This is a genomic window from Longimicrobium sp. (assembly GCA_036387335.1).
Lineage (GTDB): Bacteria > Gemmatimonadota > Gemmatimonadetes > Longimicrobiales > Longimicrobiaceae > Longimicrobium.
The window spans coordinates 1-57,671 of sequence record DASVTZ010000203.1; the positions used below are offsets into that span (position 1 = coordinate 1).

General features: G+C 70.5%; 49 protein-coding genes and 1 tRNA gene (1 of these 50 running past the window's edge). 26 read left to right on the forward strand and 24 right to left on the reverse strand.

Annotated elements, in window-relative coordinates:
• Positions 1 to 114: 114 nt before the first annotated feature.
• From VF647_20045 to yihA, 5 genes are all read left to right on the forward strand, one after another.
• Positions 115 to 196, forward strand: a tRNA-Leu gene (locus VF647_20045).
• A gap of 72 nt (positions 197 to 268) precedes the next feature.
• Complete coding sequence (gene tig, locus VF647_20050; GenBank protein ID HEX8454383.1) at positions 269 to 1,570, forward strand: trigger factor; 1,302 nt, start codon at positions 269 to 271, stop codon at positions 1,568 to 1,570.
• An 80-nt stretch (positions 1,571 to 1,650) separates the two neighbouring features.
• Positions 1,651 to 2,280, forward strand: coding sequence for an ATP-dependent Clp protease proteolytic subunit (locus VF647_20055; GenBank protein HEX8454384.1), 630 nt, complete (start codon positions 1,651 to 1,653; stop codon positions 2,278 to 2,280).
• 87 nt (positions 2,281 to 2,367) lie between these two features.
• Complete coding sequence (gene clpX / locus VF647_20060; GenBank protein HEX8454385.1) at positions 2,368 to 3,609, forward strand: ATP-dependent Clp protease ATP-binding subunit ClpX; 1,242 nt, start codon at positions 2,368 to 2,370, stop codon at positions 3,607 to 3,609.
• A gap of 436 nt (positions 3,610 to 4,045) precedes the next feature.
• Positions 4,046 to 4,705, forward strand: a complete 660-nt coding sequence (gene yihA, locus VF647_20065; GenBank protein ID HEX8454386.1) for a ribosome biogenesis GTP-binding protein YihA/YsxC — start codon at positions 4,046 to 4,048, stop codon at positions 4,703 to 4,705.
• Positions 4,706 to 4,935: 230 nt separating this feature from the next.
• On the opposite strand, the gene VF647_20070 is transcribed toward yihA, so the two are convergent.
• Both VF647_20070 and VF647_20075 read right to left on the reverse strand, forming a co-directional pair.
• Positions 4,936 to 5,571 carry an SGNH/GDSL hydrolase family protein gene (locus VF647_20070; GenBank protein HEX8454387.1) on the reverse strand — a complete coding sequence of 212 codons (636 nt, stop codon included), beginning with the start codon at positions 5,569 to 5,571 and terminating at the stop codon, positions 4,936 to 4,938.
• Between the two features lie 2 nt (positions 5,572 to 5,573).
• Positions 5,574 to 5,996, reverse strand: coding sequence for a hypothetical protein (locus tag VF647_20075; GenBank protein HEX8454388.1), 423 nt, complete (start codon positions 5,994 to 5,996; stop codon positions 5,574 to 5,576).
• A gap of 288 nt (positions 5,997 to 6,284) precedes the next feature.
• On the opposite strand from VF647_20075, the gene VF647_20080 reads away from it, so the two are divergent.
• Together VF647_20080 and VF647_20085 are read left to right on the forward strand one after the other, a co-directional pair.
• Positions 6,285 to 7,937 (forward strand): alpha-amylase family glycosyl hydrolase, encoded by a 1,653-nt coding sequence (locus VF647_20080; protein HEX8454389.1) that lies wholly within the window; start codon positions 6,285 to 6,287, stop codon positions 7,935 to 7,937.
• Between the two features lie 53 nt (positions 7,938 to 7,990).
• Positions 7,991 to 9,295, forward strand: a complete 1,305-nt coding sequence (locus tag VF647_20085; GenBank protein ID HEX8454390.1) for an erythromycin esterase family protein — start codon at positions 7,991 to 7,993, stop codon at positions 9,293 to 9,295.
• 384 nt (positions 9,296 to 9,679) lie between these two features.
• On the opposite strand, the gene VF647_20090 is transcribed toward VF647_20085, so the two are convergent.
• The 4 genes from VF647_20090 to ggt all read right to left on the reverse strand — a co-directional run bounded on the left by VF647_20090 (position 9,680) and on the right by ggt (position 15,030).
• Positions 9,680 to 10,066, reverse strand: a complete 387-nt coding sequence (locus tag VF647_20090; protein HEX8454391.1) for a response regulator — start codon at positions 10,064 to 10,066, stop codon at positions 9,680 to 9,682.
• Complete coding sequence (locus VF647_20095; GenBank protein ID HEX8454392.1) at positions 10,063 to 11,016, reverse strand: HAMP domain-containing sensor histidine kinase; 954 nt, start codon at positions 11,014 to 11,016, stop codon at positions 10,063 to 10,065. The genes VF647_20090 and VF647_20095 overlap by 4 nt, the downstream gene beginning before the upstream one ends.
• A gap of 36 nt (positions 11,017 to 11,052) precedes the next feature.
• Positions 11,053 to 12,840 (reverse strand): ABC transporter ATP-binding protein, encoded by a 1,788-nt coding sequence (locus tag VF647_20100; protein ID HEX8454393.1) that lies wholly within the window; start codon positions 12,838 to 12,840, stop codon positions 11,053 to 11,055.
• A gap of 396 nt (positions 12,841 to 13,236) precedes the next feature.
• Positions 13,237 to 15,030, reverse strand: a complete 1,794-nt coding sequence (gene ggt, locus VF647_20105; GenBank protein HEX8454394.1) for a gamma-glutamyltransferase — start codon at positions 15,028 to 15,030, stop codon at positions 13,237 to 13,239.
• 264 nt (positions 15,031 to 15,294) lie between these two features.
• Between ggt and murQ the strand changes: the two genes are divergently transcribed.
• From murQ to VF647_20145, 8 genes are all read left to right on the forward strand, one after another.
• A complete protein-coding gene (gene murQ, locus VF647_20110) occupies positions 15,295 to 16,209 on the forward strand; it encodes an N-acetylmuramic acid 6-phosphate etherase (GenBank protein HEX8454395.1) in 915 nt (304 codons plus the stop codon).
• The gene (locus VF647_20115; protein HEX8454396.1) at positions 16,206 to 16,670 is read left to right on the forward strand and encodes a hypothetical protein; all 465 of its coding nucleotides are present in this window, start codon (positions 16,206 to 16,208) and stop codon (positions 16,668 to 16,670) included. Before murQ ends, VF647_20115 begins: the two co-directional genes overlap by 4 nt.
• Positions 16,671 to 16,674: 4 nt before the next feature.
• The gene (locus VF647_20120; GenBank protein ID HEX8454397.1) at positions 16,675 to 17,835 is read left to right on the forward strand and encodes an anhydro-N-acetylmuramic acid kinase; all 1,161 of its coding nucleotides are present in this window, start codon (positions 16,675 to 16,677) and stop codon (positions 17,833 to 17,835) included.
• Entirely contained in the window at positions 17,832 to 19,028 is a 1,197-nt protein-coding gene (locus tag VF647_20125; protein ID HEX8454398.1) for a HEAT repeat domain-containing protein, read from the forward strand. Before VF647_20120 ends, VF647_20125 begins: the two co-directional genes overlap by 4 nt.
• A gap of 373 nt (positions 19,029 to 19,401) precedes the next feature.
• A complete protein-coding gene (locus VF647_20130) occupies positions 19,402 to 20,859 on the forward strand; it encodes a glycoside hydrolase family 3 N-terminal domain-containing protein (GenBank protein ID HEX8454399.1) in 1,458 nt (485 codons plus the stop codon).
• A gap of 305 nt (positions 20,860 to 21,164) precedes the next feature.
• The gene (locus tag VF647_20135; GenBank protein ID HEX8454400.1) at positions 21,165 to 22,511 is read left to right on the forward strand and encodes an MFS transporter; all 1,347 of its coding nucleotides are present in this window, start codon (positions 21,165 to 21,167) and stop codon (positions 22,509 to 22,511) included.
• 17 nt (positions 22,512 to 22,528) lie between these two features.
• A complete protein-coding gene (locus VF647_20140) occupies positions 22,529 to 24,436 on the forward strand; it encodes an N-acetylmuramoyl-L-alanine amidase (GenBank protein HEX8454401.1) in 1,908 nt (635 codons plus the stop codon).
• A gap of 320 nt (positions 24,437 to 24,756) precedes the next feature.
• Positions 24,757 to 27,747, forward strand: coding sequence for a BamA/TamA family outer membrane protein (locus VF647_20145; GenBank protein HEX8454402.1), 2,991 nt, complete (start codon positions 24,757 to 24,759; stop codon positions 27,745 to 27,747).
• 388 nt (positions 27,748 to 28,135) lie between these two features.
• On the opposite strand, the gene thiD is transcribed toward VF647_20145, so the two are convergent.
• The 3 genes from thiD to VF647_20160 form a co-directional block, all read right to left on the reverse strand.
• Positions 28,136 to 28,924, reverse strand: a complete 789-nt coding sequence (gene thiD / locus VF647_20150; GenBank protein HEX8454403.1) for a bifunctional hydroxymethylpyrimidine kinase/phosphomethylpyrimidine kinase — start codon at positions 28,922 to 28,924, stop codon at positions 28,136 to 28,138.
• Between the two features lie 217 nt (positions 28,925 to 29,141).
• Positions 29,142 to 30,038 carry a M48 family metallopeptidase gene (locus tag VF647_20155; GenBank protein ID HEX8454404.1) on the reverse strand — a complete coding sequence of 299 codons (897 nt, stop codon included), beginning with the start codon at positions 30,036 to 30,038 and terminating at the stop codon, positions 29,142 to 29,144.
• Positions 30,035 to 30,877, reverse strand: a complete 843-nt coding sequence (locus tag VF647_20160) for a M48 family metallopeptidase (GenBank protein ID HEX8454405.1) — start codon at positions 30,875 to 30,877, stop codon at positions 30,035 to 30,037. The genes VF647_20155 and VF647_20160 overlap by 4 nt, the downstream gene beginning before the upstream one ends.
• Positions 30,878 to 30,949: 72 nt before the next feature.
• Here VF647_20160 and VF647_20165 point away from each other — a divergent pair, with 72 nt between their 5' ends.
• The 8 genes from VF647_20165 (at position 30,950) to VF647_20200 (ending at position 40,204) form a co-directional block, all read left to right on the forward strand.
• Positions 30,950 to 31,714 carry an RNA methyltransferase gene (locus tag VF647_20165; protein HEX8454406.1) on the forward strand — a complete coding sequence of 255 codons (765 nt, stop codon included), beginning with the start codon at positions 30,950 to 30,952 and terminating at the stop codon, positions 31,712 to 31,714.
• A 7-nt stretch (positions 31,715 to 31,721) separates the two neighbouring features.
• Positions 31,722 to 32,492 (forward strand): prepilin peptidase, encoded by a 771-nt coding sequence (locus tag VF647_20170; GenBank protein ID HEX8454407.1) that lies wholly within the window; start codon positions 31,722 to 31,724, stop codon positions 32,490 to 32,492.
• A gap of 116 nt (positions 32,493 to 32,608) precedes the next feature.
• Positions 32,609 to 33,637: an alpha/beta hydrolase-fold protein gene (locus VF647_20175; protein ID HEX8454408.1), complete on the forward strand. Its 1,029-nt coding sequence runs from the start codon at positions 32,609 to 32,611 to the stop codon at positions 33,635 to 33,637.
• A gap of 544 nt (positions 33,638 to 34,181) precedes the next feature.
• Positions 34,182 to 35,570, forward strand: a complete 1,389-nt coding sequence (locus VF647_20180) for an RNB domain-containing ribonuclease (GenBank protein ID HEX8454409.1) — start codon at positions 34,182 to 34,184, stop codon at positions 35,568 to 35,570.
• Between the two features lie 224 nt (positions 35,571 to 35,794).
• Positions 35,795 to 36,511 carry an alpha/beta hydrolase-fold protein gene (locus VF647_20185; protein ID HEX8454410.1) on the forward strand — a complete coding sequence of 239 codons (717 nt, stop codon included), beginning with the start codon at positions 35,795 to 35,797 and terminating at the stop codon, positions 36,509 to 36,511.
• A 108-nt stretch (positions 36,512 to 36,619) separates the two neighbouring features.
• The gene (locus VF647_20190) at positions 36,620 to 37,618 is read left to right on the forward strand and encodes a hypothetical protein (GenBank protein HEX8454411.1); all 999 of its coding nucleotides are present in this window, start codon (positions 36,620 to 36,622) and stop codon (positions 37,616 to 37,618) included.
• On the forward strand, positions 37,615 to 38,985 hold the full coding sequence (locus VF647_20195; GenBank protein ID HEX8454412.1) for a circularly permuted type 2 ATP-grasp protein: 1,371 nt from the start codon (positions 37,615 to 37,617) through the stop codon (positions 38,983 to 38,985). The genes VF647_20190 and VF647_20195 overlap by 4 nt, the downstream gene beginning before the upstream one ends.
• Positions 38,986 to 39,061: 76 nt before the next feature.
• Positions 39,062 to 40,204, forward strand: coding sequence for a carboxylate-amine ligase (locus VF647_20200; GenBank protein HEX8454413.1), 1,143 nt, complete (start codon positions 39,062 to 39,064; stop codon positions 40,202 to 40,204).
• Positions 40,205 to 40,293: 89 nt separating this feature from the next.
• Here VF647_20200 and VF647_20205 read toward each other — a convergent pair whose 3' ends face one another.
• Positions 40,294 to 40,746 (reverse strand): RES family NAD+ phosphorylase, encoded by a 453-nt coding sequence (locus VF647_20205; protein ID HEX8454414.1) that lies wholly within the window; start codon positions 40,744 to 40,746, stop codon positions 40,294 to 40,296.
• Positions 40,746 to 41,177 (reverse strand): antitoxin Xre/MbcA/ParS toxin-binding domain-containing protein, encoded by a 432-nt coding sequence (locus VF647_20210; protein HEX8454415.1) that lies wholly within the window; start codon positions 41,175 to 41,177, stop codon positions 40,746 to 40,748. The genes VF647_20205 and VF647_20210 overlap by 1 nt, the downstream gene beginning before the upstream one ends.
• A gap of 233 nt (positions 41,178 to 41,410) precedes the next feature.
• On the opposite strand from VF647_20210, the gene VF647_20215 reads away from it, so the two are divergent.
• Positions 41,411 to 42,193, forward strand: a complete 783-nt coding sequence (locus tag VF647_20215; GenBank protein HEX8454416.1) for a gamma-glutamyl-gamma-aminobutyrate hydrolase family protein — start codon at positions 41,411 to 41,413, stop codon at positions 42,191 to 42,193.
• A 456-nt stretch (positions 42,194 to 42,649) separates the two neighbouring features.
• On the opposite strand, the gene VF647_20220 is transcribed toward VF647_20215, so the two are convergent.
• The 8 genes from VF647_20220 to VF647_20255 form a co-directional block, all read right to left on the reverse strand.
• A complete protein-coding gene (locus tag VF647_20220) occupies positions 42,650 to 44,164 on the reverse strand; it encodes an amino acid permease (GenBank protein ID HEX8454417.1) in 1,515 nt (504 codons plus the stop codon).
• Positions 44,165 to 44,307: 143 nt separating this feature from the next.
• The gene (locus VF647_20225; GenBank protein HEX8454418.1) at positions 44,308 to 45,654 is read right to left on the reverse strand and encodes a cation:dicarboxylase symporter family transporter; all 1,347 of its coding nucleotides are present in this window, start codon (positions 45,652 to 45,654) and stop codon (positions 44,308 to 44,310) included.
• A gap of 142 nt (positions 45,655 to 45,796) precedes the next feature.
• Positions 45,797 to 46,207, reverse strand: a complete 411-nt coding sequence (locus VF647_20230) for a biopolymer transporter ExbD (GenBank protein ID HEX8454419.1) — start codon at positions 46,205 to 46,207, stop codon at positions 45,797 to 45,799.
• Between the two features lie 86 nt (positions 46,208 to 46,293).
• The gene (locus VF647_20235; protein ID HEX8454420.1) at positions 46,294 to 46,749 is read right to left on the reverse strand and encodes a biopolymer transporter ExbD; all 456 of its coding nucleotides are present in this window, start codon (positions 46,747 to 46,749) and stop codon (positions 46,294 to 46,296) included.
• 12 nt (positions 46,750 to 46,761) lie between these two features.
• Complete coding sequence (locus VF647_20240) at positions 46,762 to 47,229, reverse strand: biopolymer transporter ExbD (protein HEX8454421.1); 468 nt, start codon at positions 47,227 to 47,229, stop codon at positions 46,762 to 46,764.
• Positions 47,230 to 47,232: 3 nt separating this feature from the next.
• Positions 47,233 to 47,904 carry a MotA/TolQ/ExbB proton channel family protein gene (locus VF647_20245; GenBank protein ID HEX8454422.1) on the reverse strand — a complete coding sequence of 224 codons (672 nt, stop codon included), beginning with the start codon at positions 47,902 to 47,904 and terminating at the stop codon, positions 47,233 to 47,235.
• A 199-nt stretch (positions 47,905 to 48,103) separates the two neighbouring features.
• The gene (locus VF647_20250) at positions 48,104 to 48,874 is read right to left on the reverse strand and encodes a TonB family protein (GenBank protein HEX8454423.1); all 771 of its coding nucleotides are present in this window, start codon (positions 48,872 to 48,874) and stop codon (positions 48,104 to 48,106) included.
• A 738-nt stretch (positions 48,875 to 49,612) separates the two neighbouring features.
• Complete coding sequence (locus VF647_20255) at positions 49,613 to 50,542, reverse strand: MBL fold metallo-hydrolase (protein HEX8454424.1); 930 nt, start codon at positions 50,540 to 50,542, stop codon at positions 49,613 to 49,615.
• A 127-nt stretch (positions 50,543 to 50,669) separates the two neighbouring features.
• Here VF647_20255 and VF647_20260 point away from each other — a divergent pair, with 127 nt between their 5' ends.
• Complete coding sequence (locus tag VF647_20260) at positions 50,670 to 52,517, forward strand: stage II sporulation protein M (GenBank protein HEX8454425.1); 1,848 nt, start codon at positions 50,670 to 50,672, stop codon at positions 52,515 to 52,517.
• Between the two features lie 313 nt (positions 52,518 to 52,830).
• Here VF647_20260 and VF647_20265 read toward each other — a convergent pair whose 3' ends face one another.
• From VF647_20265 to VF647_20275, 3 genes are all read right to left on the reverse strand, one after another.
• On the reverse strand, positions 52,831 to 53,931 hold the full coding sequence (locus tag VF647_20265) for an SPFH domain-containing protein (GenBank protein HEX8454426.1): 1,101 nt from the start codon (positions 53,929 to 53,931) through the stop codon (positions 52,831 to 52,833).
• Positions 53,932 to 54,145: 214 nt separating this feature from the next.
• Positions 54,146 to 55,441: a M56 family metallopeptidase gene (locus VF647_20270; GenBank protein HEX8454427.1), complete on the reverse strand. Its 1,296-nt coding sequence runs from the start codon at positions 55,439 to 55,441 to the stop codon at positions 54,146 to 54,148.
• Complete coding sequence (locus VF647_20275; protein ID HEX8454428.1) at positions 55,438 to 55,815, reverse strand: BlaI/MecI/CopY family transcriptional regulator; 378 nt, start codon at positions 55,813 to 55,815, stop codon at positions 55,438 to 55,440. The genes VF647_20270 and VF647_20275 overlap by 4 nt, the downstream gene beginning before the upstream one ends.
• Positions 55,816 to 55,973: 158 nt before the next feature.
• On the opposite strand from VF647_20275, the gene VF647_20280 reads away from it, so the two are divergent.
• Entirely contained in the window at positions 55,974 to 56,849 is an 876-nt protein-coding gene (locus VF647_20280) for a DUF72 domain-containing protein (protein ID HEX8454429.1), read from the forward strand.
• A 141-nt stretch (positions 56,850 to 56,990) separates the two neighbouring features.
• Here the strand turns inward: VF647_20280 and VF647_20285 are convergent, their stop codons facing one another.
• The gene (locus VF647_20285; protein HEX8454430.1) at positions 56,991 to 57,284 is read right to left on the reverse strand and encodes a hypothetical protein; all 294 of its coding nucleotides are present in this window, start codon (positions 57,282 to 57,284) and stop codon (positions 56,991 to 56,993) included.
• A gap of 377 nt (positions 57,285 to 57,661) precedes the next feature.
• Positions 57,662 to 57,671 carry the 3' end of an acyl-CoA dehydrogenase family protein gene (locus VF647_20290; GenBank protein HEX8454431.1) on the reverse strand. The gene runs 1,754 nt beyond the window's last position, so the window shows 10 of its 1,764 coding nt (coding positions 1,755–1,764); its start codon lies beyond the right edge, outside the window; the stop codon is at positions 57,662 to 57,664.

Genomic DNA, 57,671 nt, shown 5'->3' on the forward strand with positions numbered 1-57,671 from the left:
TCTGCGTCTCCGCGTCTCCGCGTCTCCGCGTGAGATTGCTGTTCCCGCGGAGCCGTGATACCCGAAAGGTTGAGATTGGGGAGGGGGGGAGGTTATCTTGTCGCGCCGGAGCGGGCCCGCTTGGTGGAATCGGCAGACACAGCAGCCTTAGGAGCTGCCGCCGCAAGGCGTGGGGGTTCAAGTCCCTCAGCGGGCATCCTGCACAACACGCGTTTCCAGTTTTTTCCATCGTCGCCGTATTCAACCGTTTGCCGGATAAAAGCACGGAATGGCCGCAGAGACTACTTCGCCCGACCTTCGCATCGACGTCCAGCAGCCCGAGTCGTGGAGCCGCCGCCTGGCGGTGACCGTGCCGCGGGAACGCGTCAAGCGCATCCGCCAGAGCGTGGCGTCGCAGCTCTCGCGCAACGTGCGCCTGCCCGGCTTCCGCAAGGGGAGCATCCCCGCGTCGCTGGTGGAGAAGCAGTTCGGGCCCGCCATCGAGCAGGAGACGGTGGACCGGGTGATCCAGGAGAGCTACAAGGAGGTCCTGGAGAACGGCGACTTCCAGCCCATCACCCAGGGCGTGGTGGAGAACGTCCACTACCACCCGGGCGAGGACCTGACCTTCGAGGTCCACTTCGAGGTGCAGCCCGCCATCCAGATCACCAACACCGCCGGCTTCACCGTGCAGCGCCCCCCCGCCGAGGTCACCGACGCGGACGTGGAGGGCGTGATCGAGCGCATCCGCGCCGAGCGCGGCACCGTGCGCGTGCTGGAAGAGGGCGTGGCGGACCAGGGCGACGAGGTGACGGTGGAGATCACCGATCTGGATGCCGATCCGGAAAGTGAGGACGCGGGCACTCGCCCCTTCCGCTTCACCCTGGGCGAGGGGCAGGCGATCCCCGACATCGAGGACGCCATCCGCTCCCTGGCGCCCGGCGCCGACGGCGAGTTCACCGTGCGCTACCCCGCCGACTTCCCAGACGAGGAGCTGCGCGGCCGCGAGCAGCGCCTGCGCATCGCCCTGCTCGAGCTGCGCCGCCGCGACCTTCCCGCCATGGACGACGCCTTCGCGCAGTCGCTGGGCGAGTTCGAGTCGGTGGACGCGCTGCGCGAGCGCATCCGCGCCGATCTGACGGCGGAGAAGCAGCGGAACGCCGAAGCGGAGATGCGGGCGGCGCTGGTGGAGCGCGTGCTGGCGGCGAACTCCTTCGAGGTTCCCCCCTCGATGGTGGACCGCTACCTGGGCTTCATGACGGGCGAGGCGCAGCAGGACCCCAAGAAGATGCCCAAGCGGACCCCCGAACAGGAGGAACGCTTCTCGCAGATGCGGCTGATGATGCGCCCGCAGGCCGAGGCCGCTCTCAAGCGGATGCTGGTGGTGGAGCACCTGGCCGACCGCGAGGGGCTGCGCGCCACCTCCGACGAGGTGGACGCCCGGGTGGAGAAGCTGGCCGAGGAACACGGCATCTCGCCCAGCGACGCTTACATCCAGCTGGAGAAGGGCGGCCAGATCCAGGCGCTGGAGAGCGAGATCACCGAGGACAAGGTGTTCGAGTACCTCCGCTCGCAGAACACCGTCGCCTGAAGCGGCGGGCGCACGCAGGGGCCGCCTCACGGGGCGGCTCCGCAGCAACCCACCGTACTTTCATCAGCGCTTAAAGGGTCATGGCCATCTATCCGCCGTACGTGATCGAACGCTCCAGCAGGGGTGAAAGGAGCTACGACATCTTTTCCCGCCTGCTGATGGACCGCATCGTCTTCCTGGGGAGCGGGATCAACGACGACGTCGCGAACATCATCATCGCGCAGCTCCTTTTTCTCCAGGCGGACAACCCGGAAAAGGACATCCACGTCTACATCAACTCGCCGGGTGGCTCGGTGTACGCGGGACTGGCGATCTACGACACGATGAAGTTCATGTCGTGCGACGTGAACACCTACTGCATGGGGCTGGCGGCGAGCATGGGGTCGTTCCTCCTGGCGGCGGGCACCAAGGGGAAGCGCTACTCCCTCCCCAACTCGCGGATCATGCTGCACCAGCCCTCGGGCGGAAGCCAGGGGACGGCGGCGGACATCGAGATCCAGGCGCGCGAGATCCTCTTCGTGCGCGAGCGGATGAACCAGATCTACGCCGAGAACACGGGCCAGACGGTGGAGCGCATCGCCGAGGACCTGGACCGCGACCGCTTCATGTCGCCCGAGGAGGCGCTGGCGTACGGGCTGATCGACCACGTGATCGCGCACGCGACCGAGGTGATTGATCCGCCGGTGCACGCGGAGACGGCAGGCGTCTGATCCACACCCGCGGTCTCTCGCCCCCGCCGCCCTGACCGGCGGCGGGGGCCATATGGAATTTTTGAACCCCCGCGTTCCCCGGCCACCATGCCTAGCGACAAGCACCTCCGCTGTTCATTCTGCGGCAAGTCCAAAGACTCGGTAAAGCGCTTCATCTCCGGGCCTTCGGTCTACATCTGCAACGAGTGCATCTCGCTGTGCAACGAGATCCTGGCCGAGGAGGAGATCAAGGAGGCCACCAGCGCGGCCACCCCGGTCCCCACGCCGCTGGAGATCAAGGAGGTGCTGGACCAGTACGTGATCGGGCAGGAGCGCGCGAAGAAGGCGCTGGCCGTTTCCGTCTACAACCACTACAAGCGCGTCAACCACCACGGGGTGATGGACGAGGTGGAGCTGGACAAGTCCAACATCCTCCTCATCGGCTCCACGGGCGTGGGCAAGACGCTGCTGGCGCAGACGCTGGCGCGCGTGCTCCACGTCCCCTTCACCATCGTCGACGCCACCACGCTCACCGAGGCGGGGTACGTGGGCGAGGACGTGGAGAACATCCTGGTGCGCCTCCTCCAGGCCGCGGACTTCAACGTGGCGGAGTGCGAGCGCGGCATCATCTACATCGACGAGATCGACAAGATCGCCCGCAAGAGCGAGAACCCGTCGATCACGCGCGACGTGTCTGGCGAGGGGGTGCAGCAGGCGCTCCTCAAGATCCTGGAGGGCACGACGGCTTCGGTGCCGCCGCAGGGGGGGCGCAAGCATCCGCAGCAGGAGTACATCCAGATCAACACGCGCCACATCCTCTTCATCTGCGGCGGCGCGTTCGACGGCCTCGAAAAGATCATCGAGGCGCGCACGGGGAAGCGGCAGATCGGCTTCGGCGGCGTGGACGACGTGAAGCGGATCGGCGCCAGTAACCTGTTCGACGAGGTGGAGCCCGAGGACCTGCTGCGCTTCGGCCTGATCCCGGAGCTGGTGGGCCGCCTGCCCGTGTCCGTGACGCTGGACAACCTGGACGAGGGCGCCCTGGTGCGCATCCTCACCGAGCCCAAGAACGCCCTGGTGAAGCAGTACCAGAAGGTGTTCCAGATGGACGGCGTGGGGATCACCTTCGACCCCGGCGCTATCCGCGCCATCGCCAAGCAGGCGATCGAGCGAGGCACCGGCGCCCGCGGCCTGCGCGCCGTGATCGAGAACCTGATGCGCGACATCATGTTCGACATCCCCTCGCGGCAGGACGTGCGCGAGGTCGTCGTCACCCCCGAGTGCGTGACGGACAGCGTGCCGCCGCTGCTGATTTTGTCCGCGGAGCCGCGAAGGAAGAAGGAGGCGTAGGGGCGCGGGCCCCCTCCCCCGCTCGTTCCTCGCGGCCCCTCCCCCAAAACAACCTGGGGGAGGGGCGAAAGGCCCTCTCCCGGCTCGTTCCTCGCTGCCCCTCTCCCAAACCGCTGGGAGAGGGGCGTATGCGTTGATCTCTGCGGACGGCGCGGACCTGGTAGGGGCGTGATTCATCACGCCCGTGGCCCGGCGCGGCTCCGCACCCCGCTTCTCGCACGCAGAACCGGTAGGGGCAGACCTGCGTGTCTGCCCACCCTTACCGCTACCCTGACCCTCGGCCTCGCGAACCAATCCCGTAGGGGCGGCCCCGCGTGGCCGCCCGTGCCCGACTCCGCACCGCCCTCTGCGCCCCGGACGCCCCTACGCCTTGCGCGCGTCTTGCGGTACGCGACACTCCTGTGCGTTCGCAGGGCCAAACCTGGAATCGAGTGCAATGAGAATTTTGTCAGTGGAGTTCGCAGGCGCCATCGGGCAAATCGGGCAGGCACCGCCTGAGGTTGCGGTGGGCGCGCTGCAGGTGGCGTTCGCGGGTCGGTCTAATGTCGGCAAGTCGTCGCTGATCAACCGGCTGCTGGGGAGAACGCGGACGGCGATCGCGCGCGTGTCGGCAGAGCCCGGCAAGACGCAGGAGATCAACTTCTACCAGGTGCGTGCGGACCTGGGCGAATTCGTGCTCGTGGACCTGCCAGGCTACGGATACGCCAAGGTTCCGCAGGGACTGCGCGAGAAGTGGAGGCCGCTGATCCACTCGTTCCTCACCCACAATCCGGATCTGCGCGGGGTCGTGCAGCTGGTGGATGTGCGCAATGGGCCCAGCGAGGACGATGTGCGCTCCGTCGACTACCTGGCGGAGCTCGGCATTCCCGTGCTGTTCGTGCTCACCAAAGTCGACAAGCTCAACAGCCGCGAAAAGGGAAAGCTGATCCCCAAGGCGATCCAGACGCTTGGCGTGGACGCGGACCAGGTGATCCTCTTCTCCGCCACCAAGGGGACCGGCCGCGACGAGTTGATGGAGACGCTCGCCTCACTGCTCTTTCCAGATGCCACAGGCGAGGCGGGGGAGGACGTCGAGGAGCAAGAGACGGAAGAGTGATGCGGCGCGGAACGAAGAGGCCGGTGCGAGCCAACGCTCGCACCGGCCTCTTTGCGCTTCACCGAGGCGCGACGATCAGCCGCCGCAGGTGAAGACCAGGCAGCCGGGAAGGAAAGCGATGGCCGCGAGGAGTGCGAGGCGATAAAGCTTGCGAGTATTCATCGGCCGCTCGGTTCGAGGGATCACGGTTGACGCACCGCCACTGGCGCAAAGAGCAAGCCCGCCCGCGTTCAGCCGAAGATCGCGGTGCGCTTGCGGGTGAAGTCGTGCTCCGCGAGCAGCGTGGCGATGGCGGATACCATCTTCTCGCCGCCGATGACGGAGGGCTCGATGGGGTTGGCGAAGTCCTCGTCGGAGGCGCAGATGGAGCGGAGCTCGAGGACGGGGACGCCCGCTTCCACGGCGACGCGCAGGATGGCGTCGTTGAAGATGGTGAGGCCGAGGGCGGCGTAGCGGCGCTCTTCCGGGTCCGGGAAGACCGGGTTGTAGACGGTGCACACCGCGGTCGGCAGGCCGCGCGCGAGCACCTCGCCGAGCATGGTGCGGTAGCGGGCCTCGAAGGGAGCCACGACGTCGCCCAGCATCGCCAGGCCAGCGCCGACGGTGCGGGCGCCGCGGTAGAGCACGTCCACGCTGCCGAGCGCGTCGTTGCCGCCGGCGCTGACCACCAGGTGCGTGGCGTCGGGCGGGATGCGGGCGATCTGTCGGCGAACGCCCTCCGTAACCGCGCCGTCAACCGCCACGAGGGTCGCCTGCCAGCCGTCGGGACCCAGCCGGTCGCGCGCCTGCCGCACCACGTCCGGCCCGCCGCGCACGTAGGCGGCGTTGTCGAACACCGAATCTCCCATCAACACCAGGTGCGGCATCGTCAGTCCAGCGGCGGGGCAAAGGGTGCGGGGAGCAGAAAGGAGCCGCCCTCCTCGCCCTCGTCCGGCACGTCGATCAGCCCCAGGAGCTGCAGGTGCCGGCGGCGCAGGCGGTTGGCGGCGAGGCGGGCTTCCTCCTCGGTGGCGCCGAAGCCTTCCCACGCCCACGCCTTCTCGTGCGCCGGGGCGCTGACCCACGGCGAGCCCGCGCCGTGGATGCGCGGCGAGCGCCAGGGGTGCCCAAAGGGGTCGAGGTAGGTGCCGAGCACGCCGCCCTCGCGGTCCAGCACCACGCCCCACGCGCCGCCCCGGCTCGCCCGCCGCCTGCGGAGTCCGCTCCAGGCGCGCGGCACGTAGTCGAAGAGGACGACGACCGACGAGAGCAGCGCCAGCCCGACCATCACTCCAAAGATCAAGTCACGCATCCCACATCCCTCTGCGCATCCCGTGCAGGCGCATACCGCGCCGTGGACTGGAGATAAACCCCGTGCCGCGATCCGTTCCCGCGTGTGCGGGCCGGGGGGCATCGGGGTCTACGGTGTGGACGCGTGAGAGGTTGCACGGGTCACCGGGGGACGGGGTTGCAGGGGATGGCGGCTAGCCTACAACGACTGTGGCCGGCGGTTTCTGCCCGCTGGTCCGCATCCCTAATCGTTCGCGCGCGGCACGCGGGTTGCCCCCGCTCCCGGCCTCACACGGGACGGGAGGGCGACGTGGAGGGTGGACAGATGCGAGCCGGCGGCGATCCGCAAGAATCCGCGGGGACGGGGGTGCAGGGGAGCGGCGAGCATCCGTGGTGGAAGCGCGGCGTCATCTACCAGATCTACCCGCGCTCGTATCAGGACACCGACGGCGACGGGGTGGGAGACTTGGCGGGAATCCAGGCGCGGCTCGACTACCTGACGTGGCTCGGGGTGGACGCGACGTGGATCTCGCCCTTTTACCCGTCGCCGATGGTGGACTTCGGGTACGACGTGACGGACCACCGCGGCGTCGATCCCCGTTTCGGGACGCTGGACGACTTCGACGCGCTGGTGGCGGCGGCGCACGCGCGCGGGCTGCGCGTGATCCTCGACTACATCCCCAACCACACCTCCGACCAGCACCCGTGGTTCGTGGAGTCGCGCCGCTCCCGCGACGATCCCAGGCGCGACTGGTACATCTGGCGCGATCCGGCGCCCGGCGGCGGGGTGCCCAACAACTGGCAGAGCGCGTTCGGCGGGAGCGCCTGGACGCTGGACGAGGCTACGGGGCAGTACTACCTGCACTCCTTCCTTCGCGAGCAGCCGGACCTCAACTGGCGCAACCCGCTGGTGGAGGCGGAGATGCTGGAGGTGATCCGCTTCTGGATGGAGCGCGGCGTGGACGGCGTGCGCGTGGACGCGGTGCAAAAGGTGATCAAGGACGAGGCGCTCCGCGACGACCCGCCCAACCCGGACTACCGGCCCGGCGAGGACGACCCGTACGACGCCTACCTCCGCATCCTCTCCGGCGACCGGCCGGAGGTGCACGACGTGATCGCCCGCATGCGCCGCGTGACCGACGCGTATCCCGGGCGCGTGCTGATCGGCGAGATCTACAATGCCATCGAGCGGCTGATGCCGTACTACGGGCGCGACGGCGGCGGCTGCCACTTCCCTTACAACTTCCAGCTCATCAAGCTGCCGTGGGACGCGCGCACCATCGACGCGGCCATACGGCGCTACGAGGCGCTCCTTCCGTCCGGCGCGTGGCCCAACTGGGTCCTCGGCAATCACGACCGCCACCGCATCGCCAGCCGCGTGGGCCCGGCGCAGGCACGCGTCGCGGCGATGCTCCTCCTGACCCTGCGCGGCACACCCACGCTGTACTACGGCGACGAGATCGGGATGCGCGACGTGCCCATTCCGCCCGAGCGGGTGCAGGATCCGTGGGAGAAGAACCTCCCCGGCCAGGGCCTCGGCCGCGACCCCGAGCGCACGCCCATGCAATGGGACGCATCGCCAGGCGCCGGCTTCACGACGGGCGAGCCGTGGCTGCCGCTGGGCGACTTCGCGCGGACCAACGTCGAGGCCCAGCGCGACGATCCGGCATCGCTCCTCTCCCTCCACCGCCGCCTGATTGCGCTGCGCCGCGCCGAGCCCGCGCTCTCGCTGGGCGGCTGGACGCCGGTGGATGCGGAAGGCGACGTGCTGGCCTACGTCCGTTCGGGCGATGACGCGCGGTTCCTAGTGGCGCTCAACCTGGGCCCGTCACCCGCGCGCCTCGCGGGCGCCTGGTCGGGCGAGATCGCCGTCTCCACGCACCCGGACGCGGATGGGAGGGCGGTGAGCGGGGCCGTGGAGCTGCGCGGGGACGAAGGAATCGCTGTGCGGCTCCGGGCGTAGAACCTGCGCACCCACGCCCCGTTTTTCAGCGACACGAACCCGGGGGAGAACGAATGTCCACGCAGGCTCTGGTCGACGCGGTGGGGCGCCACGCCCGGCCGCTCCGAGACGATGCGGATCTGGACCCGCTGATGGAGCGCATCGGCGACGCGCGCGTCGTGCTGCTGGGCGAGGCGTCGCACGGCACCTCGGAGTTCTACACCTGGCGCCACCGCATCAGCCGGCGCCTGGTGGAGGAGAAGGGCTTCCACTTCATCGCCGTGGAGGGCGACTGGCCGGACTGCTACCTGGTCAACCGCTACGCCAAGGGGCTCCCCGCCGGCGGCACGACCGCGCGCGAGGTGCTGCATGCCTTCTCCCGCTGGCCCACCTGGATGTGGGCGAACGAGGAGGTAGTCGCGCTGGCGGAATGGATGCGCTCCCACAACGCCAGTGTCGCCGAGGAGCGGCGCGTCGGCTTCTACGGGCTGGACGTGTACTCGCTGTGGGACTCGATGGACGTCGTTACGCGCTACCTCGAAAAGGTGGACCCGCAGCTCGCGGCCCGGGCGCGCGGCTCGTACGGCTGCTTCGACCCGTACGAGCAGGACGTGCAGGAGTACGCGATGGCGACCGCCCTCGTCCCCACCGACTGCGAGGACGAGGTGGTGCAGATCCTCGGGGAGATGCGGGCAAAGGGGCCGGACTACGAGGAGGAGGGGCGCGAGGCCTTCTTCAACGCCGAGCAGAACGCGCTGGTCGCCCTGAACGCGGAGCGCTACTACCGCACGATGGTGCGCGGCGGCTCGGCGTCGTGGAACGTGCGCGACACCCACATGATCGAGACGCTGGAGCGCCTGCTGGAGCACCACGGCCCCGGCTCGAAGGCGATCGTCTGGGAGCACAACACGCACGTGGGCGACGCCCGCGCGACGGACATGGCGCGTGCCGGAATGGTCAACGTGGGGCAGCTCGCGCGCGAGCGGTGGGGCGAACAGGTCGTGATCGCCGGCTTCTCGTCCTACGCCGGCTCCGTGATCGCGGGGCAGCAGTGGGGCGCGCCCATGCAGCGCATGCCCGTGCCCGAGGCGCGCGAAGGGAGCTGGGAGCGCATCTTCCACGACGCCGGCGCCGAGGACAAGCTGGTGATGGTGGAGGATCTGGACGAGGTGGAGGGCGGTCTGGACCCGCGCGGGCACCGGGCCATCGGGGTGGTCTACAACCCGCACGCGGAGCGCTTCGGCAACTACGTCTCCACCGTGATGCCGTACCGCTACGATGCCATACTCTACATCGACCGCTCCACCGCGCTGCGCCCCCTGCACCTGGAGCCGCGCGAGGACCGGGAGCCGGCGGATACGTTTCCATCGGGAATGTGAGGAGGGCCCCCTCCCCCCGGCCCCCTCCCCCGCCTGCGGGGGCGCAGGGCGGGTGAGGGGGAGAACTGCCGTATGCGCTTCGCACAAAACCCGGTAGGGGCGCGATTCATCGCGCCCACCCTCGCCCCCGCCTCGACCACTGCCCACGCACACCCGAACCCGGTAGGGGCCGCCCCATGTGGCTGCCCGTGCCCGCCGCGGCTCCGTCCTCCGCGATCGCGCACCCCTGCCAGGGCGGCGAAGACCTGCGCGGCGGCGGGCACGGGCGCGATAAATCGCGCCCCTACAGGATGCGGACGATTCGCATGGATGCATGCAAACACCCCCTCCCCCAGGCAGTTATGGGGGAGGGGGATGCGTCGCGGAGCGACGCTGGGGGTGGGGCTACCCCTTCTCCGGCGCCGTGCGGAGGTGGCGCTCGATGGTGCGGAGGAGGGCGTGCGTGTTGATCGGCTTCAGGATGTACTCCGCGCAACCGGCTTCCATGCACGCTCGGCGGCTCCCCGCATCGTCGCGGCCGGTGAGGGCGATCACCGGGATGTCGGCGGTGGCGGGCTGGGCCTTGAGGGCGCGGACGACGTCCAGGCCGTCCATCCCGGGAAGGCCCATGTCCAGGAGCACCAGGTCAGGGGCGTGCTCGGTGGCGGTGCGGACGGCTTCGTGGCCGTCCTCGGCCGAGTGCACGCGGTAGCCGGTCTCTTCCAGGAGGATGGTGAAGGCGGTGCGGATCGGCTCGCTGTCTTCCACCAGCAGGACGGAGGCGAGCTTCACGAAGGATCTTCCTCCGCCGGCGCGCCGCCATTGCCGGAGGGCTCGGCCTCAGCGCTGGGGAGGGTGAAGAAGAAGCGGCTCCCGCGGCCCAGCTCGCTCTGCACCCGGATGTCGCCGCCGTGCAGCTGCACGAACTGCCGCGCGATCGCCAGCCCCAGCCCCGTGCCGTGATGCGAGCGCGCGCGGGAGGTGTCCACCTGCGCGAACTCCTGAAAGATCAGCTCGTGGAACTGCGGGTCGATGCCGATCCCCGTGTCGGTGACGGCGATCTCCACCCAATCCGGGCGCTCGGGGGCGCGGCGGGCCTCCACCAGGAGATGTCCATCCTCCGGCGTGAACTTGATGGCGTTGCCGATCAGGTTCCCCAGCACGTGCGCCACCTTGTCCTTGTCCGCGCGCACCGGCGGGAGCCCCGGCTCGGCGCGCACGTCGAAGTTGAGGTGCTTGCGGTCCAGGAGCGACGCGTTCATCCCGTGCACGCCCTGCACCACCTCCTCCACGGGGAACTCGGTGGTCTGCAGCGTAATGGCCTGCGCGTTCGTGCGGGCGTAGGTGAGGATCTCCTCGATCATCCCCAGGAGCTGCCGGCAGGCGCCGATCATCGACTCGATGGCGTCCGTCTGCCGCGTGCTCAGCTCTCCCAGGAGACCGTCACGCAGGATCTCGCCGTAGGTGACGATGGCGGTGAGGGGGGTGCGCAGCTCGTGCGAGACGTTGGTGAGGAACTGGCTCTTGGCCACGTCCAAATTGCGGAGCTCCAGCACGAGCCGCTCCAGCTCCTCGATGCGCTGCCCGGGGCCACTGGGGCCCTCGTCGTCCGACTCCAGCACGAGGTCGTGCGGGGGCCCGGCGCGCGGCGGCTCCACGATGCGGAACCCTTCGCGGGCCAGCACGTCGCGCAGTCGCGCAGCCTCCTTGTCCCCCTGGATGGAAAGCCGGAGATCGTTCATGCCTGCCCGGAAGTGGAACGTTTGTAGACCCTCAATCTAGGCCTCCCGCGAAGCGGCGGCAAGGAGATCGCCCCCGTCCAGATCCTCCGCCAGCAGCTGCCGCCGCTGGAGCGCCGCGTACACGCCGCCGCGCTGCAGCAGCTCGGTGTGCGTCCCCTGCTCGGCCACCCGGCCGTCGTCCAGCACCAGGATCAGCTCCGCGTGCATCACCGCGGTCACGCGGTGGCTGACGATGATGGACGTGCGCTCCTCAAGTACGCCGCGCAGCCCTTCCAGGATCTCATATTCGGTGTGCGTGTCCACGGCGGAGAGCGCGTCGTCCAGAACCAGCACCCGCGCCTCCCGCGCGATGGCGCGGGCCAGCGCCGCGCGCTGCTTCTGCCCACCGGAGAGGTTGATCCCTCGCTCCCCCAGCAGCGTGTCGTACCCGGCCGGGAATGCGGCGACCGTGTCGTGCAGCCGGGCGACTTCGGCGGCCGCGCGTACCCGTGCGCCCCTGCGCTCCGCGTCCGGCTCGTGGAACCCGAGCGCCAGGTTGTCCTCGATGGTGGTGGAGAAGAGAAAGGTGTCCTGCGGCACGACGGCCACCTCGGCGCGCAGGCGCTCCAGCGGCCAGAGGCTCACCGGCACCCCGTCCAGCCTCACCTCGCCCTCGGTGGGATCGTACGTTCGCGTCAGGAGCTGCACCACCGTGCTCTTGCCGCTCCCCGTGGGGCCCACGATGGCGACCGTGGAGCCGGGCGGCACGCGGAAGCTGACGTCGCGCAGGACGTCGCGCTCGGTGCCGGGGTAGCGGAACGAGACGCCGCGGAACTCGATCTCGCCGCGCACGCGCTCCGGCGCGGCGGCGTCGGGCGCGTCGGCGACGGCGGGGACGGCGTCAAGCACCCGCGACACGCGCCCCATGGACGCGGCGCCGCGCTGGAAGAGGTTCACCACCCACCCGAGTGCGATCATCGGCCAGATCAGCATCCCCAGGTAGAGGATGAAGACCACGAAGTCGCCGTTGGTGATGTCGCCCGCCATGATCGCGCGCCCGCCCACCCAGAGCGCCGTCATCATCGCCAGGCCGCCGAGCAGTCCCAGCGACGGGTAGAAGAGCCCCGAGGTGCGCGCCAGCTCCACGTTGCGCCGGAGGTACTCGTGCGAGATTTCGCGGAAGCGCCCGCTCTGGTACTCCTCCTGGCCGTACGCCTTGACGATGCGCTGCCCCGCAAGGTTCTCCTGCGCCACGGTGGAGAGGAGCCCCTGCTGCTCCTGGATCTTCTCGAACCGCTCGTGGATCACCTTGCCGAACCAGATGGTCACCGGCGGCAGGAGGAGGATGGGGATCAGGGTGGTGGCGGTCATCCAGGGGTCGATCCACACCATCCTGGTGAGCGCGAACAGGGCGAAGACGACGGTGCTGGCGAGATACATGTACGCCGGCCCGGCCACCATGCGCACGGCCGCGATGTCGCTGGTGGCGCGGCTCATGATGTCGCCCGTGGGGTGCTGGGCGTAGAAGCCGGCGTCCAGCCGCAGCAGGCGCTCAAAGAAGTCGTTGCGCAGGTCCAGCTCCACCCAGCGCGACACGCCGTTGAGGATCTCGCGCATCCCGTAGCGCGCCGCGCCGGCCAACGTCGCGACTCCGAGGGAAAGCGCGGCGTAACGGAAGATGGCCGTGCGCGTGGTTCCGGGGACCGAGAGCGCATCGATCCCCCACTTGACGCACTCCAGGCTCAGCACGCTCAGCGCGTTGGCCGCCACCACCATCACCATCCCCCACGCGATCTTCCCGCGGTAGCGGCGGAGGTAGGGGATCAGCGCTCTCAGTTGCTTCACGTACACCTCTGTGGGCCGTGGCACTCGTGCGGGCTTGCAGCTTAATGCGTTGCACCGTCTCTGTACAAGGCTTGTACTGTAACATGACGAGCGCCCCACCCGTCCCTGCGGATGGAGCGCTCCTGTTCGGCCAGCGGGCGGGCAGGTGAAGGGTCGGGGAGGGACCGGGCGAGTAAACTCGCTGCAACAAAAGCACAAAGTCCGCCTTCGCGGACTCGGGGCTCCGATGCCCGTCTATCGAGCCGGCTTCAGCCGCCTTCGCGTGGTTCCAGCCGGGGGATTCATCCCCCGGCAATGCGGCGCCGGTGCCCGTTCCCGTTCCCCGCCGCCTCCGAGCCTGCGAAGGCAGGCTTCCCGCGGTTGTTGCAGCGGTTTCAACCGCCGGCCTACTTCCCCCTACTGCACCACCGGCCGCGCCACCTCCGTCACCCCCACGGCCGCACCGCCGCGGCGCGGGTCGGCGACGGCGGTCATGGCGCCATTGGTGACGACGATGGACTGCACGTCGCCCTGGAAGCCCTGGCGCTCGGCCACGACGTGCCCCATCGCGCGGAGCCGGGTGACGGTGGCCGCGTCCAGGCCGCGGCGCTCGTAGCGGAGCGAGTCGGGGAGGTGCTGGTGGTGGAGGCGCGGGGCGGAGGTGGCGGTCGCCACGTCCATCCCGAAGTCCACCACGTTGGAGACCTGCTGGACGATGGAGGTGATGATGGTGGAGCCGCCCGGCGTCCCCGTCACCAGCTTCACGCGGCCGGAGGGGTCGAGGACGATGGTGGGCGTCATCGCCGAGAGCATGCGCTTGCGAGGGGCGATGGCGTTCGCGGCACCCTGCACCAGCCCGAACTGGTTGGCGACCCCGGGCTTGGAGGTGAAGTCGTCCATCTCGTTGTTGAGCAGGAAGCCCGCACCGGGCACCGTCACCAGGTTGCCGTACGGCGAGTTGATGGTGGTGGTGACCGACACCGCGTTCCCCCGCTGGTCCATGATGGAGTAGTGCGTCGTCTCCGTCCCCTCGGCGGGGGGCGGACCGAGGCCGGGCGCGACCTCGGCGGAGGTGGTGGCGCGGTCGCGGCGGATGGTCGCGCGGCGGGTGGCGGCGTAGGCATCCGAGATCATCCGCGCGGTGGGCTGCGGGACGAAGTCCGGGTCGGCCAGGTACGCGTTGCGGTCCGCGTACGCCCGCCGCGCGGCCTCGGCGAAGAGGTGCACGTGCTCGGGCCCCATGAACCTCATCCGCCGAAGGTCGTAGCCCTCCAGGATCTTGAGCATCGCCGCCATCGTGGCGCCGCCGGAGGAGGGGGGCGGCATGGAGATCACCTCGTGGCCGCGGTAGCGGAAGCGGACCGGCTCGCGCCAGATGGCCCGGTAGCGTCCCATGTCCTCGCGCGTGATCAGCCCGCCGCCGCGCCGCATCTCCGCCTCCACCAGCTCGGCAGTGCGGCCGGTGTAGAAGCCGTCGCGGCCGTTGCGGGCGATACGCCGCAGCGTCTCCGCGAGATCGGACTGCACCAGGCGGTCGCCCACGCGCAGCGGCTCGCCGCGGCGGGTGAAGATGCGCATCGTCTCCGCGTTCTTGACCAGCTCCTTGCGGTTGTTGTAGAACGACTGCGCCAGCCGCTGGTGCACCACGATTCCTTCGGCCAGGTTCGCCGCCGGCTCCACCAGCTCGGCCCACGGGAGGTGCCCGAAGCGCTTGTGCGCCTCCCACATCCCCGCCACGGAACCGGGGACGCCGGCCGCCAGGTGTCCCTCGGTGGACTTGCTGGTGACGTTCCCCGCCGCGTCCAGGAACATGTCGCGGGTCGCGCGCGCCGGCGCCATCTCCCTGAAGTCGAGCGCCGCGGTCGTCCCGTCCGCCATCCTCACCACCATGAACCCTCCCCCGCCGATGTTGCCGGCCTCGGGGTTGACGACGGCGAGCGCGAAGTGGGTCGCGACCGCCGCGTCGACCGCGTTGCCGCCACGGCGCAGGATCTCGGCTCCCACCTCGCTCGCCATGCGGTCGGTCGTCACCACCATCCCGGCCGTGGAGCGCACCGGCGCGATGGCCCCGCGCGGGTGCTCCCACGCCGGCGGGAAGAGGCGCGACGTGTCCTGCGCGACGGCTTCATGCGCAGGCGCGGCCCCGCCCCGCCCGATCACCAGGGCCAGGAGCGGAAGGACGGGAACGAGTGCGGCGCGGCGGAGGTTCATGCGACGGGACGGTGTGGGTGAAGGTATGGCGAAGTCCTAAGTGCTAAGTCCTAAGTGCCAAGTGAAAAGCGCACTCACGCACCGCTGTTCAGCACTCAGCACTTGGCACTCAGCACTTCCTTTCATGCTACACCCCCCGCCGCCCGTAGACCAGCCCCCGATAAACACCCGCCGCGACGGCTGCGCTCTTGCATCGGGGCCGATCTCCGCCCACGTTGGGGCGTGCGTGCGCGGGGCGGTCCCGCGCCTTTCCCACTCGACGCGATGACCCAGAGACCCCCGCTGGACCCGCGCCTCACCGAGCAGCGCAACCCCGCCACCACGGAGATCGACCGCCTTTCGGCGCTGGAGATCGTCCGGGTGATCAACGAGGAAGACCACAAGATCGCCCCCGCCGTCGCCACCCAGCTGGAGCAGATCGCCGAGGCGGTGGAGATCGCCGCGGACTGCTTCCGCAACGGCGGGCGGCTGGTGTACTTCGGCGCCGGGACCTCCGGGCGCCTGGGCGTGCTGGACGCATCGGAGATGCCCCCCACCTACGGCATCGATCCCAGCCTGGTGCGCGGGGTGATCGCGGGTGGGTACGAGGCCCTCACCAACGCCATCGAAGGCGCGGAGGACAGCCGCGAGGAGGGCGCCCGCATCGTCGACGAGATGGAGGTCGGCGCGGGCGACTTCGCCTTCGGCATCGCCGCGTCGGGCACCACGCCGTACGTGCACGGGGCGCTGTCGCGGGCGAAGGAGCGCGGCGCACGCACCGGCTTCCTCCTCTGCACCCCGCCCGCGGACTGGATGCTGGAGAAGTACGACGTGGTGATCGCGCCGCTCCCCGGCCCTGAGGTGGTGACGGGGAGCACGCGCATGAAGGCGGGGACGGCCACCAAGCTGGTGCTCAACACCCTCACCACCGGCGCGATGATCCGCACGGGAAAGGTGTTCGGCAACCTGATGGTGGACCTGCGCGCTACCAACGAGAAGCTGCGCGACCGCAGCGAGCGCATCCTCATGGAAACGCTCGACCTGGAGCGCGACGCCGCCCGCGGGCTCCTGGCCCGGGCCGGGGGCAGCGTCAAGACGGCGATGGTGATGTTCTGGTGCGAAACCGACCGCGACGAGTCCACCCGCATCCTGCTGCGCGCGGGCGGTCGGCTGGGCGAAGTGCTCAAGAGCACGCGGTGACGTTCGCGCCGTTCGCCTTTCCCGCGCGTCCGCCCTCAGAGGTGGAGTGGGAGGAGCTCCTGGTGCGCCTGGAGATCACACCGCGCGCCCTGGGCCTCGCCGTGGACGATGCGGGCGGCGACTCCGCCGTGTTGCGCGAGGTGCTGCGGGACGTGATCGCCAACGAGATCTGGTGGACGGAGCTGCTCCAAAAACTGCGCGATGGGCGCCCCGTCCACATGAACCGCGCCATCCCCCTGTTCCCCGGTCCGGAGCCGAGCGCGGGCGAGCTGATGGAGGGCTTCGCGCAGCTCAGGGAGCGCAACTTCGCGCAGGTGCAGCGGCGCGGGCTCGTCGTGTGGGATTGGGAGTCTCCCATCGAAGGGCGCGAGGACACCCTGACCGCCTACCAGGTGCTCCAGGCGATGGCGCACGGCGACGGCGAGATGCTGGCCGCAGTGCGCGCAGCCGGGCGGGGGTAGCGCGATGCTGATCGTGGGGCTGATGTCAGGCACCTCGCTGGACGGGGTGGACGCCGCGCTGGTGGATGTGGCGGGGGAGGGGATCGACGACGTGAAGGCCACCGTCGTCCAGGCCATCACCCTGCCGTACGACGACGCGCGCCGCACGGCCATCCACGACGGCATCCTGGCCGGCACCGCCGAGGCGCTCTGCGGGCTGCACGCCGACCTGGGCGAGTGGATGGCGGAGGCGGTTGTGCGGGTTTGCCGCGAGGCGGACGTTGATCTTTCGCGGGTCGCTGCGGTGGGCTCGCACGGGCAGACGGTGTGGCACCGGCCGCCGGCGGGCGCACGCCGCGGCGCCACGCTCCAGCTCGGCGACGCCGCGACGATCGCGGAGCGCACGGGAATCGCGGTGGTATCCGACTTCCGCACGCGCGACATCGCGGCCGGGGGGCAGGGGGCGCCGCTGGTGCCGTGGGTGGACCAGCTTCTCTTCTCGGTACCGAACCGGGCGCGCGCCCTGCAGAACATCGGCGGGATCGGCAACGTGACGCGCGTGCCGCCTCGCGGGTCAGGGGAGGAGGTGTTCGCCTTCGACACGGGGCCGGGGAACGCGCTGATCGACGCGGCGGTGGAGATCGCGACGGGGGGGAAGCTGACCTTCGACCGCGACGGCCGGCTGTCCGCGCGCGGCACGGTGGACGAGCCGCTGCTGGCCGACCTCCTGCGCCACCCGTACTTCGCCGCGGAGCCGCCCAAGAGCACGGGGCGCGAGGAGTTCGGGCGCCCGTTCGTGGCGCGGCTGGTGGAGCTGCTGGAGCCCGAGGGAGACCAGGACTGGATGGATCTCGTCGCCACGATGACCGAGCTGACCGCCCGCACCATCGCGGACGCGTACCGCCGCTGGCTCATTCCGCGCGGCCTGGACGAGGTGATCCTCACCGGCGGCGGGGCGATGAACCCTACGCTGGTGGCGCGCATCGGCGCCCTGCTCCATCCGCTGCGGCTGGTGGACGGTGCCTCGCTGGGCGTCGATCCCGAGGCGAAGGAGGCGGTGGCCTTCGCCGTGCTGGCCTGGGCCCACCTGCGCGGCATCCCCGCCAACCTCCCCTCCGCGACGGGGGCGGCGGGGCCGCGCGTACTGGGCTCGCTCACCCCCGGCGCACCGCGAGAGAACGCGTGAAGCTCGTCCGCCCGCGCACCCGAATGGCACCGTGGCCGGCACGCCTCCTGGCGCTGCCGCTGCTCGCCGTGCTCGCCGGCTGCTACGTGGCGAGCGGCGCCTCCGGCCCGCGGCCGGACCGCCTGCAGGCGCGCGTCACGCGCATCCTGGACGCGGAGACGCCCTCGCCGGCGTACTACCGCGAGCGCGCCCGGCTGGAGGTGCTGGGGCGCGAACTGGACGAGGTGCTCGTGCGAATGATCCTCGATCCGGGCGTCGCGGAGCACGTGCGCGCCAACGCCGTCACGCTCCTGGCGGACCGTGGCTCGCCGGGCGCGCTCACTCTGCTCCGCCGTGTCCTCATCTCCAGCGCGGACGACGGGGTGCGTCTGGCGGCGGTGACGGGGGTGCAGCGCTTCGCCGTCGACTCGCCGCAGGCCCGCAACGCCCTGCGCGCCGCCGTCGGCGACCCATCGCCGCGCGTGCGGCTGAACGCGCTGCAGGGGCTGGACGTGGAGGACGTGGGCCTGCTGCGCTCCGTGGTGGCGCGCGAGCCGGACCCTCAGGTGAAGCTCATCGCCCAGCAGCTCATCACGCTCTTCGAATCGCGCGGCGGTCCGCTGGCCCGCAACGCCCGCGGCGAGCTGCGCACCACGGTGGCGGACTCGGCGCCGCAGATCGTCTTCCACACCGAGTCGCCGGACACCGTGGGGGGGCTGCGGGTGGGTTCGCTGTGGGTGGAGCTTCCGCGGGCGCGGCTGGTTCCGCTGGCGCAGGGGGTGGAGGTGGTGGAGAGCGTCGTCCCCGCCTTCATGAACAGTGCCCGCACGATGGTGGTGTACGAGGCGGGGCGCGTGATCCACGTCCGCGACCTGCGCACCGGCGAGACGCGCGTGGTGGCGCCCGGCATCGCGCCGCGCCCCCTTCCGCTCACGGACCGCTTCGTCTTCCTGCAGGAGGTCCCCTCCGAGCGGCAGGACACGGCGGGGGGCACCAGCCTGGTGTACCGCGTGATCCGGGCTCCCTTCGCGGGGGGGCCCACGGAGCGCCTCGGCCTGGTGAGCGCCGTCGCGCGTCCAGAGCGCCACCGGGGTGCCTCGCCCGTGCGGCGCATGGTGGTGGGCGAGCTGCGGCAGGGCTTCGTGCTGCGCGCGCCCGGCATGGCGCCGTTCGTGCTCCCGCCCGGGCCTACGGAGCCGCCGGCGAGACCATAGGGGGAGTGCGTGAGTGCGTTAGTGCGGGGAATGGGGAATGGGGAATGGGGAATGGGGAATGGGGAATGGGGAATTGGGACGACAGGCAGGAAACGATACCCGCACCCCCTTCCTGTCATCCTAAGCGAAGCGCCTCACCGTCGCTCGCCCGTGCTCCACACTTTGGCGCGAGCGAAGGATCTACTGCGCGTGGCGCGAGGCACGCGGTACGTCGCCGTCCTCCTGCCTCGCCGGCTGGATCCTTCGCTCGCCGCAGGAGTACGGCGCACCGTAGACCTCCGTCCGGCGGCTCCCTCAGGATGACAAAGTTGCGGCGCACCAGGCACTTAGCACTTAGGACTTAGGACTTCTTCTCCCAATCAGGAGCGATTCGTTGAACGTTGCACGTCTGCTGCTTCCCGCCGTGCGGTGGAGCGCCGAAGATGGGTTCGAGAAGTACAGGAAGACGATCGAGCACGGGCTGGACATCGGCGTCGGGGGGTTCATCCTGTTCAACGGGGACACGGAGTCGGTGCGCGCCCTGACGGAGGAGCTGCACCGCCGGTCGAAGCACCCGCTGCTCGTGGCGAGCGACCTGGAGCGCGGGGCGGGGCAGCAGTTCCGCGGCGCCACGCCGCTTCCGCCCGCGGCGGCGATCGGGTCGCTGGGCGAGCCGGAGGCGTGCGAGCGCGCGGGGGAGCTGACGGCGCGCGAGGCAAGGGCGCTGGGCGTCAACTGGATCTACGCGCCGGTGGCCGACGTGGACCTGGAGCCGGAGAACCCCATCATCGGCTCGCGCGCGTTCGGGACGCGGGCGGAGAGCGTGGCGGCGAACGTGGCGGCGTGGGTGCGGGGGTGCACGCGCGGCGGCGCCCTCTCGTGCGCCAAGCACTTTCCCGGGCACGGCCGCACCGTGGGCGACTCGCACATCGAGCGCCCCTGCGTGCACGCCTCGCGCGAGGAGCTGGAGGCGGACCTGCTCCCCTTCCGCCAGGCGGTGGAGGCCGGCGTCAGCTCGCTGATGACGGCGCACGTCTGCTACCCCGCGCTCGATCCCACCAACGCCCCGGCTACCCTCTCCCGACCCATCCTCACGACGCTGCTGCGCGAGGAGATGGGCTTCGACGGGCTGGTGGTGACGGACGCCATCATCATGGAAGGGCTGACGGCCGGGACGACCGAGGTGGAGGGCGCCATCATGGCCGTCGCCGCCGGCTGCGACGTCCTCCTCTACCCGGACGACCTGGATGCGGTGGTGCAGGGTGTGGAGGCCGCGGTGGAGGACGGGCGCCTTCCGCGCGAGCGGGTGGAGGATGCGCTCGCCCGCATCGCGCGGGCCGCGGAACGGGTAGCCGGCGGCCCCATGGGTGACGTGGGGGCGGACGAGGACCGGCGCTGGTCGCTGGAGACCGCCGTGCGCTCGCTGCGCGTCATCCGCGGTACGCCCAAGCTGGGCGGCGGCCCCGTGCGGCTGATCGAGGTGGAGGACGATCTGGGCGGCCCGTGGCCTCCGTACCCGCGCGTCGCTTTCCCGGCGTCGCTGCGCGAGGCGGGGGTGGAGCTTTCGGACGACGGCGAGCCGCTGGTGGTGGTGTACTCCGACATCCGCGCGTGGAAGGGGCGGCCCGGCATCTCGCAGGCCGCGCAGGAGCGCGTCCGCGAGCTGACGGAGGCGCACCCGGATGCGACGGTCATCCTCTTCAGCCTCCCGCGGCTGGCGGAGGAGCTCCCCACCGCGCGCAACCTGCTGGCGGCGTGGGGCGGCGAGGGGATGATGCAGCAGGCGGCGGTCGCGTGGCTGACGGGGCGCAGCGGCGGGCTGGCGGGGCTGCACGCGGGGATGGACCGGTAGGCGGGCGCCGGGGCAGGGCAGGGGAGGGCAGACACGCAGGTCGGCCCCTACGAGGTTTGGTGCCCGTGGGAGGGGGGACGGTGTGGGGGCGGGCACGGGCGGCCACGCGGGGCCGCCCCTACCAGGAGGGTGTTCACAGGCGGAGGGTGGGGCGCTGGCGGGCACGGGCGCGATGAATCGCGCCCCTACGGATTCGATCCCATTCCCCATTCCCCATTCCCCCATTCGTCCGGTCCCCTTCTTGCTCGCCCCGGCCCACAGCCACGCGCCGAAACGCAGTCCCACGCTCTGAACGAGGACGCCGTGTGAACGACGCAACCCGTTCTCCCTCACTGCTGCGCCTCTTTGGGCAGCCGAAGATGGCCGCGATCCTCTTTTTGGGGTTCGCGTCCGGACTCCCGCTGTACCTTACCAGCAAGACCATGCAGGCGTGGATGACGCTCGAAAAGGTGGATCTCACCACCATCGGCGCGTTCGCACTCGTGGGGCTGCCGTACACCTTCAAGTTCGTCTGGTCGCCGCTGATCGACCGCTATGCGCCGCCTTTCCTGGGGCGGCGGCGCGGATGGCTGATCGTCACGCAGGTGGGGCTGGTGCTCGCGATCGCGCTGATGGGGCTCCAGAACCCGCAGAGCTCCCTCCGCTTCCTGGCGATCACCGCGGTGCTGATCGCCTTCTTCAGCGCCACGCAGGACATCGCCTTCGACGCCTACAAGATCGACGTCCTGACCGAGCGCGAGCGCGGGCCCGGCGCGTCGCTGGGCGTGCTCGGCTATCGGATCGCGCTGCTGGTGACGGGCTCGGCCGCCTTCATCCTGGCCGACCACATGCCCTGGGGCCGCATCTACCTGATCATAGCGGGCGTGATGCTGATCGGAGTGGCCGCGACCCTGTGGGCGCCCGAGCCGAGGTACGCACAGCGCCCGCCGGCTTCGCTCGCCGACGCCGTCATCCTCCCGTTCCGCGAGTTCTTTGGGCGCTCGGGGGTGGGGCTCGGGCTTCTGATCCTGGGGTTCATCGTCCTGTACAAGCTGGGCGACGCGATGCTCAACCTGATGGCCACGCCCTTCCTCCTCCAGGCCGGCTTCTCGCAGACCGACATCGGGGCCGTGCAGGGGGGACTGGGGCTGGTCGCCACCATCGCGGGCGTGCTGGCGGGAGGGGCGGGGCTCGCGAGGATCGGGCTGAACCGCTCGCTGATGATCTTCGGCATCCTCCAGTCCGGAGTGAACATCGCGTACTACTTCCTTGCCCTGCACCAGGGGAGCTACTCCCTGCTGGTGACGGCCGTGGTGCTGGAGAACTTCTTCCAGGGGATGGGGACCGCGGCGCTGGTGGCGTTCATGATGGCGCTCAGCTCTCCCCGCTTCTCGGCCACACAGTACGCCCTGCTTTCCAGCTTCTACGCCTTTGGACGCGACCAGCTCGCCGCGCCTTCGGGTGCCATCGCGGAAGCCACGGGGTGGCCCACCTTCTTCCTGCTGACCATCGCGGCGGCCGTCCCCGGCATCCTGCTCCTCCCGTTCTTTGCGCCGTGGAACTGGGACGAGCCGCGCGGCGCCGCCCAGCAGGGCCCGCGTGGAGCTGAGGTGGACGGGCCCGGCCTGGGGCGTGGCGAGACGGAGGACATCGCCTCCGTGCAGCGCCCGTGACTCCTATGAGATTCGAGATGTCCCGCCGTATCTACACGCCCCTGGCCGCGGCGCTGGCGCTCGCCGCCTGCACGCCGGCCAGCCCGGGCACGGGTCCCGCTCCGGAGGGGACGCGCATGGCCTCCACCGATCCGCTGAGTGGCACCCTGCCGCCGATTCCCGCCGTGCGCGGGCCGCTGCGCATCGACGTCGTCTACCCCGCCGAGGACGCGCGGCTGACGGCGAGCGACAGCAACTTCGTTTTCGGGAGCGTGGGAACGGGGGAGGCGCGGCTGACCATCAACGGCGCCGCGGTGGAGGTGGCGCCGAACGGTGCCTTCCTCGCCTTCGTCCCCGTGCCGCGCGACGGCGTGTACCGGGTGGCCGCGAGTGCCGGGGCGGAGCAGGCCACCGCCGTCCGCCGCATCCGTCCGCCCGAGGGCGCGGGAGAGACGACGGCAGGCATCGCGGCCCTCGCCCCGCGCGCGGCGATGACGGTGCAGCGCGGCGAGCGGGTAACGGTGCGCTTCCGCGGCGCGCCGGGCGGGCGGGCACGCATCGTCTTTCCGGACGGCTCCGCCGCGCCGCTGGTGGAGGCCCGCACGCTGGAGCGCGACGAGGGCTTCCTGCAGGACCGCTCCGCCACGCGCGAGTACACGCAGTACGCGGGGAGCTTCGCGGCGACGGCGCCCCTCCTCTCGCGCGACCGGCAGGTGGGCGTCCCCACGCTGGCCGAGACGGGGCGCGCCGGCACCGCCACCATCGAGCTGGTCAACGGCACGGACACGGTGCGCGCTCCGCTGGAGCTCTCGCTCGCCGTGCTGAGCCCGGGTGAGACGCGCACCGCGATCGCCGCGGGCGACCGGCCGGACAGCCTGATCGTGGCGACGGCGATCCCGGGGTCGGGCACGCCGTACCACTGGACCTTCCCCAACGGCACGCGCTTGACCCTCACGGGCGAGCGCGAAGGTGCGTACCGCGTGCGCCTGACCGAGGACCAGTCGGTGTGGGTGGATGCGCGTTCGGTGCGCCTCCTTCCCGCCGGCGCGCCCGAGGCCCGGGGGACGATCGGTGCCGTGCGGGTGGTGCCGCAGGCGGAGTGGGTGGACCTGCGGCTGGCGATGACGGAGCGCCTCCCCGCGCGCGTGCTGCTGGAGGGGAGCTTCCTGACGGTGGAGGTGTTCGGCGGCGAGTCGCGCACCAACTGGCTGTACTACGGCACCGAGGATCCCTTCGTGCGCCGCGCCACCTGGGACCAGGTGCGCGACGACGTGTACTACGTCCGTATGGAGCTGGCGAGCCCCGCGTGGGGATGGCGCACCTTTTACGATCGCGACGGGACGCTGGTGGTGCGCGTGCGCCGTCCGCCGGCCATTGATGCGCGGCGCCCGCTGGCCGGAATCCACGTCGCGGTGGACGCGGGGCACCCGCCCGGCGGCGCGATCGGTCCCACGCGCCTCACCGAAGCGGAGGCGAACCTCGCCATCGCGAAGCAGCTCGTGCGGATGCTGCGCGATGCCGGGGCGCGCGTGACGGAGACGCGGCCGGACACGGCGGCGGTGGCGCTGGGGGCGCGGCCGGTGACGGCGGAGCAGGCGGGCGCGCAGCTCCTGGTCTCCGTGCACAACAACGCGTTCCCCGATGGCGTGAACCCGTTCACGAATTCGGGCACTACGGCGTTCTACAATGCGCCGCAGTCGCTGGACCTCGCGCGCCACATGCAGCGCGAGATCCTGCGCGAGCTCGGGCTGCGGGACCTGGGGATCGCCCGCGCCGACCTCGCGCTGGTGCGGCCGACGTGGATGCCCTCGACGCTCACCGAGACGATGTTCCTGATGGTGCCCCAGCAGGAGGCCGCCCTGCGCAACCCGCAGGTGCACGAGCGGATCGCGCGGGCGCACTTCCGGGCGGTCGAGGCGTTCCTGCGGGAGCGGGCGGTGAGGTAAACCCCCGGCGGTTGAAACCGCTGCAACAACGGCGGGAAACCTGCCTTCGCAGGTTCCGGGGGGGGGCGCGGGGGCGGGTGCCGCGACGCCGCGTGATGACACCGGGGGATGAATCCCCCGGCTGGAACGACGCGAAGACCGCTGAAGCGGTCTCGTGAAATGTAGCATTGGAGCCGGGAGGCGGGCTCACCGCCACGCCGTTATTCCGTGGTGCAGGCGGATGCAGCCCGCGAGTCCGCGAAGGCGGACTTTGTGCTGTTGTTGCAGCGAGTTCACTCGCCAACCTCGAGCAGATTCAACCTTCTTCCGCATCCCTCACCATGACCCTCCGCCGTCTCGCGCTGTTTTTCGTGGCGCTCCTGTTCGCGCTGCCGCTGGGGGCGCAGGTGCCGCCGAACGTGGAGTGGCGCACGCTGGACACGGAGCACTTCCGCGTCCACTTCACGCCCGCGCTGGAGCCGCTGGCCCGGCGCGCCGCGGACCGCGCGGAGACGGCGTACGCGACGCTGCGGGAGGTGCTGGTGCAGGCGCCCAGGAAGAGGGTCGACCTGGTGCTGAGCGACAACGTCGACTTCTCCAACGGGTACGCTACGCCGCTCCCCAGCAACCGCATCGTGGTGTACGCGCACCCGCCGGTGGACACGCCGGAGCTCGCCTTCTACGTCGACTGGCTGCAGCTCGTGGTGTCGCACGAGCTCGTGCACATCTTCCACCTGGACTACGCGGCGGGCTTTCCGCGGCTGGTGAGGAGGGTGTTCGGGCGCACGCCGTTCGGCTTCCCCAACCTCCTGGTGCCACGCTGGACCCAGGAGGGGCTCGCCACCGCCCTCGAGTCGCGGATGACGCGCGCTGGACGGGTGCGCGCGACGGTGTACGACATGATGCTGCGCACCGCGATCCTGGAGGACGAGTTCTTTTCGATCGACCGCGCCACCGGGTATCCCGTGACCTGGCCGGGCGGGAGCGCTCCGTACGTGTACGGTTCGCTCTTCATGGACTACCTGGGTGACCGCTTCGGGTACGAGAAGCACGGCGAGTGGGTCAAGGCGATGGGGCGCCGCGTCCCCTTTTCGTATGGTGCGGACGGGGCCGCGAAGCGTGCGTACGGCGAGAAGTTCACCGACACATGGGACGAGTGGCGCGACTCGCTGCGCACCGAGTACACGGCGCTGGCCGACTCGCTGCGCCGGCAGGGGCTCACCGAGCCGGAGGTGCTGGTGCAGGAGGGTCGCCGCACCGAGGGGCCGCGCTGGTCGCCGGACGGGCGGACGATCGCCTTCGCCCACTCCACGGGGCGTGAGGAGACTTCGACGCGGCTGTGGAGCGAGGGCGGCGTGCGGGTGCTGGACCCGCGCACCTCGCTGGGCGCATCGGCGTGGCGCGCGGACGGATCGCTGGTCACGTCGATGCTCGACGCGGTCGATGCGTACCGCTACTACTCCGACCTGTACGTCGTCCGCCCCAACGGCGACCGCGACCGCATCACCAGCGGCGCGCGGCTGCTGGATCCCGACGTGCACCCCGCATCCGGCCGCATCGTGGCGGTGCGCGGCGGCGGCGGGACCAACGTGCCCGTGATGATGGCGGCGGACGGGAGCGGCGCGCGCGACCTCGCCGCGCCGTCGCCGGACGTGCACTGGTCGCGGCCGCGCTGGTCGCCGGATGGGACGCGGATCGCCATCGCGCGCTGGCGCACCGGGGCGCTGTACGACGTGGTGGTGCTCGATGCCGCCAACGGCCAGGTGGTGCGCGAGCTGACCAGCGACCGCGCGGTGGACAGCTCGCCCGCCTGGTCGCCGGACGGGCGCTACGTGGTGTTCAGCTCGGACCGCAGCGGCATCTCCAACCTGTACGCGTACGACCTCACCGAAGGCCGTCTGCAGCGCATCACCAACGTGCTGACGGGCGCCTTCGATCCGGACGTGTCGCCGGACGGGCGCTGGATCGCGCTGACGGTGTACCGCGCGGACGGCTACCACTTGGCGCGCATGCCGTTCGATCCCGCGCGCTGGACGGCCGCGCCCCCACTGCGCGCCGAGGTGCGCCAGGCCGGCGCCGGTGCCGATCTGGCGCAGCGCACGGCGGGCGGGGCGGCGCGCGGCTACTCGGCGCTTCCGTCGCTGCGCCCCACCTCGTGGTCGCCCATCCTCGAGTCCGACGAGGCGCTGGGGACCGGGCTCGGTGTGGCGATCGGCGGGCAGGACGTGGTCCAGCGCCACAGCTACGAGGCTTACGCGCAGGTGCATCCGCGCGAGACGCGCACCGAGGCGGGCGCGAGCTACCTCTTCACGGGGCTGGGGCACCCGGTGATCGGCGCGTCGGTCTTCCAGGAGTGGGACCGGGTGGGCGCGTTCGCCACCGTCACCCCGACCGACGAGGCCATGATCGCGACGCTGCTGGAGCGCGAGCGGTCGGCGTCGCTGGTGGCCACCTTTACGCGCCCGCGCTTCCGCTCGTTCAGCTGGCTGAGCGTGGGGGCGGGCGCCCGCCAGCGCGACTACTCGTTCCGCGAATCCGAAGTGTCCGCCGCGGCTCCCAACCCGCCCGCGGAGGCCGGGGGCGCGGTGACGCTGGGGTACTCCAACGCGCGCGGCTACGAGTACTCGGTGAGCCCGGAGGAAGGCTTCGTGGCCGCCGCCTCGGTGGAGGGGCGCCGCTATTTGGACGACGTCTTCCTCGACAACGGCCCCGGCGGCGGACAGGGCGACGCCGTCCGCGGCTACGTGCGCACGACGGCGCGGGCGCAGCACTACCTCCCCTTCCGCGGATGGGGCTATGCGCGCCACGTCCTGGGCCTGCGCGTGGCCGGCGGCGCGGACCACGGCAGCCTCACCCCCGGCTACTCCGTGGGCGGGACGGAGGGCGGGGTGTCGGCCTTCCCCCTCTCCACTTTCGTGACGATGGGGAGCGAGCTGGACCTGCCGGTGCGCGGCTACCGCGAGGGCGTCCTCTTTGGCGACCGGGCGGTGGCGGGGACGCTGGAGTGGCGCTTTCCGCTGGCGCTGATTGAGCGCGGCCGCAGCGTGATGCCGGTGTACCTGGACCGGCTCTGGGGCACGGCTTTCGTGGACGCCGGCCGCACCTGGTGCAGCGACGACTGCCTCACCCGCGGCGCCCGCGGCGAGGCCTCGACGATCGCGTCGGTGGGCGCGGAGCTGGGGCTCAACCTGAGCATCTCGTACCTCCCGCCGTTCCCCGTCCGCGCGGGCATCGGCTTCCCGCTGCGCTCCATCACGGTCGTGGAGGACGACATCGTGCTGCGCGAGCGGCCGAAGCCGCGGGGGTATCTGACGTTTGGGGTATCGTTTTGAACGGGTTGCGCTGCGCGGAGGGCCCCCTCCCCCCGGCCCCCTCCCCCGCCTGCGGGGGCGCAGGGCGGGTGAGGGGGAGAACTACGTGACCGGCGCACAGATCCGGTAGGGGCGCGATTCCTCGTCGCTTCATCGCGCCCGTGCCCGACCCCGCTCCGCCGCCCGCCGACCGGCACCGGCACCCGTAGGGGCAGACCTGCGTGTCTGCCCACCCTTGCCCCCGGCCCGACCCCCGCCCTCTCGCACAAAATCCCGTAGGGGCAGCCCCGCGTGGCTGCCCGTGCCCGCCCGAGCGCATGACCTCCGCGCGGCGCACCAACGCACGCAAACGCCCCTCTACCAGCAGTTTGGGAGAGGGGCAGCGAGGAACGAGCGGGGTGAGGGTCCCTTACACCATGTGGTTCAGCGGCCCGTGCCCGCCCCCCAGCCCCGGCGCGGCCTGCATCGCCCGGCTCACGTAATCCAGCGCATCCTTCACGGCGCGAGTCAGGGGCCGCCCGTGCGCCAGGCCCGCGGCGATGGCGGCGGAGAGGGTGCAGCCGGTGCCGTGCGTGTTGCGGGTGTCCAGCTTGGGGCGGCGCCACTCGTGCCACTCCTGGCCGTCGAAGAGGACGTCCACCAGCTCCGAAGCACGCAGGTGGCCGCCCTTGAGCAGCGCGGCGCGGGCTCCCATCTCCACCAGCGCGGCGGCGGCGCGGCGCATCCCGTTGACGTCGTCCACGGGGGCGCCGACCAGGATCGCGGCCTCGTCCAGGTTGGGCGTCACGAGCGCGGCCAGCGGCACCAGTTCGTCCGCCACGGTGCGCTCGGCGTCGGCGTCCAGCAGGCGGTCGCCGCTGCTGGCGACCATCACGGGATCAAGGACGAAGTGGGGGAGGCGGTGCTCGCGGATAGATTCGGCGACGGCGCGCACCAGTTCGGCGGTGGCGAGCATCCCGGTCTTGCAGGCGGCGGGGTGCAGGTCCTCCGCGACGGCGCGTATCTGCGCGCGGACGACGTCCACCGGGATGGGGTGGACGCCGGTGACGCCGCGCGTGTTCTGCACTGTGACGGCGGTCAGCGCGCTGGTGCCGAAGACGCCAAAGGCGTGGAAGCTCTTGAGGTCGGCCTGGATCCCCGCGCCGCCTCCGGAGTCGGAGCCGGCGATGGTGAGGGCCACCGGAATGCGTTCGGTCATGTTCACATGTCAGCTGTGATACTGGTCGCGCAAAGTTATAGGATTAAGATGTCACGCAAAGGCGCGAAGACGCGAAGGAAAGACACAGAGATGCTTTCTTTGCGCCTTCGCGCCTTCGCGTGATCTCTCGCTGTTCTCCTCTCCGCGTCTCTGCGCCTCTGCGTGAGACTACGCCCGCGAAATGAACGACCCCACCGTCATCGGCGGGGTCGGGGCGCTACTTGTGCCAGGGAAGCTGCTGCGCCGGGTTCAGCGACGGCGCGCCGGGCATCATGGGCGGCGGCGGGGGAAGGGCGTGCAGCCGGCGCAGGAAGTCCTCGTACGAGGGGACCTGCGTGGCGAGCTTCTTCGCCGCGGGGCGCCGCACGCGGATCTCGTCGCGGGTGATCTTGAGCCGCTGGAGCGTCGCCGGGTGCGTGGCGAACCACTGCCCCACGCCCCCCTGCGGAAGCGTCGCCTCCTCCTTCACGAAGCCGTTGAAGAGGCTCACCATCCCGTTGGGATCGACCCCGGAGGCGATCAGGTAGGCCACGGCCAGCTTGTCCGCCTCCTGCTCGTCGTGGCGCGAGTGCGAGGCCGTCCATACCGCGCCGCCGATGTCCAGCGCCTCCTGATTGAGGAGCGGCTCGCGGTCCAGGATCACCTTGTACAGGATGCCGGACATGGAACGCGTCCGCATCTGCCGCTGCATCGTCTTGGCGCCGTGCCGCGCCGCCACGTGCCCGATCTCGTGCGCCAGCACCCCCGCCAGCTCGCTGACGTTGCGCGTGCGGTCGATGAGGCCGCGGTTCACGTAGATGTGGCCGCCGGGAAGGGCGAAGGCGTTGACCCCCTCCGTGTCCACGATGTAGAAGCGGTACGGCACGTTGGGGCGGGCGCTGTGCCGCGCGATCATCCGCCCAAGGTCGTTGACGTACAGCGTCAGCGGCGCGTCATTCACCAGCGGGACGTGCGTGTTGATCTGCGTGGCGATCTGGTCGCCCAGCACCTGCTCCTGCTTCTCGCTCACGCACGCGCCGAGAAGGGGGAGGAGGAGGGCGGCCGCCGCCGTCGTCCGGCGGACCCGCGCCGCGAGGATGCGGGTCCGAAGCTGCCAGCCGCCCGCCCCGCTCACCGGCCGCGGTCCTGCGGTTGCGGCGTCAGGGAGCGCACGCGCGCGCGGAAGTTCTGGTACGCCTGGTTGTCCCTCACCAGCCGCGGGTTGTTGCTGGCGCCCGGGGTGGCCTGGATCATCGCCTGCACGTTGGCGATGCGCTCCTGCGTCTGGGGGTGCGTGGCGAACCACGTCTCCACCTTGCTCGGGTTGCGCTGGCGCTCGCCCAGCAGAGTCTGGAAGAAGGTGGCCAGCCCCTGCGGGTTGTACCCGGCGCGCAGCATGATGTTGACGGCGCCGCGGTCCGCCTCGCGCTCCGCGTCGCGGCTGTAGCCGGCGAAGACCGCCGTTCCCACGCCCTGCACGCCCACCTGCTCGATGGCCCCCGGGTTGCGCCGGAGGACGCCACCGTACAGGATTGAGAGGAGCGTGTTGGCGCCCTGTGCCCGCTGGAGCTGCTCGATGCTGTGCCGCTCCGCCACGTGGGTGATCTCGTGCGACAGCACACCCACCAGCTCGGAGAGGTTGTTGGCGCGCTCGATGGTGCCGCGGTTCACGTAGATGAAGCCGCCCGGGACCGCGAAGGCGTTGATGGCGTCCGAGTTCACCACCTGGAAGGTGTAGCGGATGCCGCGCTGGTCGGCCACGGCGGCCAGCTGGTTGCCGAGCGTGTTGATGTAGTTGCGCGTCGCCGCGTCGTTCAGCATCGGGAGCTGCTGGTTGATCTGGCGCGCGTAGTCGGTGCCGAGCTGGACCTCCTGCTGCGTGCTGACGGTGGCGCAGCCGCCCGCGGCCGTCGCGCCGCACAGCGCAAGCACGGCGGCCCCCCGCCGTGCGCGAGCCTTAAGTGCAAGTGCCATCTTGATCTCCATGCTTTGGATTGTGGGCTTACGGCCCGTTCGAAAAGCAAGACGCGGACCATCCACGGCGCAATGCTGACCCGCCGCGAGGAGCGCCTCCTGCGCACCCTGCGGCAGCGCCGCGCCCGCGAGGAAGAGGGCCTCTTCCTGGCCGAGGGGGTGCGCACGGTGGAAGACCTTGTGGCGTCCCCACTTCCGGTCCGTTTCGCCGTCGCGTCGTCCACCCTGGGTGACACGCCCCGCGGACGGGGCCTTGTCTCCGCCATCGAGGCGCGCGGCATCGCCGTGCACGAGGTGGAGGAGCGCGACTTCCGCGACTGGGCGGACACGGAGACGCCGCAGGGTGTGCTCGCGGTGGCCGAGATCCCGCGCTCCGGCCTGGCCACGATCCCGGTGGACGCGGACCCCGCCGTCCTCCTGGTGCTGGACGCGGTGCAGGACCCGGGCAACTTCGGCACGCTGGTGAGGACGGCCGAGGCGCTGGGGGCCGCCGGCGTCGTCGCCCTGCCGGGCACGGTCGATCCCTGGAACCCCAAGTCCGTCCGCGCCGCGATGGGCTCCTCCTTTCGCCTCCCCGTCGTCGAAGCGGACTGGGACGTGCTGGAGCCCTGGCTGCGCGAGCACGGCGTCGCCACCGTCGCGTCCGCGGTGGGCGCGCCGCCGCCCGATTCGCTTCCCCGGCGTGCGGCGCTGGTGCTGGGCAACGAGGGCGCCGGCGTCTCGGCCGACACCCTGCGCCGCGCGGACGTCACGCTGGGCATCCCCCTGCGCGGCCGCGCCGAGTCGCTGAACGTGGCCGCGGCCGGCGCCATCCTCCTCCACGAGCTCCTTCGCTGACCGTCCATTGACGCCCGACTACCTGATCTGGGGCTACGCGGCTCTCCTGGGGGCCTGCATCGGCTCCTTTCTGAACGTGTGCGTGTACCGCTGGCCGGAGGGGCTGTCGGTCATCCGCCCCCCCTCCCGCTGCGGCGAGTGCGGCACGCAGATCCGCTGGTACGACAACGTCCCCATCTTCGGCTGGATCTTCTTGCGCGGGCGCTGCCGTGCGTGCGGCACCCGCGTCTCCATCCAGTATCCGCTGATCGAGCTGACGGTGGCCTCGCTCTGGCTGGCGGCGGTGCTGAGGCACGGGGTGAGCTGGCAGGCGCTCTCGTCCGCCATCTTCTTCACGCTGCTGCTGGGGATCGCGCTGACCGACGCGCGCACCTACATCATCCCCGACGAGTTCACCTGGGGCGGCCTGGCGATCGGCCTGGCGCTCTCCTTCGCGCCGGGCGGCATCACGCCGCAGCAGTCCGCGCTGGGTGCGCTCCTCGGCTTCGGCCTTCTCTGGATGGTGGCGGAGCTGGGGGAGCGCGCGTTCAAGAAGCAGGCGATGGGCGGGGGCGACATCAAGATGATGGCGATGGTGGGCGCGTTCGTGGGGATGCCGGGCGTCCTCCTCACCATCTTCCTGGGCGCGCTGCTGGGCACCCTGATCTTCGGCCCGATCTCCTGGCGCACGAAGAAGCTCGTCCCCTTCGGCATCTTTCTCGCCCTTGGCGCCGCCATCGCCGAGCCGTGGGGGACCGCGATCGTCCAGTGGTACCTCCGCGAATTCGTGGGCATCTGAGGACGGCTGAACCACGTCTCACGCGGAGACGCGGAGACACAGAGAAAAGCAACAGAAGAGAAGCTTTGTATATGATGCTGTTCCTGTCGTTGTCTCCGCGTTCTCCGCGCCTCCGCGTGAGACCTGCTGTTCGGGGTGCTGCCGTCACGCTCGTGCTCGCCGCTGCCGCCTGTGCCCCGCCGCGGCTGGCTCCCGAGATCGCCGCCGGCCGCGTGGTGGCGGACACCGTCTTCTCGACCGCGCTCGTGGACAACCCGCTCGGCGACTCGCCGTATCGCGCCGTCTCCGTCTACCTGCCGCCGGGGTACGGGCGCACCGCGCGCCGCTACCCGGTCGTCTACCTGCTGCACGGCTTCGACGGCGGCCCGTCGCAGTGGACGGAGCGCTTCGCCCTGCGCTCGGCCATGGACTCGCTGATCGCGTCGGGCAGGGTGCGGCCGATGATCGTGGTGATGCCGGACGGCGGGAACCGTTTCGGCGGATCGTTCTTCGCCAACACCGCATCCACGGGACGCTGGGGGATCTTCCTCGTCCGCGAGGTGGTGGCGCACGTGGACTCCCGCTACCTCACCCTCGCGCGCCCGGCGAGCCGCGGCATCGCCGGATGGTCGATGGGGGGGCACGCGGCGCTCCATCGCGCGGCCGAGCACCCGGAGGTCTTCGGCGCGGTGTACGCGCTCAGCCCGTGCTGCCTGGGCCCCGAGCTCCTGGCCGACTTCGGCGATGCGCCGCGCGCCGCCGCCCTCGCCCTGCGCACGCCCGATCAGGTGGCGGCGGCACCGTTTGGGAGCAAGCTGCTCATCGCGGTGGCCGCGCTCCACTCGCCCGACCCGTCGCACCCGCTCCGCCTCGCGCTCCCGTTCGCCCCCGGGCGCGGGGATGCCCTCGCGCGGTGGAACGAGAACACGCCCGCGCGCCTGGCGCGGAGCTTCGCCGCCAGCCCCATGCGCCCGCGCATCGCCTTCGACGTGGGCACGCGCGACGGCCTCCGCCACATCCCCACGACTACGCGCGCCCTCCACGCGGCCCTAACCCAAGCCGGCGTGCGGCACACCTTCGAGGAGTACGACGGCACCCACGGCAGCCACGTCGCCGAGCGCCTGCGGACGCGGGTGTTGCCGTTCTTTTCGCGCGTGCTGCGGTAGGGGCCCGGCGGGCCCCTACCCCCGCTCGTGAACTCGCGGCCCCTCCCCCAAAACTGCCTGGGGGAGGGGCGGTGGCGGGCGTGGGTGCGCGTCGGCGGGGTTCGTCGCCGGGGCGGGCACGGGCAGCCACGTGGGGCGGCCCCTACCGGGATTTGTGCGCGGGGTAGGGGGTGGAGGTGCGGCGGGCGGCGGGCAGACACGCAGGTCTGCCCCTACCCGGTGGCGGTGTGCGTTGGGCAGGGCGGTGGAGCGGGGTCGGGCACGGGCGCGATGAATCGCGCCCCTACGGGATCTGTGCGCCGCTCACGAAGTTCTCCCCCTCACCCGCCCTGCGCCCCCGCAGGCGGGGGAGGGGGCCGGGGGGAGGGGGCGCTCCAGGGCCCTCCCACCGCGGCCCGCCTCTCGCATCCCATCATCGCGACCCAGCCCGCTCCCACCCGCACCCGCAGAGGCCCCTCTGTCCGAACTGAACTCCGCCGCTCCGAACAGCACGGACATCGCCCAGATCGAGGCCGCGTTCCAGCGCAAGCGGGCGGAGCTGGGCGTGCGCATCGACTTTCCCGCGGAGGTGGTGCGCGAGGCGGACGAGGCGGCGAAGCGCGACCCGGCGGCGCTCGCGGACATGACAGAAGTGCCGTTCATCACCATCGACCCGCCGGGGAGCCGCGATCTGGACCAGGCGCTGTGCATCCAGCCGGCGGAGGATGGGGGATTCCGGCTCTGGTACGCGATCGCGGACGTGGGGTTTTTCGTGGATCGCGGGGGGGCGGTGGAGGCGGAGGCGTGGCTGCGCGCCCTCACTTTTTACGCGCCCGACCTGCGCGCGCCCGTGTATCCGCCGTCGCTGTCGCAGGGGGCGGCGAGCTTGCTGGCGGACCAGCTCACACCCGCCATCGTGTTCGCGTTCGAGCTGGACGCGCGCGCGGAGATCCGCTCGCTGCGCATCCAGCGGGCGCGGGTGAGGTCGAGAGCGCAGCTCACGTACGAGCAGGCGCTGGGGCACGTGGAGAGCGGGGGGAAGACGTTCGCGGAGCCGTGGGCGGCGTCGCTCGTGGAGCTGAAGCGCTTCGGCGAGGAGCGGAGGAAGCGGGAGACGGAGCGTGGGGGCGTGTCGCTGCCGATCCTGGATCAGCACGTCGAGCGCGCGGCGGCGGCGCGCCTGGGCTACGCGGTCGAGTACGAGCAGCCCAACGCCGCGGAGGACTGGAACGCGCAGGTGTCGCTCCTCACGGGCCACGCGGCCGCGCTGCGCATGCTGGAGGGGCGCGTCGGCCTGCTGCGCACCATGCCGCCGCCCGAGGAGAAGCGCGTGGAGCTCTTTCGCCGCGTGGCGCGGACGCTGGGGTTCGCGTGGGACGATGCGACGAGCTACGCGGAGTTCGTGCGCTCGCTCGATCCCAAGCACCCCCGCGTGACGCCGCTGCTCTGGCAGGCGCGGCGCGTGTCGCACGGGTCGGACTACGTGGCCTTCGACGGCGACCCGCCCGCCGATCCGCTCCACCACGCGCTGGCGATGCCGTACGCGCACGTCACCGCCCCCCTCCGCCGCCTCGCCGACCGCTACGTGCTCGATCTGCTCGTGCAGCTCGAGGCAGGAGGCCGCCCATCCGCCGCGGAGGTCGAGACGCTCTGCCGCGTTCCAAAGGTGATGAACGACACGGAGACGCGCGCCAACAAGCTGGAGCGCGGCGTGGTGGACATCGCCGAGGCGTGGACGCTGCGCGGGTGCGAGGGCAAGCTCTTCGCCGCCACCGTGCTGGACGCGCGCGGAAGCCACCTGGAGGTGCAGATCGAGGACCCCGCCGTCCGCGTGCAGGCGTCGGGCGGCGGCGAGAAGCCGGAGATCGGCGGGCGCGTGCAGGTGCGCCTGGACGCGGTGTCGCTGGACGACGGGCGGATGGATTTCAGCGTGGCGGAAGGGACCGGGGCCTGAACGGCGGGGCGCGGCGCCGGGGCGGGCACGGGCAGCCACGTGGGGCGGCCCCTACGAGATCACGGTGCGGGGGGGCGGGATACCGGAGCGCCCCGGAGTTCTCCCCCTCCCCCGCTTGCGGGGGAAGGGGGCCGGGGGGTGGGGGCTCGCTCCGGCGCGGGGCTTGCGTGCCGCCGCGTGATCCTGAAACGAGACGTCCACAGGCAGCCGGAGCTTCGATCCCCTTGCACCGCGAGCACCACCGCTGGCACAGCCCGTCGCTCGACCGCGACATGGATCTGCTGGTCTTCGGGCACGCGGGAGCGCGCGTGCTCGTGTTCCCCACCTCGATGGGCCGCTACTACGAGTGGGAAGACCGGCGGATGACGGAGGTCCTCGGCGACCACCTGCGCAACGGCTGGCTACAGCTCTACTGCGTGGACAGCGTGGACGAGGAGAGCTGGTACGCGCGCCGCAAGCACCCCATCGACCGGGCGAGGCGCCACCAGCAGTTCGAGGACTACGTGCTGCGCGAGGTGCTCCCCCTCTCCTGGCAAAAGAACCCGAACCCGTTCCTGATGGCGACGGGGGCGAGCTTCGGCGCGTACCACGCGGTCGACATCGCCTTCCGCCATCCGCACCTCTTCGGGCGGGTGCTGGGGATGAGCGGCCTGTACGACATCAGCCAGTTCGCGGACGGGCACATGGACGGCAACGTGTACGGGCACAACCCGTCGCACTTCGTCCAGCACCTAGGCCACGAGCACCTGGAGGGGCTGCGGCGGATGGACATCATCCTCGCCACCGGCCACGACGACCCGAACGTCGACAACGTGAAGTACCTGTCGCGCACGCTGTGGGACAAGGGCGTGGGCAACGCCCTGCGCCTGTGGGACGGCTGGTCGCATGACTGGCCGTACTGGGAGCGGATGCTTCGCCAGTACATCGGCGGAAGCGATTGAACAGCAGTGCCAAGTGCCCAGTGCTCAGTGCCTAGTTACTTCGAGGCACCCCACTCGGCACTTCGCACTGAGCACTAGGCACTTTTTCCCCGAACCGAGACACCGCCGATGACTTTGAAGATCGGATTGATCGTGGGCCGCGAGTGGTCGTTTCCGCCCGCGTTCATCGAAGAAGTCAACAGCCGCAACGAGGGCGTGACCGCCGAGATGGTGCAGCTCGGCGCGCCGGCCATGGACGATCCCTGTCCCTACGCGGTGATCGTCGACCGCATCTCGCACGAGGTGCCGTTCTACCGCACCTACCTCAAGCAGGCGGCGCTGCAGGGGTGCCAGGTCGTCAACAACCCGTTCATGTGGACGGCGGACGACAAGTTCTTCGGCGCGGCGCTGGCCACCAAGCTGGGGATCGCGCATCCCAAGACGGTGGTGCTGCCCAACCGCGACTACATCCCCGGCATCGTGCACGACGAGTCGCTGCGCAACCTACAGTACCCGCTGGACTGGCAGGGGATCGCGGACTACATCGGCATGCCGTGCATCCTCAAGGACGCGCACGGCGGCGGGTGGAAGGAAGTGTACGTCTGCCACACGCTGGACGAGCTGATCCAGAACTACAACAGCTCCGGGCTCCTGACGATGATCGTGCAGGAGTTCATCAAGTGGGACCAGTTCATCCGCTGCATCTGCCTGGGGCAGGAAGTGGTGATGCCCATCAAGTACGACCCGGGCGAGCGGAAGTACCACGTGGCGCACGACCACCTCTCGCCCGAGCTGGGGCAGCGCGTCGTGGCGGACTCGCTGAAGCTGGTGAGGGCGCTGGGGTACGACATGAACTCCATGGAGTGGGCGGTGCGCGACGGCATCCCGTACGCCATCGACTTCATGAACCCCGCGCCGGACATGGACCTGTACTCCCTCACCCCGCACTATTTCGAGTGGGTGGTGAAGGCGATGGCGGACATGACCATCAAGCTGGCCAAGAACCCGCGTCCGCAGGTGCGCGAGGCGGGATGGCAGCAGCTCTTCGCCGGCAGCCGGCACACCGGGGGCGGCGGGCCCGTGCAGGACGCGGTGCCGGACGGCTCTTCCGCGCCCGTACCCGCGTGACCGGGGAGGCCGCCGCGCTGCGGGACGCCGTCGCCCGCTACCACGACCTGCTGGGCGACGACGCCCTCGCGGCCGACACGCACGCGCGGATGGAGGAGGAGCACCGCCGCCGCGGGATGTTCTTTGGCGACCGGCCGCTGTGCAGCGTCCTGCGGCCCCGCTTCCTGACGCCCGGCCAGTGGGTGCACATCCGGCGCGGCGTGGAGACGCTGATGCGCGCCTTCCACACCGCGCACGAGGCCGCCATGGCCGACGCGGAGTTCCGCCGCCAGTTCCGCCTGCTGGATTGGGAGGAGGAGCTGCTGGAGGCGGACCCCGGCTTCCGCGATCCCAGCCCCACGGCGCGGCTGGACGCCTTCTTCGATCCCGACGACGGCTCGCTCCGCTTCACCGAGTACAACGCGGAGACGCCGGCCGGCCCCGCGTACATGGACGCCCTCTCCGAGGTCTTCCTCGCCACGCCGGCGATGGGGGAGTTCCTCAAGACGCACGCCGTGCAGCCGCTCCCCGCGCGGCACGGGGTGCTGCACGCGCTCCTGGGCGCCTTCCGCGAGTGGACGGGAACGCGAGACCTGCCGCGCATCGGCGTGCTGGACTGGGACGAGGTGCCCACGCGCAGCGAGCACCGCTTCTTCCAATCGTACTTTCAGTCGCACGGCATCGCCTGCGAGCTGGCGGACCCGCGCACCTGCGAGTACCGCGAGGGCAAGCTGATGTCGGGCGACTTCCACATCACCCTCATCTACAAGCGGGTCCTAATCGACGAGCTGGTGCAGCAGATGGGGCTGGACTCGCCCGTGGTGCGCGCGGTCCGCGACGGGGCGGTGTGCATGGTCAACCCCTTCCGCTGCAAGGTGCTCTACAAGAAGGCGTCGCTCGCCGTCCTCTCCGACGAGCGCAACGCCCACCTCTTCTCCGCCGAGGAGCGCGCCGCCGTTGCCGCCCACGTGCCCTGGACGCGCGTGGTGGAGGAGCGGAAGACGGAGAAGGATGGCGCCACCATCGACCTCCTGCCCTGGGCGATGGAGAACCGCGAGCGCCTGGTCCTGAAACCCAATGACGACTACGGCGGCCGCGGCATCGTCCTAGGCTGGCTGGCGAGCGGCGAGCTGTGGGAGGACACGCTGCGTGGCGCCCTCGAGGCGCCGTACGTGGTACAGGAGCGCATCCCCCTCCCCTCCGAGCCCTTCCCCACCTGGACGGACGCCGGGGTGCAGATCTACGACCGCATGGTGGACCTGGCGCCCTTCATCACCGGCGGCGCCACCGTCGACGGCGCCCTCACCCGCATCGCCACCGACCCGCTCCTCAACGTCACCGCCGGCGGCGGCTCCAGCGTCGCGACCATGCTGGTGGAGGCGCGATGAGGGCGTGCTGGCCCGTTTCCTTCTGTATCCGTTCGCAGCCGAGCCGTAACCGCGCAACCCACGAAGGAGCGCACCGATGAAGCCGCCCTCGCTCACCGTCGGCATCGAAGAAGAGTACCAGATCATCGACCCCGAGACCCGGGAGCTGCGGTCGTACATCACCGAGATCCTGGACCACGACCACCTGATCCTCGGCGAGATCAAGCCGGAGCTGCACCAGTCGATCGTGGAGGTGGGCACCACCATCTGCCAGACGCCCGCGCAGGCGCGCATCGAGCTGCGGCGGCTGCGCGGAATGGTGATGGACCTCGCCGACCGCAAGGACCTCAAGGTGGTGGCGGCGGGAACGCACCCCTTCTCCAGCTGGATGACGCAGGAGATCACCCCGCTGGAGCGCTACCTGGGGGTGAAGCAGGACATGGCGGACCTCGCGCAGCAGCTCCTGATCTTCGGCACGCACGTGCACATCGGCATCGAAGACCGGGAGTTCATGATCGACGCCATGAACGTGGCCCGCTACTTCGTCCCCCACATCCTCTGCCTCACCAGCAGCTCGCCCTTCTGGATGGGGCGGAACACGGGGCTCAAGTCGTACCGCAGCGTCATCTTCCGCAACTTCCCGCGCACCGGCATTCCGCGGGTGATGCGCGACTGGGCGGACTTCCAGTACCTCACCGAGAACCTGGTGAAGACGCGCTGCATTCCGGACGGCTCCAAGATCTACTGGGACCTGCGCCCGCACCACGCGTACCCCACGCTGGAGTTCCGCTTCCTGGACGTGTGCACGCGCGTGGAGGAGGCCGTCTGCGTCGCCGCCATCCTGCAGGCGATCATCGCCAAGGTGTACAAGCTGCGGCGCGACAACATGACCTTCCGCGTGTACCCGGGCGACCTGATCGAGGAGAACAAGTGGCGCGCGGTGCGCTACGGCCTCGAGGGGCAGCTCGTTGACCTGGGCAAGCAGGAGGAGCTCCCGGCGCGCGCGCTGATCCGCGAGATCCTGGAGTGGTTCATCGACGACGTGGTGGACGACCTGGGGAGCCGCGCGGAGGTGGAGTACGCCTTCCGCATCCTAGAGGAGGGCTCCAGCGCCGACCGCCAGCTGGCCGTCTTCGAGCGCACAGGCAGCCTGCGCGCGGTCGTCGACCACCTCATCGCCGAGACCGAGGAAGGCGTCCGCGGCCCCACCGTGGCCCACGCCCACGCGGCGCAGGCGTAGACGGGCCACCGCTTGGCCTCACGCGGAGGCGCAGAGGCGCGGGGAGAGTCCCTCAGGCTCTCTCCGCGTCTCGCTTTTGGCCATCCAGTTTATCGCTTCAGACGAGGGTCGTACGTGAACGGACGCGACCCCACGACTTGCACCCGCGCCGCGTCGGGATGTGCCGGGTTGATCAGGTAGTTGGGTTCTTCAGGGATCATTACGGAGGGCACCACCAGAACCAGCGCGTCCGCGGAGCGCGCCCATGCATCGCCCTGCCGCTGGCAGCCGGCATGGCGTGGGGCCTGCCAGTCGCGATCCAGATCGTCCGGCGTGACGGCACGTGAGCGAGCATCATCCGGGAGTTGTACCTCGAAAAGCTCCAGGTCCTCAGGCTCGGTTCCAGGGCTCACATAGGCCAGCAGCTCGAGGGCCGCGAGGGCACGGGAGCCCGCGGTGTACACGATGGGAGTACCCGGAGAGTTCCAGCGGCCGCCCTCGCGCCGGGCGCCCTCTCCATCGAGCACACGATGGACACGGCGCGCGAGCCTCCAGACTCGCATCAGGCGAAGATCCCGTGTGCAAGCCGGAGCAGAGTCTCCTCCACGAGCCGCGCCCCTTCACCGCTTGCCAACAGCTCGACAGGGACCGCGCCCACCAGCGCGCGATTCGGAGCGCGCAGCCAGCGGGCGGCGCGCTCCGGCTCACCGATGGTTTCGTTCGCGAGCGTGGTGATCCTCGCCACCCGAGCGAGCCGCACCGACTCCTCGGGATTCAGACGGCCTGACACCATCCGCTCGGCTGCGTTGCCGTTCCGGAAGACCAGCCGCTCAACCTCATCGGCACAGAGTGCGCTCTGCCGGATCACCGCGGCGACCGCACCCGACGGAAGACCGTCGCGGACCGCCTCGACCAGGTCTCGGTCCGACCGGATGACGCGCCCCACGAACACCTGCCCCCCGCCCAGCATCTCCGCGACGTCGTAGGTAGTCATCGTCGTTCCGGCTTTAGATGGTTCCCCGCAGGCGGCCAGTCCGCCGACAGAAAAGGATGGTGACAGAAAAAGGCAAGCACAACCCCTGCAAACACTTACGTTCGAGCGGTGGCGCGTTCGTTGTGGATGCGTGCCGATTCCGCTACCTTGCATCATCCCAATCCGAACGGCCCTGATCTTGCCACCTGCCGGGTCATTCTTCCGGAATCGAAACTCGTAGAAGGCAGTTTTCCATGCAGCAACGTCCCGTAATCGGCATTCCAACGCAGAACCTGCAGGCCATAGACCGCATCCCCGAAGACCTGCCGGCGTCGTGGGTGATGAACCAGCGCTACTTCATCGCGTGCACCGCCGTGGGCGCGGTGCCGTGGATGGTGCCGCTCCTCGACGAGGACATGGACACCATCCGCGCCATCTACGACCACCTGGACGGGATCTTTCTGGCCGGCGGGGTGGACATGGACCCGGCCTCGTACGGCGACGAGCGCACCGAGTACTGCGGCCGCACGGACGGCGCGCGCGACACGGTGGAGCTCGCCTTCGCCCGCTGGGCCCTGGAGGACGGCAAGCCCGTCTTCGGCGTGTGCCGCGGGATGCAGGTGCTGAACGTGGCGGCCGGCGGCACGCTGGTGCAGGACTGCGCCGCGCAGTGGGAGAAGTCGATCAAGCACGACTACTTCCCCGGCGCCGGCTGGGCGCGCGACCACCTGGCGCACGACATCGCGGTGGCCCCCGGCTCGCGCCTCTTCCGTGCGTTCGGCGGTGACACGGTGCAGGTGAACTCGATGCACCACCAGGGGATCCGCCGCATGGGCGCGGGGCTCAAGCCGACCGCCACCGCCCCCGACGGCCTGGTGGAAGCGCTGGAGGCGGAGGACGAGTCGCACTTCCTGGTGGGCGTGCAGTGGCACCCCGAGATGCTGATCGACACCGACCCCGGCACCCGGCGCCTCTTCGAGGACTTTATCGAAGCCTCCCTCCAGTACCGCGACAGCCGCGCCGCCGTCCTGGTCTGACGCCGCGGTTGGTCGATGAAAAGCGGGCTCGCACTCGGATCGTTCGGGTGCGGGCCCGCTTCTGTTTTACGCAGAATGCCGGGGGCGAAGCCGCCGGGGGCTAAAGCCCCCGGCTGGAACCACGCGAAGGCGGCTGAAGCCGGCTTGAGAACGCGGGCATCGGACCCAGGGTCCGCGAAGGCGGACTTCGCGTGTTTCCAGCGGCCTTCATTCGCTCCTGGACCGCGAGCATTCACGCATGGACAGGGCACGGGCAGCCACGCGGGGCGGCCCCTACGGGATGATCTGTGCGGATCGCGGCCATGGGCGTAGCGCACGCATCCACGCAAACGCCCCTCCCCCGCAGTTGGGGGAGGGGCCGCGAGGAACGAGCGGGGGAGGGGGCCCTGCTCCCCCTCCCCCCCGGCAGTTTGGGGGGAGGGGGATGCGTCGCGGAGCGACGCTGGGGGTGGGGCCCTACCGCAGCCTGCTGTGCCGGATGCCGTACAGGAAGTAGATCACCAGGCCGGCGGCGAGCCACAGGGCGAAGCGGAGCCAGGTGAGCGCCGGCAGCTGGTACATCAGGAAGCCGCACGACAGGATCGCCGCGGGCGCGACGAACCAGATCGCCGGCGTGCGGAAGGGGCGCACCCGCTCCGGCTCGCGCACGCGCAGCACCATCACCCCGATCGCCACCAGCACGAAGGCGAAGAGCGTGCCGATGTTGGTGAGCTCGATCACCTCGTTGATGTTGGCGAAGGCCGCAAAGAACGCCACGAACGCGCCCGTCACTATGGTTGTGACGTGCGGCGTGCTGTACTTCTTGTGGAGGCGCGCCGCGATCGGCGGCAGCAGCCCGTCGCGCGCCATCGAGTAGAAGATGCGCGGCTGGCCCAGCTGGAACACCAGGAGCACGGAGGCCATCGACACGATCGCGCCGAACGAGATCACCCCTGCCGCCCAGTCGTACCCGCGCGCGCTGAACGCGCTGGCCAGCGGGTCCGCGTTGCCGTGCTCGCGCCAGGGCACCAGCCCCGTCATCACCAGCGTCACCACGATGTAGATGATGGAGGTGACCGCCAGCGAAATCATCATGGCCCGCGGCATGTCGCGCTGCGGGTTCTTGGCTTCCTCAGCCGCGGTGGAGACCGCGTCGAAGCCGATGTAGGCGAAGAAGATGAGCGACGCGCCGGTGAACACGCCGTTCCACCCGTTCGGCATGAAAGGGGTCCAGTTCTCCGGGCGCACCCAGAAGGCGCCCATCACGATGAAGAAGCCTAGAATCACCAGCTTCAGCACCACCATCACCGTGTTCGCCCACGCGCTCTCGCGGATGCCGATCACCAGGATCCAGGTGATGAGCGCCACGATCAGCACGGCGGGGAGGTTGAAGATGATGGGGAAGCCCAGGAAGTGCGGCGCCGACTCCCACACCCGCGCCGCGTCGATCGTCCCCTGAACGGTGGTCGACGGGTCCGCCTGCAGCGCGTGGAATGCGAGGCGGGCGGTGCGCGGATCGGTGCCCAGCCAGCCCGGAATCGAGATCCCGAAGCCGCTGAGGAACGTCTGGAAGTAGGCGGACCACGACACGGCGACCGCGATGTTCCCCACGGCGTACTCGATGATCAGGTCCCATCCGATGATCCACGCCACCAGCTCGCCCAGCGTGGCGTACGCGTAGGTGTACGCGCTCCCCGCCTGCGGCACCACGGAGGTGAACTCCGCGTAGCAGAGCGCCGCGAAACCGCAGGCGATCGCCACCAGGATGTACGAATAAACCAGGGCCGGCCCGGCGCCCACGTGGTGGGGCCCGCCGGAGATGGCCGTGCCCGCGCCGGAGAAGATCCCGGCGCCGATGATGGCCCCGATCCCGAGCGAGGTGAGCTGCCACAACCCCAGCGACCGGCGCAGCCCCGGCTCGACGTCGATCTGCGGGTCCACGTGCTCGGAGCGGAGCTCCGAGATCGGTTTCCTGCGGAAGATCTGCTGCATGGCTGGGCGGGCGGGAGGGGGTCAGGCGCCGGGTGGACCGCGACGCCGCAATCGCGCGAAAGTAGGGGCGGTGTGGCGCTTCCGCAACGCCCCTAAAGGAAGGCGGCCCGCCGCGTCGCTCGCGGCGGGCCGCCCGGGGTGCGTCAGGAGTGCGTGTGCCCCAGGCCGGCTACCGCCCGCTCCTCCTCGGCCACCAGCTCCACGTCGGCGCGCTCGGGGAGGCCGGCGGGGACTCCGGGGGTGAACTCGCCCTCCCACCGCGCCATCACGCAGGTGGCCAGGCAGTTGCCGATCAGGTTCACCGTGGTGCGCGCCATGTCCATCAGCTCGTCAACGGCCAGGATCACGGTGATGGCGGCCAGCGGGAGGTTGAAGGCCGCCAGCGTGCCGGAAAGGATCACCAGCGACGCGCGCGGCACCGCGGCGACGCCCTTGCTGGTGAGCATCAGCGTTCCCATCATCGCCAGCTGCGTTCCTATGGACAGCTCCACGCCGGATGCCTGCGCCACGAACACCGACGCCAGCGCCAGGTAGAGCGTGGTGCCGTCCAGGTTGAACGAATAGCCGGTGGGCATCACGAACGACACGATGCGCCGCGGCACCCCGAACGCCTCCATCCGCTGCATGGCCAGCGGCAGCGCCGCGTCCGACGAGGTGGTGGAGAAGGCGATGACGGCCGGCTCGCGCACCTGCCGCAGGAAGGGGAGGATGGGGATGCGGGCGATGAGCGCCACCGGGAGGAGCGCCACCAGCACGAAGACGATGAGCGCGGCCCACAGGGTGGCCACCAGCTTGATGAGCGGAAGGAGCACGGAAAGCCCGCTGTGCGCCACCGTCACCGCCAGCGCCGCGCCCACGCCGATGGGCACGAAGCGCATGATGATCCCCACCAGCTTGAACATCGTCTCCGCCAGCCCCTCGCAGAAGCCGAGGAGCGCCTCCTTGGGCCGCCCCTTCACCTGCGTGAGCGCCACGGCGAAGAGGATGGAGAAGAAGACGATCTGCAGGACGTTGTTGTGCGCCAGCGAGTCGATGAAGCTGGTGGGGACGATCTCGCGCACGTGGTCCGCGAAACCCTTGGGCTGCGCCAGCGCGGGGGGCCCGCCCGCCCGCTCCGCCGCCTGGATGGCCGCCGTGAGCCGCGGGTTGTCGCCGGGGCGCACCACGTTCACCGCCAGCAGCCCCACGAAGAGCGCCACCGTGGTGACCACCTCGAAGTAGAGGATGGACCGGAACGCCAGCCGCCCCACCTTTTTGAGGTCGTCGCCATGCCCCGCGATCCCCATCACCAGCGTGGCGAAGAGGATCGGCCCGATGATCATCTTGATGCCGCGCACGAACAGGTCCGAGAGCAGCTTCAGGTCACTCGCCGACCACCCGCCGTGGATGGCGCGCTTGCTGTCCGGAAACACCCAGCCCAGGGTGATGCCGACGAGCATCCCGATGAAGATGTAGTGCGTCAGGGTGAGCCGGCGTCGCTGCGTCTCCATCGAGAACGTCTGGATTCAGGGCGGGTGTGTGGGCGCGCGTCGGCGCCGCGTCGGTCTGCCGGGAAACTATACCGCCTGAAACAACCCGCCGCCACTCCGGCAGCTTCCGGTGTGGCGGCGGGGCAAACGGCGGGGCTCGCGGTTACGGATGCTCGGCGCGCGGCATGAGCCCGACCACCTCCACGCCGGCCGCGCGGCTGATGTCCACCGCACGCACCACGTCCGCGTAGGCGACCTGCTCGCCGCCCTTGACGAAGAGCACCTTGCGCGGGCGCGGCGCGAACACCCGCTCCAGGGTGGACTCCAGCGCGCCCGCGGCCACGGGCTGCTGGTTCAGCAGGTACGACCCGCCCGGCGCCACCTCGAGCACGATCTGGTCGGGCGCGTTGACCGGCTGGTCGGACTTGGGGGGCGGAACCTGGACGCGGACGCCGCGCTGCAAGCTCTGCTGCACCACCATGAAGATGATGAGAAGGACTAGGAGCACGTCGATCATCGGCGTCATGTTGATCGCCGAGACGTGGCCGCCGCGCTTGCCTGTGGTCATGGCCATGGAGCACCTCCGCGGGAAGGGAAAGGGGCGGAGACGGAACCGGCCGCGCTGGGCGGCCGGTCCGGGAGAAGCTGTCTGTCCGTTCTTTACTGCCCCGGCGCCGGGGTCACCGTGGCGGGTCCCACCACCGGGCGGGGCACCAGCCCCACGACCGTGACGCCTGCGGCGCGTGAAGCGTCCACCGCGCGGATCACGTCCTTGTAGGTGAGCTCTTCCTCGCCCTTGACGAAGATCACCTTGCGGTTGCGCTGCGCAAAGATCTCGCGCAGCCGCCCCTCCAGCGCCGCGACTTCGACCGGCTGCTGGTTGATGGCGAAGACGGGGCCCGGCTTCACCTCCAGCACGATCTGCTGGTCGTCAGGCGGCTGCTGCGCCACCTGGTTCTGGTCCGGCGGAGGAGGAATCTGCACCGACACGCCGCGCTGAAGGCTCTCCTGCACCACCATGAAGATGATGAGGAGCACCAGCAGCACGTCGATCATCGGCGTCATGTTGATGTCCGACTGCGGACCGCCCTTGGAACCGCCTACTCCCATTCCCATGCTTGACCGTCCTTACTTGGAGACGGGAGCGCCCTTGGGCATCTCCGTGATCGCGCCGATCCGCCGCACACCCGCGTTGCTGGCCGCGGTGATGGCGGTGAGCGTGCGCGAGTACTTGGAGTTGTCGTGCGCCTTCAGGTACAGGACGTGGTCGTCCGGGCGCTTGGCGTACGCCTCGCGGAGGCGCGTCTCCAGCTGGGGGTCGGCCACGAACTTGTCGTCGACGTAGTACTTCCCGTCCTTGTCGATCCCCAGCGTGACCCGCTCCTCCTTTTCCGGCGCCGCCGTCTTCGCCTTGGGGAGCTTGGCGTCGAAGGCGAGCGCGGGGGTGATCACCATGAAGATGATCAGGAGCACCAGCATCACGTCGATCATCGGCGTGACGTTGATGTCGGCCGTCACGTCCGAGCCGCCGCCCGTTACCGTCGGGACGGCCGACCCGCCGAAAGCGGCATTGCCGCCCAGCCTGGTTCCAGCCATGACTCAGTCTCCGTACGCGGGGGCGTTGCGCGCGGTGGTGATCCCCAGCTCGCGCTTGGCCTGGCGGGTCATCATCCAGTCGATCATCTCACGGCCGGCGTAGGCGAGCTCCGAGAAGAGCGTGTCCAGCTTGGCGGTGAAGTAGTTGTACAGCCACACCGCCGGGATGGCGGCGATCAGGCCGATGGCCGTGGCGATCAGCGCCTCGGCGATACCGGACGACACGGCCTCGAGGCCGCCGCCCTGCGACGCCATGCCCATGAAGGCGTTCACGATGCCCAGCGTGGTGCCGAGCAGCCCCACGAACGGCGCGGTGGCGCCGATGGTGGCCAGCAGGCCCAGCCCGCTCTTCAGGTCGTTGGCCAGCAGGATCTGCTCGCGCTCCACCGACCGCTCGGCCGAGTTGATGGCGGCGCCTGCGGCGCGTGGGTCGTCCAGCAGCGGGGCCACTTCACGGAGCGACTCGCCGAGCACGCGGGCCACGTGCGAGTTGGGGTACTGGTCGGCCGTGGCGAGCGCCTCGGCGATGTTGTCCTGCTCAAGCGCCTGCGAGAAGGCCGGCGCGAATGCCCGCGTGGCCGCGGACATCTTGCGGAAGCGGAGCCACTTGGCCACGGCCACCGAGAGCGACAGCACGCTCATGAGCAGGAGCAGGATCACGATGGCCCGGTTCAACCATCCGGTATCCGCCCAGATCTCAGCAATCGAGAATGACATTGGCTTGGCTTCTCCTCGCGCGGGACGCGCTTCGACAAGAGTGTTTCCGGTTGACTTCAGTTCGCGGCCCCGCCCGCGGCGCGCCGCACTTCCTCCGGCCCTGCCGCGGCCGCCCCCGTGGGAGCGGCCGCTTCCTTCTACCCGGCCCCGCCGCGGCTCAGGACTGCGGCTGGAAGGTGATGGGGATCTGCACCAGCACCTTCACGGGACGGTCGTTCACCTTGGCCGGGCGGAAGCGCATGCGCTCCACCACCTTCTTGGCCGCCTCGGAGAACTGCTCGTTGTCGCTGGACACGACCTCGATGGTCGTGGGGTCCACGCGGCCGTCCTCGTTCACGCGGAAGCTGAGCATCACCGTGCCGCCCACGCCCGCGTCGCGAAGCAGCGGCGGATAGTTCCGCTCCAGCGCGCGCGCCACGTCGCTGCCGTTGGAGAGCGCGGGCTTCACCTCCACCGAGGAGATGTCGTACACGCCCTGGTCGGGCGGCGTCTCGCGCTCCACGGTGCTCTGCGCCACGCCCTTGTCGACGCCGTCCTTCACGCCGCCGGCCTTCCCCTCGCCGCTGAAGTCCTCGACCTTGACCGCCTGCTGGTTGGGGTCCACGGCCGGGATGTCCTTGGGCGGCTCCATGGGGGGCTGGAGCTCCTGGAAGCCCTTCACCACCGGGGGAGCGGCCTTCTCCGGCTCCGGCGGGGGCGGCTCGGGCTCCTTCGGCTTCTCCTCCTCGGGCTTCGGCTCCTCCTTCTTCTCCTCGACCTCCACGTAGTCGACGAGCTCCTCGGCCTTCTTGGCGGTGGGGTCGTACCCCCGGTTGGCCGCCATCGCGCCGGCCACCAGCAGCCCGTGCAGGACGACCGAGGCTGCGATGGTCTTGGCGGTCCAGAAGCTCTTCTTCGCGCCGCCGGATGCGACCAGCTTGTTGAACATTCCGTCCCTCCGTGTGGATCGCGGTGGCGCCGCCCGCCGGCGCCGAGGACCTTGGCGGCCCTGTTTGTCTTCCTGAACGAACGGTCGCTCGGATTTCTGACCGGCTCCGTAGCGAACGTTAGATCGAAACTCCGCCTCGTGCCAAACGGGAAGGGCACTCGGCGGAGGCCGGGGTGTTCAGGCGGTGCTGACGCTAGATACAGGCTGTGTTCAGGTTTCCGAAAGGTGCACGGCGTCTCCACCGCTGTCAAGCACGCACCCCCGGTTGTTTCCCGCTTCCGGCCCGCTCCGGTCCAGCACTCTCCCCCGCCCCGCATTTTCAATCCGGTGAATGCATAAAAATACATTCACCCGCCGCACTCGTCTACCCGCCCCGCCGTTCGCCGTTCCGCGGATCGCGCAGTGGCGGAAAGGGTTACGGTCCGCCGCGGGCGCGTGGGCGCGGAAGGAGCGCCGATCCCCCGCAGCGGCAAGATACACGCATCGGCCCGTTTGACAACCACCCCGTTCGGCCGCGCGCGGCACCCGCCCCGTTTCCGCCGTCGCGAGATGGGCGTGGAGCGCTGCGCATCGCCCCAGGCCGCCGCTTCTCTCGCCCGACGGCTCTTTTACGGCAAAGACCGGGCCCCTTCCGGCCCATGCCCCCGCCATTCTCTCGCCTGTACCGCAATCGCGTCGGAGCTCGGCCCGCTCGCAGAACAAGCTCCGCGACCCTTCGAACCCGTGCCTCCAACGCACTCACGCACTTACCTCGTGCCAGCGCACCAGCCCCGCCGCCATCATCTGCGAGGGCACCGCGGCCTCGTAGGCGCGGGCCAGCTCCTCGCTTCCGGTGGCGGCGACGACTTCGGCGTGGGCCTTGTGGCGGAGCGCCTCGGTGAGCGACGCGAGATCTCCTCCCGCGTCCAGCTCGCGGCGGGACCAGGCATCCCAGTCCACGAGGCGCGCCTCCAGGTCGTCCAGGTGCCACGCCACATCTCCCGTCCCGCCAAAATGCGCGGGGAGGATGAGGCTCGCGCGCACCTCCCGCATCCGCGTGATGCTGCGGCGCCAGGCGGGGACGTCGATGTCCGGCGGCGGGGTGGGCGGGCGCACGTACGGTGTGCCGTCCAGCCGGATACCCCCCGCGTCGCCGCTGAAGAGGAGGCCGGCATCGGGGTCGTGGTAGGCGTGGTGGTGTACGGCGTGGCCCGGCGTGTCCAGCGCGCGCAGCGTACGCCGCCCCACGCGCACCTCGTCGCCGTCGTGCAGCACGGTCATGCGCGGTTCGGGCACAGGTAACATCATCCCCCAGAGCACTTCCATGCGGTCGCCGTAGATGCGCGCGGCGCTGGTCAGGAGGCGCGAGGGGTCGGCGAGGTGTCGGGCTCCACGGGGGTGCACGTAGAGGCGGGCGCGCGGCGCCACGCGCATGAGCTCGCCCGCCGCACCCGCGTGGTCCAGATGCACGTGCGTGAGCAGGAGGTGCGTGATCGCCGCCGGATCGTGCCCGGCCGCGCGCACGCCTTCGAGGAGCGCAGGCAGCGTGCTCCCCGGCCCGCAATCCACCACCGCCAGATCTCCGCCGTCGGACACCAGATACGACGCGACCTGCTTCGCCATCCCCATCCAGCGCAGGTCCACCCGCACCACCCCCGGCGCCTCCGTGTGCAGCACCTCTTCATCCATCCACGCTCTCCCTTTTGGTGTGTCATCGCCGCTGAACCTACTTCGGCGCCGCGGGACTCGCACGAGGAGGCGCGCTCCGGTACATTCGAGGGAACCGCCGGATCATCCCCTCCGCACCAGCATCTCCATGTCCACCAGCACCGTGCAGCGCCTCCACGACCGCCAGGTGGACGTCGAGACGCCGGAGCACGTCGCCATCGGCTACCAGCTGGCCGACCTCGGGTCGCGCTTCACCGCCCTGCTCATCGACCGGCTCATCCTGCTGCTGGCCCAGATCGGGGTGTTCCTGGCCGTGTACCTGATCTGGAAGTCGGCGGGCGGCAAGGGGAGCCTGTTCTCCGGAGTGGGGCTCGCGATCGCCATCGCCGCGTACTTCGTGCTCCAGTGGGGCTACTTCATCCTGTACGAAGGGTTGCGCGACGGCCAGACGCCGGGGAAGCGGTGGATGGGGCTCCGCGTGGTGCAGGACGGCGGCTATCCCGTGACGCTGGAAGGGGCCGCCGTGCGCAACCTGATGCGCCTCATCGACGTGCAGCCGATCCCCTCGTGCATCGTGGGCGGGCTGGCGATGACGCTCCACCCCCAGACCAAGCGCCTCGGCGACATGGCGGCGGGGACGGTGGTGGTGCGCGACCGCGGCCAGCACATCCCCGAGGAAGCGGCGCCGGCCGCCGCCGTGCACGGATCACCGCGCCTCTCGGACAAGGAGTTCGCCGCGCTCTCGATGTTCGTGGAGCGGCGCCGCGACCTGGACCCGGCGGTGCGCGGGCAGCTCGCCCGCACGCTGGTCGCGCGCCTGGCGCGCCCGCTGGCGGAGGACCCACGCCGCACCCTCCTCGCGGCCGAGGACTTCCTGATCGCCGCCCGCGAGGACGAGGGGGCGCGGCGCCACGCGGCCGGCGCGGGGGGAATCGCGGGCTCGGCGCAGGCCACGGCCCTGGTGCGCCGCCAGCGGCCGGAGTGGGACGAGTACGCCCGCCTGCTGGAGGGCGCGCAAAAGGATGGCCTGCGCAAGCTGGACGAGGCCACGGTGTCGCGCTTCGCATCGCTGTACCGCGGTGTGGCGGCGGACCTGGCGCGCGCCCGCACCTACGGCGGCTCGCCCGAGCTGCTCTATGCGCTGGAGCGCAGCGTGGGCGCGGGGCACAACCTCCTCTACCGCGCCCCGTCGCGCTCGTGGCAGCGGTTCCGCGGGTGGGTCCTGTCCGGCTTCCCCGCCCTGGTGCGCCGCCTGTGGAAGCCGATCGTGCTGGCCTCCATCCTATTCTACCTCCCCAGCGTCCTGTCCTATGCCTACGTGCGCGGCGACCCCGCCCGCGGCCGCGAGCTGGTAGGCGCCGAGATGATGGCGCGCGCCGAGGAGGCCGCGGCCAAGGAGGCGCGCGGCGAGGGCTACGTGGAGGTGCCCGAAGTGATGATGCCGGCGATGGCGAGCGGGCTCGTCTCCAACAACGTGCAGGTGACCTTTCTGGCGTTCGCGGGCGGGCTGCTGGCGGGGTTGGGGACGGTCTGGGTGATGATCTTCAACGGGGTGAGCCTGGGCTCGGTGGCCGCCGTCTTCGCCAACCACGGCCAGAGCCTGCACCTGTGGACATTCGTCCTGCCGCACGGCGTCGTGGAGCTGACGGCCATCTGCATCGCCGGCGGCGCGGGGCTGTGGCTGGGCTCCGCGCTGGTGCTCCCCGGACGCATGACGCGGCGCGAGGCGCTGGTGGTGCGCGGGCGCGAAGCCGTCTCGCTCATCTGCGGCACCGCCCTCCTGCTGCTGGTGGCGGGCCTGATCGAGGGCTTCATCTCCCCCTCCCGCCTCCCCCGCGAGTTCAAGCTCGGCTTCGCGGCGCTGGTGGCGACGGTGCTCTTCACGTACCTGGGCGGCGCGGGGCGGGCCCTCACCCCCGGCTCGTTACACTCGCCTGCCCCCTCTCCCGATAACAGGAGAGGGCTGCGCCCTCCGTTATCGAGAGAGGGGGCGTAAATCGTTGCGACGTGGGCAGATGCGGTACGGGCGCGATTCCATCGCGCCCGTGTTCGACGCCGCTCCGACACCCGCGCCAACGAACGAATACCGGTAGGGGCAGACCTGCGTGTCTGCCCTCGCCTGCCCCGCCTCGAACGGTGCGGTCTGCACCGCGATCATCGTAGGGGCCGCCCCACGTGGCTGCCCGTGCCCTCCCGCGCACCGTAGTCCGCACCCGGAACCAACCTACGCGCACAGCCCCTCCCCCAGGCGGTTTTGGGGGAGGGGCCGCGAGGACCGAGCGGGGGAGGGGGCCCGCCGGCCCCACCCCCTACGGCAGCGGCGGCGGCGAGGCGGCGAAGAGGGCGGCCAGCTCCGGGACCTGGGCGGCGGGGGTCCAGGAGGGCATCCCCTGCATCCAGACGAGGCTTTCGCGCGTCAGGGTGCCGGCGGCGGCCTGCTGGCGGAGCGCGTCCATGCCGTGCGGCCCCGTCTGCGCGCCGCTCACGGCCACGAAGTAGGCGGTCTGCGCCGGGAGCGGCGGCGGGGCACCCGCGGGAGCGCCGGCAGGGGCGCCGCCCATCGAGTTCGCCATGCGGTTGGCCATGGCGAAGCCCATCCCCATCCCCATCCCCTCCGCCGCGCCGCCGCCGGGAGTGCCGGCCGCCTTCTCGATGGCCTGCGCCGTCTGGAACTGCGTGTAGGCGTTTAGGTCGCCCAGCACCCCCATGCTGGTGCGCTTGTCGAGCATCTTCTCCACCTCTTCGGGGAGCGAGATGTTCTCCACCAGCAGCTTGGTGAGCTCCAGCCCGTAGGCCGCGAACTCGGGCTGCATGCGCGCGATCAGCCGGTCGCCGATCTCGTCGTAGTTGGAGGCCAGGTCCAGCGCCGGGATCTTGGCCTCGCCCAGCGCGTCCGTGAAGCGCGAGGTCACCATGTCGCGAAGCTGGTCCGCGATCTCGTCCACCGTGAAGTGGCCGTTGGTGCCCACGATCTCGGCGATCAGCTTGCCGGGCTCGGTCACCTTGATGGAGTACGAGCCGAACGCGCGCAGACGCACGGGGCCGAAGTCGGCGTCGCGCATCATCACCGGGTTCTTTGTGCCCCACTTGCGGTTGGTGATCTGCCGCGTGGTGACGAAGTACACCTCCGCCTTGAAAGGCGAGTCGAAGCCGTACTTCCACCCGCGCAGCGTGGAGAGGATGGGGAGGTTCTCCGTCTTCAGCTCGTAGCGGCCGGGGGCGAAGATGTCGGCGATCTGGCCCTGGTCCACGAACACCGCGGCCTGGCCGGGGCGGACGATGAGCTGCGCGCCGTTCTTGATCTCGTTGTCGTGGCGGACGAAGCGATGGACCAGCGTGTCGCTGCTGTCGTCCAGCCATTCGACGATGTCGATCAGCTCGCTCTTGATGAAGTCCTTCCAGAAGGCCATGGGAGGGCGCTCCGTTCCAGTGTGTCGGGAAATGCGGCAGGCCCTTCTATCTACACGCGCGGACGGCGCCTCCGCAACCCGTCCGTGCGGCGCGGAGATACGGCGCGGGAGGCGCGCGGGTTTCCGGCGCGGGTCCGCATGGGCCCACGACGCACGCGAGGCCAGGGGAGGAGGAGCCGTCCCCTGGCCTCGTGCGCACTCGCCGGAAGCCGGCTCAGCCCGGGTAATCCTCGGGACGGCCGACGGCGAAGGAAAACTCCCGGTTCGCGCCCGCGCGCCGCACCCGCAGCTCGTAGCGCGCGCCGGGAGCCCGGTCGGGAAAGAGATTCTTCTCCCTGCCGTCGCGCCCGTTCGCCGAAAGGATCGTGTCGCCCACCTGCAGCCCGGACGCCGCCGCCGGGGAGCCGGCGAGCAGCCTGCTCACCACCGGGTGATGGGGGGCACGCGGAGGGAGCCGCCGTCCGTTGCCGATGAGGAGGCCCTTCATGTCGTAGCTGTACACGAGACCGAACCGCTTCGACGGGCCGGAGCCCACCGACACGACCTCGGGCGTGGCGCCGTCCCACGCCGGGCGCGTGGCCAACGTGGGGACCGCGGCCGTACCCGCGCCCGCCGCGTCGCACGCGGCCACGCCGGCGCAGAGCGCGCCCAGGCCTAGGAGCACCGAAGAAAGCACGCGATGAGAGCCCCGCTGGATCGTCATGGCGATCAACCTCCGTTCGAGGTGTGAGCTACGCTCGCCCCAGGCGGGTGCGAGAACGGACCGCGGGGGAGCGCCCCCCGCCGCGCGAAGCAGGGCCGCGCCGTACGTCCGGCGGCTTCCGCCCGCCGCCAGCACGCGGGTGTCGCAGTCGATCTCCACGGCCAGGCGGAGCCGCCGGTGCTGCCACCAGAGCGCGGCGCTCCACGGCATCGCCGCCACCGCCAGGGCGCTGGCCAGGAGGAGCCAGGCATCGCGGGAGGCAAGGTGCTCCCGCTCGTGCCGCACGATCAGGGCGCGCTCCTCCGCGGGCACGGCGAGCACCCACGCGGGGAGCACCACGGCGGGCCGGCGGAAGCCCAGCACGGCCGGGCCGAAGCCGCTGGAGAGGAGCACGGGGAAGCCATCCACCTCGGCCGGCGTGCAGCCCGCGCGCACCCGCCGCAGCCGTGCGCGCGCCCTCGCCAGCGCCCCGAGCATCGCCAGCGACGCCGCGGCCCAGGCGAGCGCGGGCAGGCGCCCGGAGCCGGGAGGAGCGCGCGTGGGCGAATCCGCCGGGGCGCGGGGCTCTCCGGGGGACCAGCCGGTGATTCGCGCTTCCAACGCGGTGGCGCCGTGGTGAATGGGGAGCGAAGGGAGCGCCCCCGGAGCCCAGAGCGCCACGAGCGGGAGCGCCAGCGTGGCCGCCATCGCCGCCGCCCAGACCCACCGCCGCGCCACCCCCATCCACCCCGCCACCCTCTCCGCGGCAAAGGCGGCGAGCGAGAGGAGCACCCCCGCGGCCAGCGCGCGCACGATCCACATCGTCATTCGTCCTCCCCGGCCAGGCGGCGGTCCAAGAGGTCGCGCATCCGCTGGAGCTCGTGCGTGGGGAGGTCGCGCTCGCTCACCAGCCGGGCGAGCATCATGGAGGCGGAGCCGTGGAACACCTTGTCCACGATCCGCCCCAGCGCGCTCCCTCCCGCGTCGTCGGGCTCGATGGCGGGATGGTACCGGTACGCGCGGCCTTCCTTCTCGTGCCGCACGAAGCCCTTCTCCTCCAGCGTCTGAAGCACCCACAGCACGCTGGTGTACGCCAGCGGATCGGAGAGCCGCTCGCGCACCTCCGTCACGGTGCCGGACCCCTCGCGCCAGAGGATGCTCATCACGTCCAGCTCGCGGTGCGTCAGTCTTGCCTCCACCATCGTACGGCCTCCTCGCTACGGGACTACCCGTAGTCTAGAACACGGCGCCCCTCTTGTCAACGGGTTTCCCCGTATTGGAGAATCGCGGGCGTTGCTGGCATGGGAGTTGACCCCTGTAGGACCGCTGCCGCAACCCACCCGCCACCGGTGACACGCACATGATCCGCTACGGACCCGCGGGGTGGTCGTACAAGGATTGGGCGGGGATCGTGTACCCGGCGAAGAAGCCGCGCGGCTTCGACGAGCTCCAGTACATCGCGGAGTACTTCTCCACGGTGGAGATCAACTCCACCTTCTACCGCCCGGCCACGGAGAAGACGGCGCGGAGCTGGGTGGCGCGGGTGGAGCACCGGCCGGACTTCCGCTTCACGGCCAAGCTCTACCAGCGCTTCACCCACCAGCGCAAGAGCGCGTGGACGGCGGACGAGGTGCGCGAGGTGCGCGCCGGGATGGACCCTATCCTGGAATCCGGGCGCATGGGTGCGCTCCTCCTCCAGTTCCCCTGGTCGTTCCGCCGCACGGACGAGAACCGGGAGTGGCTGGACGACGTGGCGACCACCTTCAAGGACTTCCCGCTGGTGCTGGAGGTGCGGCACGAGAGCTGGAACACCCCCGCGTTCTTTGCGGCGCTGGCGGACCGGGGGATCGGCTTCGTGAACATCGACCAGCCGCTCTTCGGAGACTCCATCGCCCCGAGCGCCCACGCCACCTCGCGCGTGGGGTACGTGCGGGTTCACGGGCGGAACTATCAGGACTGGTTTCGCGACAAGGCCGAGCCGCACGAGCGCTACGACTACCTCTACCCCGCCCGCGAGCTGGAGCCGTGGGCCGGTCGCGTGGCCGAGATCGCCGAGCAGCCCGCCGCCGAGGACGTCTACGTGGTGACCAACAACCACTTCCGCGGCAAGGCCGTCACCAACGCGCTGATGCTGCAGTCGATGGTGGAGGGGAAGAAGGTGCCCGCGCCCGCCGGCCTCTTTCCGGAGTACGGCGAGGTGCTGGAGCCCTATGCGGAGCCGGGCGAGGATGGCTGATACCGGCGGTTGAAACCGCTGCAACGACCGCGGGAAACCTGCCTTCGCAGGTTGCACGCATGGATTGGAGCCGACTACGAATTGGTAAGCGCCACCGGGAGGGTTTTCCGGTGGCGCTTTCGCTACCCGCGCAGGCTCGCGTCAGTGCGCTCCGAACTTCCGATCCAGCCGTCGCCACTCGATCTGCGCCCACAGCCAGCCGCCCACGGGCCACAATAAGAGGGCGCCCAGGGTGCTGAGGAGGAACTCGCGGGAGCTGAGGTAGCCCCATCGCGGGCCGTCGTCCTGCATGAACACCGGCACAACCAGGAACAGCGTTGACCACATGAAGAATCCAAGGCGCAGTGCGAACCACTTCAGTCCGTATTGCACGACGAAGTTGGACTTCCCTGCGGCACGGACGCAGTCCCACTCACGACGATTCCAGATCAGCATTTAATTGCCTGCAGGTTCGATGGCTTGCCGCCGGCTTACAGCAGATGCGCCAATAGTGCTGCGGCCGGTCCAGATAGCACATTAGGCGCCTTTAGGTGGTGCGTCAAGGAAGTCGAGCCGTGTGGGCTGTGTGTCGCTTCTGCTGAGGCCAAAGGCGCGGCGCGTGAGTGCCGGGGCCGCATCGCCGGGGGCTGAAGCCCCCGGCTGGAACGACGGGAAGACGGCTGAAGCCGTCTCGTGCGCTGCCGATGAATCGCGCCCCTACGGGATCTGTGCGGCGCGCAGGAGTCCGCCCCCTCTCTCGATGACAGGAGGGCGGAGCCCTCTCCTGTTATCGGGAGAGGGGGCAGCGAGGAACGAGCGGGGGTGAGGGCCCCTCACCCGATC

Coding starts and splice junctions, on each gene's coding strand:
- tig (HEX8454383.1), top strand. CDS start 269: ATGGCCGCAGAGACTACTTCGCCCGACCTTCGCATCGACGTCCAGCAG.
- VF647_20055 (HEX8454384.1), top strand. CDS start 1,651: ATGGCCATCTATCCGCCGTACGTGATCGAACGCTCCAGCAGGGGTGAA.
- clpX (HEX8454385.1), top strand. CDS start 2,368: ATGCCTAGCGACAAGCACCTCCGCTGTTCATTCTGCGGCAAGTCCAAA.
- yihA (HEX8454386.1), top strand. CDS start 4,046: ATGAGAATTTTGTCAGTGGAGTTCGCAGGCGCCATCGGGCAAATCGGG.
- VF647_20070 (HEX8454387.1), bottom strand. CDS start 5,571: ATGCCGCACCTGGTGTTGATGGGAGATTCGGTGTTCGACAACGCCGCC.
- VF647_20075 (HEX8454388.1), bottom strand. CDS start 5,996: ATGCGTGACTTGATCTTTGGAGTGATGGTCGGGCTGGCGCTGCTCTCG.
- VF647_20085 (HEX8454390.1), top strand. CDS start 7,991: ATGTCCACGCAGGCTCTGGTCGACGCGGTGGGGCGCCACGCCCGGCCG.
- VF647_20095 (HEX8454392.1), bottom strand. CDS start 11,016: ATGAACGATCTCCGGCTTTCCATCCAGGGGGACAAGGAGGCTGCGCGA.
- ggt (HEX8454394.1), bottom strand. CDS start 15,030: ATGAACCTCCGCCGCGCCGCACTCGTTCCCGTCCTTCCGCTCCTGGCC.
- murQ (HEX8454395.1), top strand. CDS start 15,295: ATGACCCAGAGACCCCCGCTGGACCCGCGCCTCACCGAGCAGCGCAAC.
- VF647_20120 (HEX8454397.1), top strand. CDS start 16,675: ATGCTGATCGTGGGGCTGATGTCAGGCACCTCGCTGGACGGGGTGGAC.
- VF647_20140 (HEX8454401.1), top strand. CDS start 22,529: ATGTCCCGCCGTATCTACACGCCCCTGGCCGCGGCGCTGGCGCTCGCC.
- VF647_20145 (HEX8454402.1), top strand. CDS start 24,757: ATGACCCTCCGCCGTCTCGCGCTGTTTTTCGTGGCGCTCCTGTTCGCG.
- thiD (HEX8454403.1), bottom strand. CDS start 28,924: ATGACCGAACGCATTCCGGTGGCCCTCACCATCGCCGGCTCCGACTCC.
- VF647_20160 (HEX8454405.1), bottom strand. CDS start 30,877: ATGGCACTTGCACTTAAGGCTCGCGCACGGCGGGGGGCCGCCGTGCTT.
- VF647_20165 (HEX8454406.1), top strand. CDS start 30,950: ATGCTGACCCGCCGCGAGGAGCGCCTCCTGCGCACCCTGCGGCAGCGC.
- VF647_20190 (HEX8454411.1), top strand. CDS start 36,620: ATGACTTTGAAGATCGGATTGATCGTGGGCCGCGAGTGGTCGTTTCCG.
- VF647_20200 (HEX8454413.1), top strand. CDS start 39,062: ATGAAGCCGCCCTCGCTCACCGTCGGCATCGAAGAAGAGTACCAGATC.
- VF647_20205 (HEX8454414.1), bottom strand. CDS start 40,746: ATGCGAGTCTGGAGGCTCGCGCGCCGTGTCCATCGTGTGCTCGATGGA.
- VF647_20210 (HEX8454415.1), bottom strand. CDS start 41,177: ATGACTACCTACGACGTCGCGGAGATGCTGGGCGGGGGGCAGGTGTTC.
- VF647_20215 (HEX8454416.1), top strand. CDS start 41,411: ATGCAGCAACGTCCCGTAATCGGCATTCCAACGCAGAACCTGCAGGCC.
- VF647_20220 (HEX8454417.1), bottom strand. CDS start 44,164: ATGCAGCAGATCTTCCGCAGGAAACCGATCTCGGAGCTCCGCTCCGAG.
- VF647_20225 (HEX8454418.1), bottom strand. CDS start 45,654: ATGGAGACGCAGCGACGCCGGCTCACCCTGACGCACTACATCTTCATC.
- VF647_20230 (HEX8454419.1), bottom strand. CDS start 46,207: ATGGCCATGACCACAGGCAAGCGCGGCGGCCACGTCTCGGCGATCAAC.
- VF647_20235 (HEX8454420.1), bottom strand. CDS start 46,749: ATGGGAATGGGAGTAGGCGGTTCCAAGGGCGGTCCGCAGTCGGACATC.
- VF647_20240 (HEX8454421.1), bottom strand. CDS start 47,229: ATGGCTGGAACCAGGCTGGGCGGCAATGCCGCTTTCGGCGGGTCGGCC.
- VF647_20250 (HEX8454423.1), bottom strand. CDS start 48,874: ATGTTCAACAAGCTGGTCGCATCCGGCGGCGCGAAGAAGAGCTTCTGG.
- VF647_20255 (HEX8454424.1), bottom strand. CDS start 50,542: ATGGATGAAGAGGTGCTGCACACGGAGGCGCCGGGGGTGGTGCGGGTG.
- VF647_20260 (HEX8454425.1), top strand. CDS start 50,670: ATGTCCACCAGCACCGTGCAGCGCCTCCACGACCGCCAGGTGGACGTC.
- VF647_20265 (HEX8454426.1), bottom strand. CDS start 53,931: ATGGCCTTCTGGAAGGACTTCATCAAGAGCGAGCTGATCGACATCGTC.
- VF647_20270 (HEX8454427.1), bottom strand. CDS start 55,441: ATGACGATGTGGATCGTGCGCGCGCTGGCCGCGGGGGTGCTCCTCTCG.
- VF647_20275 (HEX8454428.1), bottom strand. CDS start 55,815: ATGGTGGAGGCAAGACTGACGCACCGCGAGCTGGACGTGATGAGCATC.
- VF647_20280 (HEX8454429.1), top strand. CDS start 55,974: ATGATCCGCTACGGACCCGCGGGGTGGTCGTACAAGGATTGGGCGGGG.
- VF647_20285 (HEX8454430.1), bottom strand. CDS start 57,284: ATGCTGATCTGGAATCGTCGTGAGTGGGACTGCGTCCGTGCCGCAGGG.